Genomic DNA, 55,723 nt, shown 5'->3' with positions numbered 1-55,723 from the left:
CGCACGATCGTCCGGGCGGCGACCGAGCGCGCCAAGCCCAATGCCGAGCGGCTGCCCGAATATACCGAATCGCGGCTGGCGCTGATCGAGAAGGAACTGACCGACGCACGGCCGATCTATCCGTGGCTCGAGCAGATGAACGTCGAACTGTGGCTGTCGAAGACCCGCGAATATCTGGGCACCGATGCGCCCGAGGTCAAAAGGCTGCTGGGCAAGGAGTCACCCGAGGCGCTGGCGAAGACGCTGATCGCCGGCACCGCTCTCGCCGATCCCACGGCGCGCAAGGCGCTGTTCGACGGCGGGCTGGCCGCGGTCGAGGCGTCGAAGGACCCGCTGATCCGCTTCGCCGCCGCCGCCGAGGCCGACGCCCGCGCGGTCAAGGACCGCTACCGCGCCGACTATGACGCACCGGTCACCGCGGCGCAGTCGCGGCTCGCCCGGGCGCGCTTCGCCGCCTATGGCAAGGACGTCTATCCCGACGCGACCTTCACGCTGAGGATCAGCTATGGCGCGGTCAAGGGCTGGACCTATCAGGGTACGACCAATCCCGAGACCACCGACTTCGCCGGCCTCTATGCGCGGGCAACCGGGGCGCCGCCGTTCGACCTGCCCGGCAAATGGGCGGCGGCCGAGGCGAAGATCGACAAGGGCCGGGTGTTCGACTTCGTCACCACCAACGACATCATCGGCGGCAATTCGGGATCGCCGGTGATCGCCGCCGACGGATCGGTGATCGGCGCGGCGTTCGACGGCAACATCCACTCGCTGGGCGGCGCCTATGGCTTCGACCCGGCGCTCAACCGCACCGTCGTTGTGTCGATGGGCGCGGTCGAGGAGGCACTGACCAAGGTCTATCCGGCGCCGGCTTTGCTCAAGGAATTGCGGGCGAAATAAGGAATCAGCAGGCGGCGCCCGGCCCGGCGCCGCCCTAAGAGCAGCAAGCCTTCAATCCGACCCACCGTGACGGAGTCGATTTTGGTCCAGCGCGAGGATGGAGAAGGGAGCAATGCGGGTCCATTGTGACCGACGACAGACGCTGCGATGGACCAAAATCGGCCCGCCCCTGCGGGGTTGCCCTGAAAAGCCCCGTGGCAGCGTCGCAGCGCTTGCACGGGGCAGACCAGCCCGCGCTGCGCGCTGCTTCTCGCCACGGACCTTCTTCAGGGCAATCACGGTGGGTCGGATTGAAGACTTGCTGCTCTAGCTTCCTCCAGGAGCCATTCGCGAAACGCCCGGATCTTCCCGACATTGTGGCGATGCTCGGGATAGACGAGGTAGAAGCCGCCCTCGCGCCCGACATGGCCGAAAGGCTGGACGAGCCGGCCGGTCGCCAGTTCGAACGGCCAGAAACCGGGGGTGAGCATCGCGATGCCGTGCCCCGCGATCGCGGTCATCCCCTCGATCGCCTGCGAGTCGACATGGAAGGTGCGCTTGTCGAGCAGATCCTCGGCGTCGATCCCCATCTGCGCGAACCAGGCGCGCCACCAGCGATCGTCCGAGTTGACGCGCAGTACGTCGAGAAGCTGCGCGGCATCGGTGAAGGGACCGAAGCGCGCGAGGAAATCAGGACTGCACACCGGCGCAAATTCGGCCGGGAACAGCTCATAGGCGCGCAGGCCGGGCCATTCGCCGAAACCGATCCGCACCCCGACGTCGATCGGATCGCGCGCGAAATCGACGAGTTCGTGCGCGGCGGTCAGGCGGATCGCGATGTCGGGGCGGGCGAGCTGGAAACGCGCGAGCCGCGGCCCCAGCCACAGCGCGGCGATGCCGGGCGCGGCGCTGATCGCGAGCACGCCGCCTTCATCCTCGCGGACCTTGGCGAAGGCGTCGTCGAGCTGGTCGAACGCCCCCGAAACCTGCGGCGCCAGCCGATGCCCGGCCGCACTCAGCGACACCCGCCGGCCGGTGCGGACGAACAGCGCCGTGCCCAGCCGCTCCTCGAGCAGCTTGATCTGATAGCTGACCGCCGCCTGGGTCATCGCCAGTTCGTCGGCAGCGCGGGTGAAGTTGAGGTGGCGCGCGGCCGCCTCGAACACCCGGACCGCGGTCAGCGGCGGCAGTTGGCGCGCCATCGCTAGATAAGTCCTCCTTATGTGCAGTGATCGACGCTCGATTGGCGTCGATCCGCCATAAATCCTAATTCCGCCTTGTCGGACGATGCAAGCCGCTTCGTCCGCGAGGAGGAGAATGATCATGGCACAGATAAAGGAAAGCCCCGGCAGCGGCCTGTCCGGCCGGCTGGCCCGCGCCCGCGTCCAGGTCGCCGAAGGCTTGCGCTGGTGGGCCGAACACCAGGCCTGGCCGGCGACCGACGAAATCCGCATCGATCATCGGCAGCGCCGCTTCTGATGCGACGACCGTCCGGAGAATAGGCCGGCATCGACCTTCCGCGATCGGAACGGTCGGTGCCGGCCTTGTCCTGCCTCTATCCGGCCGTCACCCTGGCCGCAAACATCGCCCGCAGCACTTTCTTGTCGGGCTTGCCCACCGCGGTCTGCGGGATCGCATCGTGGAATTCGACGATCTTCGGGGCCTGAAAGCGCCCCTTGCGATCGGCAACCAGCGCGATCAGATCCTCGACCGTTACCGCCTCTCCCGCGCGCAGCACCACCACCGCGGTCACCGCCTCGCCCCATTTGGGGTGCGGAACCCCGATCACCGCCGCCTGCGACACCGCCGGGTGCTCGCTCAAAATATCCTCGATCTCGCGCGGGTAGACATTGAAGCCGCCGGTGACGATCATGTCCTTGGTGCGGTCGATGATCCGCAGATAGCCGCCGGGATCGCGCACCGCGACGTCGCCGGTGTGGAGCCAGCCGCCCGAAAAGGCTTGTTCGGTGAGCTCGGGCAGGTTGCGGTAACCGTCGAACACCAGCGGCCCGCGCACGCAGATCTCGCCCGGTTCGCCGTCGGCAACCGGCCGGTCCTCGGCATCGAGCAGTTCGACATGGATCCACGGCACCGGCCGGCCGCAGCTCGCCAGCCGGATCGGATCGTCGACGAGATGCTCGGCCTTGCGCAGCACGGTGATCGACATCGGCGCCTCGGCCTGGCCGTAGAACTGGAAGAAGACCGGGCCGATCCGCTCGATCGCCTCCTTCAATCGCGCCGGTGCTATCGCCGAGGCGCCGTAGAATATCGTTTCGAGGCTCGACAGGTCGAACTCGCCGAAGCGCGGATGGTCGAGCAGCGCATAGATCATCGTCGGCACCAGCAGCATCGAATTGATGCGATGATCCTCGATCGCCTGCATGACCGCGACCGGATCGAACCCCGGCAGGATCAGCATCGTGCCGCCCTTCATCAGCGTCGGCAGGATCATCGCCGCCCCGGCATGGCTGAGCGGCGCGCACGACAAGATGTGCGGCGGGTTGGGCCATTCCCATTCGGACAGCATCAGCGACAGCGTCGCCAGACTGCCGCGCTGGCTGGTGGCGAGGCTCTTGGGCTTGCCGGTGGTCCCCCCCGAATAACCCATCCGCATGATATCGTCGGGCTCGACCCGCGGCGCCGCCAGCCGCGCCGGGGTTTCGGCCGCCGCCAGCGCGCAGAGATCGGCGGCGAGCGGGCTGGAATCGAAGGCGACGAGCTTCAGATCCGGCCGCTCGGCCGCGAGCGCGGCGACCCGGTCGCCATGGCGCGCGTCGAATATCAGCAGCTCGATCCCGGCATCGTCGATCGCGTGGAGATGGTCGCCGAGCCCGGCGAGCGGGTGGAGCGGAATATAGATGGCGGCGAGCAGCTGGACCGCGTGGCTGACATGGACGACCTCGGGCCGGTTCGACGACAAGAGCCCGACCCGGACCGCACGACCGACGCCAAGCTTGCCCAGCGCCTGGACGAAGCGGCTGGTCTCGTCGCGCATCGCGCCGACGGTGAGCATCGTCCCGTCCGCCATCCGCATCAGCGGCCGATCCGGCGTCTGACTCAGCGCGTTGACCAGCAGATCGACGACATAGAGCGGCCGGTGGAGATCCTCATGCATCGCGCGCCCTCATCCCTGCTGCTTTTGAAAGAAGCTTAGCAAGCTCGGCGTCATCGGCAATGCCACAGACCGAAATCAGATCGTCGTCTGCGATCCCAGTTCGACGACGCGGTTGGCCGGAATCCGGAAGAAGTCGGTCGGGTCGGACGCGTTGCGATAAAGGAAGATGAACAGCAGATCCTGCCAGAACGGCATGCCGCTATGCTTGGACGGCCGCAGCGTCGACCGGCCGATGAAATAGCTGGTCCGCATCGGTTCGAGCGCATTGTCGTCGCGCGCCAGCGCCGCCGCCAGATCGTTGGGGACGTCGGGATTCTCCATGAATCCGTAGCTCATCACCGCCCGGCTGAAATTATCGTCGAGCCGGACGATTTCGAGCCGGTCCTCGGGCGCCACCAGCGGGGTCTGGGTGGTGCGGATGGTGAGCGTCAGATTATGCTCGTGGAGCACCTTGTTGTGCTTGAGATTGTGGAGCAGCGCGCTGGGCGCCGCGTCGCGTTCGGACGCGAGGAAGATCGCGGTGCCCGACACCCGCTCGGGCGGGCGCGCGGCGAGAATCTTCGCCAGTTCGTCGAGCGCGATCGCCTGGCTGCTGTCGATCGCGAGCAACATCTTGCGGCCGCGCACCCAGGTCGCGATCAGCAGCCCGATCATCGCCGCGACGAGCAGAGGCACCCAGCCGCCTTCATAGACGCGCAGGATGTTCGCGCCGAAGAAGAACAGATCGAGCAGCAGGAAGGGCACGATCAGACCCAGCGCGGCGGCGCGGCTCCAGCGCCAGGTTCGCCGCACGACCATGAAGGCGAGCAGCGTGGTCACCACCATCGTGCCCGTCACCGAGATGCCGTAGGCCGCCGCCATCGCCGACGAGGAGCCGAAGCCGAGCACGAGAATCATCACGCCGATGAACAGCAGGGTCGTGACGATCGGGATATGGAGCTGGCCGGCGGCGTGGCGCGAGGTCTGGCGGATCCGCAGCCGCGGCAGCAGGCCGAGCTGGATCGCCTGCTGGGTCAGCGAATAGGCGCCGGTGATCACCGCCTGGCTGGCGATCACCGTCGCCATCGTCGCGATGATCACCAGCGGGATGCGCAGATTGCCCGGCGCCATCAGGAAGAACCAGTCGCGGTTGACGAATTCGCGCCCCTCGGCCGCCGCCACCTCGAGCCGATGGAGCGCGAACGCCCCCTGCCCCAGATAGTTGAGCGCGAGCGCCGGAAAGACGATCGCGAACCAGCCGATCCGGATCGGCCGCGCCCCGAAATGGCCCATATCGGCGGTCAGCGCCTCGGTGCCGGTGACGGTCAGGAAGACCGCGCCCAGCACGAACAGGCCGGCGATCCCGTGATTGGCCATGAACAGCACCGCATAATGCGGCGAGAAGGCCGCGAAGATCGCCGGCTCGTCGAAGATGTGGATCAGCCCCATCGCCGCGATGACGACGAACCAGAGCAGGCAGATCGGGCCGAACAGCCGGGCCACCAGTTCGGTGCCGCGCGACTGGATCACGAACAGCCCGATCAGGATGCCCGCGCTGATCATGATGATCAGCCCATGCGGTATGTCGTGCCAGCCGGGGATCGTCTTGATCCCCTCGACCGCCGACAGCACCGACAGCGCCGGGGTGATGATGCTGTCGCCGTAGAAGAGCGCGGCACCGGCCGCGCCCAGGCACAGCACGAGCATCTGGCGGTTGCGCGCCGAGCGTTGCGCGAGCGCCATCAGCGCGAGTACCCCGCCTTCGCCGTTGTTGTCGGCGCGCATCAGGAACAGCACATATTTGCAGGTGACGACGAGGATCAGCGCCCAGAGCGCGAGGCTGAGCACCCCCAATATCTCGCCGGCGACGATGCCGTCGGCCGCCGCCTGGCCGAGCGCCTCGCGAAAGGCGTAGAGCGGGCTGGTGCCGATGTCGCCGAACACGACGCCCAGCGCGCCGAGGGTCAGCGCCGTTATCCCGGGCTTGCCGCTGGCGGCCACTTTTTCCGGCTTACCGCCGGGAAGCCCCTTTTCCGGCTTATCGCCGGCTGGGATTTTTCCGGCGGTCGTCACGCCTCTTACATCCGCCATCATCGGCCCCATATCGTGCAGGCTGCCTGCACGTCGCGCGACCTAAGCCCGCCAGTTCGCGAATGCACGCGATTTCGCGACCATGCTCCGGATCGGTACGGTCCGTTTGCGCGGGGAACGCAATCGCGGTAAGGGCGGTTCCGAATTGCCCCGGTGCCGCGTCCGAATCGACGACGTCTCCGGGGCATCTTTAGTTTTTAGTTTTTCCGAGCCCCCGGAGGCCCGAACGATATGACCCGCCGCCGCCAGATCTACGAAGGCAAGGCCAAGATCCTCTATGAGGGACCCGAGCCCGGCACCCTGATCCAATATTTCAAGGACGACGCCACCGCGTTCAACGCCCAGAAAAAGGGCACGATCAGCGGCAAGGGCGTGCTCAACAACCGCATCTCCGAGCATCTGTTCACGCTGCTGGCGATGATCGGCATCCCGACCCATTTCATCCGCCGGCTCAACATGCGCGAGCAGCTGATCCGGCAGGTCGAGATCGTCCCGATCGAGGTGCTGATCCGCAACGTCGCCGCGGGTTCGCTGACCAAGCGGCTCGGGATCGAGGAGGGAACCCAGCTCCCCCGCACGATCATCGAATATAGCTACAAGGACGATGCGCTCGGCGACCCGATGGTGTCCGAAGAGCATATCGCCTGCTTCGGCTGGGCGAGCCAGGAGGAGATGCACGACATCGCCGACATGGCGATCCGGGTGAATGATTTCCTGTGCGGGCTGTTCGCCGGGATCGGGATCCGGCTGGTCGATTTCAAGCTCGAATTCGGCCGGCTGTGGGACAATGACTATGCCCGCATCATCCTGGCCGACGAGATCAGCCCCGACAATTGCCGGCTGTGGGACATGGCCACCGGCGAGAAGCTCGACAAGGATCGTTTCCGCCAGGATCTGGGCGGCGAGGTCGAGGCCTATCAGGAAATCGCCCGGCGACTCGGGCTGCTGCCCGAGGGCGACACGACCGTGCTGGACCTCGAGAAGCACCGCAAGAACAAGGGCAAATAGGCGGCGGATCGCCCCAGCCCCGGCCGCGGGGCAAATGCGGCAGGATCGTGACATCGGCCTGCCGCATTCGCGCCGCAATTGGGCGCAACGCCATTTACAACAACTTTGCTAGACATGATCTTCCTCGTGAAGAATCGGGAGGTTGATTCCCGACGCGATCGAGGAAGGACGCACGCATGGCCACGTCCCGTTTCGAGCATCCCTCCACGGCACCCGTGGTGCTGATGCTGCCCGACATCGACTCGTGCGAGTCGGGTTATTGGCAGCATCATTGGACGCAAAGCCGGATCGACTGCACGATCCTCGACATGGGCGGATCGGTCCGTCCCGACCGCAACAGCTGGGTAACGCGCCTCGACCGGGCGATCCGTCGGCTCGATGCGCCGGTGGTGCTGGTCGGCCATGGCGCGGGCGCGCTGGCGATCGCCTGGTGGGCGGCGCTGCTCGGCCAGGAGGTCGAGGCGACGATCGTCGGCGCCCTGCTGATCGCCCCCCAGGACCCGGCCGATCCCCGCCACGACCGGCTCGACGATTTCGCGCCGCTGCCGAGCACGATCCTGCCCTTCCCGTCGCTGGTCGTCGCCAGCGAGAACGACCCCGAGGTTTCGGTCGATCGCGCGTTCAGCATCGCCCGCCAATGGGGTGCCGGTTTCGCGCGCTTCGGCGACTGCGGTCACTTTACCGAGCGCGACGGCCTGGGGCTGTGGCTCGAGGGCGAGGATCTGCTCGACGGTTTCATCGATCTGATCGAGCCGGGGGCGCCACCGCTCGCCCGCGCCGAAATGCCGTTCCTTCCAGGCTGGACGTCCCAATCGACCAGCCCGTGGGCCTGATCCGCTAACCAACGCGGACGGCCCTGCCGCGCGCCCCGCTGCCCTTCTCCGGAGCAGCGAGGCGCGCTTTGCGTTGGGGGGTGTGGGTTTCGCCGAATGCGGCGCTTACCGCCCACAGGCAAAGCTTAGCTGTTGCGACCCAAAATCAATTGGGGATGGCGAAACCCCGGCCGCCCGCTTATGTCGCCCCCAGGACGGGCGCGTTCGCCCGCGGTACAGGATGAGCAAGTGGCAAGCGAAGTTTTGGCGACCAGCGACCGCGAACCGGTGAAGGTTCCCCCCAGCGATGCGTTCAATGTCGAGACCGTGCTGTGGGTGAAACATTGGAACGAGCATCTGTTCAGCTTCGCGATCACCCGCCCCGCCTCGATGCGGTTCCGCTCGGGCGAGTTCGTGATGATCGGCCTGCCGCAGGAGAGCGGCAAGCCGCTGCTGCGCGCCTATTCGATCGCAAGCCCATCCTATTCGGACGAGATCGAATTCCTGTCGATCAAGGTCGAGGACGGTCCGCTGACCTCGCGCCTGCAAAAGATCCTGCCCGGCGACGAGATCTACATGGCGCGCAAGACCACCGGCACGCTGGTGACCGACGCGCTCAAGCCCGGGCGGCGGCTGTTCCTGCTGGCGACCGGCACCGGCCTCGCGCCGTTCCTGTCGGTGATCCGCGACCCCGACGTCTATGTCCAGTTCGAGCAGGTGATCGTGCTCCATTCGGTCCGGCGGGTGAGCGACCTTGCCTATCATGACCTGCTCGAGAGCCAGCTCGAGGGCGACCCGCTGCTCGACGACGAGGCGCGCGCCAAGCTTCATTATATCCCGACCGTGACCCGCGAACCCTTCCACCGCCAGGACCGGATCACCACCCTGCTCAAGAAGGCCGACCTGTTCGACGGGGTCGATGGCGACCATGTCCTCGACCCGGTCCACGACCGTGCGATGATGTGCGGCAGCATGGACATGATCAAGGATTGCGCGGCGATCCTCGAGGAGCTCGGCTTCGAGGAAGGATCGAACGCCAAGCCCGCCGATTTCGTGATCGAGAAGGCCTTTGTCGGCTGAGCCGGCGGACGAGATGCATATACTGACGGCCGCGATCATGGCATGGGACGCCCCATGCAGATCGCGGTCCTCACCCTAGACGGTTTCAACGAACTCGACTCGTTCGTCGCGGCGGCGATCCTCAACCGGATGCGCCCGCACGGCTGGCATGCGCACATCACCTCCCCCGCCGAACAGGTGACCTCGATGAACGGGGTCACCGTCACCCGGCAGAAGCCGCTCGCCTTAATCGGCGAGGCCGATGCGGTGATCGTCGGCAGCGGCATCCGGACCCGCGATTACGCCGCCGACGCCGACTTTCTCGCCAGCCTCGGGCTCGACCCCGCGCGCCAGTTGATCGGCGCGCAATGTTCGGGGGCGCTGCTATTGGCGAAGCTCGGCCTGCTGAACGGGGTGCCGGCCTGCACCGACCTCACCACCAAGCCCTGGGTGATCGAGGCCGGGATCGACGTGATCGACGCGCCGTTCCACGCCCGCGGCAATGTCGCGACCGCGGGCGGCTGCCTCGCATCGCCTTATCTCGCGACCTGGATGATCCTGCGCGGCGCCTCCGCGGCGGATGCCGAGGCGGCGATCCATTATGTCGCCCCGGTCGGCGAGAAGCGGGATTGGGTCGAGCGGGCGCTGGCGGTGGTGACCCCGTTCGCAGGGGCCATGAAAGCCGTCGATCCGGTGTTCGCCCCCTGACGGCCGCCCGATGCCCCAATAAACCACCGAGATGATCATCCCTTCCGGATGAAACCGCACAAAAATCAAACTCTTCCGTGACATAAACGCCCGGCAAGATCTTTATCCGGCGCAAACGATCCCTGTTGCGGCGGATAGCCGGAACCCGTCACTTCACTGTATTGATTCTAGACTATCAGGCAAAAGGCGACACGACATCATTGCCGCTCGACACGCCAGCATGATATTATTGTCCGAACGGTAAAGAAGCAGCGGGGGGATTGCGCATGCCGACCATCACCGGCACCGGAGGCAATGATCGCCTGACCGGATCCGCTTTCTCCAACGACAGCATCGCTGGCCTGGGCGGCAACGACATATTGATCGGCCTCGACGGCAGGGACACGCTCGATGGCGGCGATGGCGCCGACATCCTTTATGGCGACTCCGATCCATCGGGTCCGCCCGATATCGGCAACGTCGACGTCCTTCTTGGTGGCAGCGGCGACGATATTCTTCATGGAGGCGTCGGCGACGACAGGATGACCGGCGGTGCGGGCAACGACCTGCTCGACGGCGGTGATGGCAACGACCTGGCGCAATATGATGATGCCACCACCGGCGTGACGATCGACCTCAACCGCCAAGGTGTCGCCCAGGATACGGGAGGCGGCGGGATCGATACGTTGGTCTCGGTCGAGAATATATATGGCACACGATATTCCGATCTTCTCATCGGCGATGCCAATGCCAATCAGTTCCAGGGTTCGGCCAACGACAACAACCAAGGCGACGACCGGCTCTATGGCAATGGCGGCGCGGATGCGCTGGCGGTCGTCCGCTACCTCGCCGAGCCGGCCGCGCAATTCATCTTCTCGGGCGGCACCGGCAATGACGATATCCTCTACCAGGGTTTCGAGCGCTACAGCGACACGGCCCTGATCGATGGCGGCTCGGGCGACGACCGCATAACCGCCTTTGGTCTTGGCCTGGGTACGATCGCCGCCGGTAGCGGCAGCGATCGTATCCAGATCGACGTCTCGGGCGGCACATATCATGTGTCGCTCGGCGCCGACGCCGATACCGATACGGTGATCCTCTACCATAACCCCTTTGCCGCGCGTGCCGACTCCTCGATCACCATCGCCGATTTCACCCCCGGTGCGGGCGGCGACACGATCGTCCTGAGCGGCCTCTCGCTCGCCAACTATGTCACCGGCAGCAATCCCTTCTTCGACGGGCATCTGCGCCTCACGCAGTCGGGCGCCGACACGCTGCTCCAGGTCGATCGCAACGGCGGCGGCGATGCCTATGTCACCTTGCTGACCCTGCTCGGCACCCGGCTCGCCGACTTCACCGCCGCCAATCTCGAAGGCTATGCGCTGACCTCGCCCGGCACCGTATCGACCGGCACGACCGGTGCCGACAGCCTCACCGGCGGCAGCGCCGACGACGTCCTGACCGGGCTGGACGGCAACGACATCCTCGACGGCGGCGATGGCCAGGACATATTATATGGCGACCAGCCCGGCACGACGGGCCCCGGCGGCAACGACATCATCAATGGCGGCGCCGGCGGCGACCTGCTGGTCGGCGGCCATGGCGACGACATTTTGAACGGCGGCGCCGGTAACGACCAGATCTATGCCGATGTCGCAACCGGCGGCTTCGTCAACGGCACCGAAGCCTATGCCAATGGCGATCCCCTGTTCCTCGCCGGCAGCGGCAATGACGTGATCGATGGCGGCACCGGCTTCGACACCGCCTATCTGAGCTTCGTCGGCCGCCCTGCCGCCACCGTCGACATCAGCGCCCCCGCCACGATCAGCACGATCCTGGTGGGCGGCGTCGCCGCGGGATCGATCACCGGAATCGAGCGGCTCTGGGCGCAGGGCGGTGATGGCGCCGACCGCTTCACCGGCGGCGCCTATGCCGACATGCTGATCGGTGGCGCCGGCAACGACATATTGCGCGGCGGCGGTCGCGACGACATTTTGCAGGGCGGCGCCGGCAACGACCGGATCGAGGGCGGCACAGGCATCGACACCGCCCGATATGACGACGCCACCGCCGGGGTGACGGTCGATCTCGCCATCCAGGGGACCGCGCAGAATACCGGCGGCAGCGGCAATGATACGCTGCTGGCGATCGAGAATCTCGACGGATCGGCCTTCGCCGACATCCTGACCGGCGACGCCAACGCCAATGTCCTGACCGATCGCCTCGGCGGCTATGATCGGCTCTACGGCAAGGACGGCGCCGACACGCTGACGGTCGAGCGCTCGGGCGCCGTCGCCCCCAGCGATGTCACCCTCTCGGGCGGGGCCGACAACGACATCATCAGCTTCACCGGCGCGGGGCGCTACACCGACGCCGCGACGCTCGATGGCGGCGACGGCGACGACGTGATTTCGGCCAGCGGCCTCGGCGCGGGGTCGATCGAGGCCGGGGCCGGAGACGACCGGATCGTCGTCGACACGCTCGGCGGCCAATATGGCATCGCGCTGGGCACCGGCAGCGACACGCTGGTACTGGCGGGCACCGCCGGCGATTTTCACGCCGCATCGGCGATCTATGTGAGCGACTTCGCGACCGGCGTCGGCGGCGACACGATCGACCTGACCGAATGGCTGCTCGGCGAGGCGCTGACCAATTATATCGGCGGGACCAACCCGTTCCTCGACGGGCATTTCACGCTGCTGCAATCGGGCGGCGACACGCTGTTCCAGGTCGACCGCGATGGCGGCGGCGACGATTATGTCACGCTGCTGACCTTCGCCAACACCAGCGCCGCCGCCTTCACCGCCGCCAATCTGGGCGGCCTCACCCCTGGGGCGATCCCGGTGGTCGCCTCGATCGGCGGCACCTCGGTCGTCGAGGGCAATAGCGGCACGACCAATGCGGTCTTCACCGTCACCCTCGACCAGGCGTCGAACCAGATCGTCACGATCGTCTATGCGACGGCGGGCAATGGCAGCGCCGTCGCCGGCACCGACTATGTCGCGACCAGTGGAACGCTGACGATCCCCGCCGGCGCGACCAGCGGCACGATCAGCGTGCCGGTGATCGGCGACCTGCTCAACGACAGCGGCGAGAGCTTCACCCTGGTCCTGTCGTCGCCGGTCGGCGCGACCTTCGCCGGCGGCACCGCCACGCTCAGCGCGACCGCGACGATCGTCGACGACGAAATATTGCTCGTCGGGCTGCACGATGTCTTCACCGGCACCAGCGCCGCCGAAGGGATTTACGGCCTGGGCGGCAACGACATGATCGATGGCGGCGGCGGCGATGACCGACTGGTCGGCGGCTATGGCGACGATCTGCTGATCGGCGGGCCCGGCAATGACGCCCTCGATGGCGAAGACGGCATCGACACCGCCTCCTATGCCACCGCGCCCGGCGCGGTGACGGTCGATCTGGCGCTGACCGCGCCGCAGGACACCGGCAGCGCCGGCATCGACTCGCTGTTTCGTATCGAGAATCTGACCGGGTCGGACTTCGGCGACATATTACGCGGCAATGTTTATGCGAATGTCCTGCGCGGGGGAGCGGGCGACGACACCCTCGACGGCGGCGCCAGCGACGACATACTGATCGGCGGGGCCGGCAACGACATATTGAACGGCAGCTATGAGGTCGACACCGTCAGCTATGAGGATGCCGTCAGCGGGGTGACGGTCTCGCTCGCGATCAGCGGATGGCAGGACACCGGCGGCGCGGGCCTCGACATGATCAGCCAGGTCGAACGGCTCACCGGCTCGGCCCATGACGACCATCTCACCGGCGATGCCGGCGACAATATCCTCAGCGGCGGTGACGGCGACGACGTGCTGAACGGCGGCGCCGGCAACAATATCCTGATCGGCGGGGCGGGGATCGACATCGTCTCGTTCGCCGGCGCGGCGAGCGGGGTGCGGGCATCGCTGGCGCGCAGCGACGTCCAGACCACCACCCATGCCAGCCACGACCGGTTCGTCGGCATCGAGGGGATCGAGGGGTCGAGCTTCGGCGACCTGCTGAACGGCGGCAGCGGCGACGACGTCATCTATGGCCGCGACGGCAACGATACGATCGCCGCGGGCGCCGGCAACGACCGGCTGATCGGCGGCGCCGGCAGCGACAGGCTCAGCGGCGGCGATGGCGACGATGTGCTGGAAGGTGGGCTCGGCAACAATATCATCGACGGCGGCGACGGGTTCGATCTCGTGACCTATGCCGGCGCGACCGGCGGGGTGCGCGCCTCGCTGGGGCTCACCACGATGCAGGTGACCGGCGGCTCCGGTCGCGACCAGTATATCGGCATCGAGGCGCTCGAGGGATCGGGCTTCGGCGATCTGCTGACCGGGTCCGACGGCGACGACATCATCTATGGCCGCGACGGCAACGACACGATCACCGCCGGCGCCGGCAACGACCTGCTGATCGGCGATGCCGGCAGCGACAAGCTGACCGGCGGCGCGGGCACCGACAGGATGACCGGCGGCGCACGCGGCGACCAGTTCATCTTCCTGGCCGCCAGCGACAGCGCGGTCGGTGCCGGCGACATCATCACCGACTTCCATCATGGCGAGAAGGACAGGATCGACCTGAACGGCATTTTCGGCGGGGCGGCGAGCTTCATCGGCACGAGCGCCTTCACCGGCCATGCCGGCGAAGTCCGCTATGCGCTGGCGGGATCCGACCTGCTGCTGAGCGGCGATGTCGACGGCAACGGCATCGCCGATTTCGAAATCCATCTGCTCGGCATTTCGACGATCGAAGCGTCGGACTTCGTCTTCTGACGAAGCGCCTATCGCGCGATCGCGACGAACGCCTGCGCAGTCGCGTCCCATGTCAGCCGCCGCGCCTGGGCGAGGCCGCCGGCAGCGAGGCGATCGTGGAGCGCCTGATCCCCGAGAACCCGGCGAATCGCATCGGCGATCGCCTGGGCGTCCGTGCCATCGACGAGCAGCCCGGTCTCGCCATCGACGATCGCATCGGTGGCACCGCCGGCGCGGCCGCCGACGACCGGCTTGCCGCAGGCCCCGGCCTCGATGAAGGTCAGCCCGAAGCCTTCGGTGTCGCCATCGGGAAGCGTGCGGTTGGGCATCGCGAACAGCGCGCAGCCGCGATAGGCGCCGAGCAGGTCGGCGTCGCTGAGCTTGCCGAGGAAATCGATGCGGTCGGCGACCGGCGAGGCCGCCGCGCGGGCGCGGAAGGCCGGGCCGTCGGGACCGTCGCCGGCGATCGCCAGCCGGTGATCGGGGAAATCGGCCGCGACCAGCGCGAAGGCGTCGATCAGCCGGTCGAAGCCCTTGCGCTCGATCAGCCGGCCGGCGCCGAGGATGACCGGATCGCGCCGCGGCGGATCGGCGGGGGTGAAGCGGTCGAGATCGACCCCCGACACGACCAGCCGGATCGCATCGGGCGAAACCCCGAAATCGGCGACCAGATGATCGCGGGTGAAGCGCGAGACGGTGATGACGATGTCGGCCGAGCGCAGCGCCGGGCCGCGCAGCCGCGCCAGCCGGTTATAGGTCCGCTGCACGACCTCCTCGCCATGGGTGTAGATCGCGATCCGCCAGGGCGTGATCCGGCTGAGCAGGATTGCGAGCCAGCCGAGCCCCTGAAGCTCGCCGATCACGATCGTGCGTGCGCCGATCCGCAAGGCGGTGACGATCACCGCCAGCGCGACGAAGAGCATCACCGGCAGGTCGATCAGCAACAGGTCGAACCATCCGATCCGGCGTCGTACCCGCTCGATCATCGGCGGCCGCAGCCAGGGCAGGCGCGATATCGGATAGTCGCGCGCGGCGTCGCTCGCCCGCCATCCCGGGATCGGCCTGCCCTCCCCCGGATCGCGCGAGGCGGTCAGCACATGCACCCGGCCCCCGGCATGGCGCGCAACCCGGTCATAGACGGTCGCGGTGCCACCGATCAGCGGCGGCGCCATGTTGGTGACGAGCAGGATCGGCGCGCCGGTCAATGCCTGACGAGCTTCCACAACGCCTTGATCACCGGCCGCTGGAAGATGAAGGCGGCGACCAGCCACACCACCGCCAGGATCGCCGCCGCCTCGATCACATGCGGCAGCGGATTGGTGGGGATGCCGCCGCCACGCAGCCAGTCGATCGCGAGGCCGGCGGCCCCGACCATCGCACACATCGCCAGCGCCGGCAGCAGGCTGACCAGCACTTCGCGGACGGTGAACAGCTTGAGGCGGGTCCCCAGCCGGATCGCCGCGGCCGCATAGACCAGCGACACCGCGATCGTTCCCGCCGCGACGAAACGGATATCGGTGGCGCTGAGCAGCAGCAGCATCGCCACCCGCGCCGCCTGCTCGGTGAGGTTGAGGAAGAACAGCGAGCGGGTCTCGCCCAGCCCGCTGAGCGAAGCCGCGAGCACGACGAACTGCCCCATGATCGCCGCCGAGATGCACAGCCAGGGCGCGGGCGCGATCGACGCCTGCCATTGCCAGCCATAAAGGCCGATCAGGATCGGCGCCGACTGGGTGCCGATGCCGATCAGGATCGGCGAGAAGATGCAGCCGAACAACTGCATCCGGATCAGCAGCGCACCGCGCGGATCGACGCCCTGGCGCATCTCGTGCGCGACCAGCGGCGACAACACCCCGAGCACCGGCGGCGCGGCATAGCTCCACAGCATCCGCGGCAGCATCTCGGCACGGTCGAGCAAGGCCGCCGAGGCGATGCCGAGCGAACGCCCGACGAACAGCTCGTTGAGCCGCGGTCCGAGCTGGTTGAGCAGCATCGCCCCCAGCACCCAGCCAGTGAAGGCCGAGATCGATCGCCACTCGCCGAGCGCCGGGCGCAGCACGAAATGCGGCGGTCGCGACCCGATCAGGATCAGCAGCAGCACCGCGGCATTGGCGACCGAGCCATAAGCCAGCGACACCGAGCCCCAGCCGTTCCAGGCCAGGCTGATCGAGGTCGCGGCCCCGACCGCGACCCCCGCGAGCGTCGCGACCATCAGCGTCTTGAAACGCAGCGCCCGGGTCAGCAGGCCATGCGCGAGCACCTGGTGCGGCGCCAGCACATAGGCGATGCACACGATCCGCAGCACATGCGAGACCGCGGGCGCCCGGTAGAAATCGGCGATGAAGGGGGCCGCGACATAGATGACCGCCGCGAAGCTGAAACTGGCGACCATGCTGAGCGCCAGCGCGGTGCGGACCTTGGCCTCGTCGAGCTCGGGCGCCGCGATCAGGAACATGTTGACCCCGGCGCTGCGCAACACCTGCGCGACCACCACCGCCGCCAGCGCGATCGAATAGGCGCCGATCTCGGTCGGCGACAGCAGGCGCGCGACGATCATGCTCGCGGTGAAATCGATCACGAACTGCACGATGGTCTGGAGACCGACGATCCGCGCCATCGCGCTGCCAGTCATGTTCGACAAGCGTCACCCATCATTCGGCCCCACGGGATATTACGGTAGGCAGCTTTGGCGCACGGGGGAAGTAAATCATTGATACCGCCGTCTACGGTCTCGCCGCTGCAAAGCCGATCGGTCGATTGAACCCGGCGGAAAATGGTCTAGGCTGCCGAAAAACAGGCACCGAAGACCAACAGGCGCACACCAGCAGGAGAACAAGGATGCTCGTCACCTTCATCGGCATCGACCGGGTCGAGACCGCGGTCAACGCGTCGCAGGTCACCTTCATCTCGTCGGTGTCGAGCGGCACCCGCATCCGCTTCGGCGAAGGACGCAGCGTCACCGTCACCGAACCGCTCGCCGAAGTGGTCGATGCGCTCAACCGGCGGATCAACGATCACGAGTGACATTTTCATAGGGTAGAACTGGCTGCGCCATGGCAGGCGCGGACCGCCGGAGAAGGATTTCGGCGATCCGCACCCCCATGGTCGGCCAAGGCCGAACCGACCGGACGGGAGGCGTATTGGTTTCACGCATCCTGTCGCCACGGCGGCAATTTCCGACCATCCGCGCGCCGTTCGTCCAAGAGCCATGAAGCGGCCAGCACTATCGGCGAGCCAACGCCGCGCATCACCGCACCGCTTTTTCCGAAATCGGTGGCGTGCGGTCGACCCATCGCGTGCAAGGAGATCGTCATGGCCGTTTTCAGCGACAAGAACATCCTGGTGATCGGCGGAAGCCGCGGCATCGGCGCCGCGATCGTGGCCCGGCTGGCGTCCGAGGGCGGGAGGGTCGCCTTCACCTATGCCGGGTCGCGCCAGGCCGCCGAGGCGGTCGCGGCGGCGAACGGCGCCGAGGCGATCCAGTCGGATGCCGCCGATCGGGATGCGGTGATCGAAACGGTCCGCAGCCGCGGCAGGCTCGACATATTGGTGGTCAACGCCGGCGCCTTCGTCTCCGGCGATCCGCTCGAACTCGCCGCCGACGAGGTCGACCGGATGATCGATATCAACGTGCGCGCGCCCTATCATGCCGCGGTCGAGGCCGCGCGCAATATGGGTGACGGCGGCCGCATCGTCGTGATCGGCTCGACCAACGGCGATCGCATGCCGTTTCCGGGCGCCGCGGCCTATGCCCTCACCAAATCGGCGCTGCAAGGGATGGCGCGCGGCCTGGCCCGCGACTTCGGTCCGCGCAACATCACGATCAACATCGTCCAGCCCGGCCCCGTCGACACCGATCTGAATCCGGCCAACGGCCCGATGGCGGAGACGATGCACAGCTTCATGGCGATCAAGCGCCACGGCAAGGCCACCGAGATCGCCGCGATGGTCGCCTATCTCGCCGGGCCCGAAGCCGGCTTCATCACCGGATCGATGCACAGCATCGACGGCGGCTTCGCGGCCTGAACCCGGACGCTATCGGCGCAAATCTCCGCGGTCAGATCTCATATTCGAGCTGCCACTCGCCGCTCAGATAAGCGGGCGGGCGATCCGACAGCGCGGGCTGGCGGCTCTTCATCTCGCCGTAGAGCGCCTTGACCGCCGAACTGCCGGTGCGCGTGAACAGCGCCGGTATCAGCGCATGGACCAGGCAGGCCGCCCCGGCGACGATCAGCCGTGCGCCGAAGCGCGCCGCCACCCCCATATGCTCGCCATAGGTCTCACCGACGGCCCGAGGATGGTCGAGGAACAGACGGTCGAACATGTGGCGCGGCTCCTGATAGCGGAATGTGCCGCTATCCTAGCAGAAGAACGGCCACGGGGCATTGCGGTCAGGGCGGCGTGCCAACGCCAGCCGCCCCGACCGCGAAAAAGCCTCAGTTCTTGCCGGTCGCCGATCCGGCGGTCGGCAGCAGCGCATATTGCGCGAAACCCTGCATCTTCGATGCGACGCTCTGCGCGATTTCGCGGTGACACTGGGCGTCGGGACCCGAATATACCGCATAGACATCGTCGTTATTGCAGGCGGCAGCAGCGGCACGCGCCATCCGCCGTTGCAGCCGCTTCTGGTCGCGCGGCGAATTCAAATCGAGATCGTGGGTCGAGACAGTGATCGCGACCGCTTCACGGTCGGGAAAGGGAACCGACTCGCCCGACGCGAATGCGGGTCCCGCGAGCATCCCCAGCATCGCGGCAGCGGCATATAGATTTTTCATGATCACTCCTGCTTGGCATCGCCAAAATATGGTTCGTCCCACGACAGTGATCGCAGTTGGGACTGCGCTCGCTGCCGGGAAGCAATCTGCGTCGCTCATGCCTATTTTATGAGCATATATACCCCACAGCAAGGCAATAACGATGCTGCGACGCGCAAATCCTCAGGATTTTACGATTCCACATGATCGCTTTAAAGGCAGCGACCTGCCTATAAATAAGGCACACGTCCCATCGATCCGAATGAGGCGGTTTGCCGCGATACAAGGCGCCTCCACTGGGCCAAGGCGCCCGCGATGATCGCCGACGTCGGGTCGGGAGCTCCTCGGGAGAGCGAAGCAATGCCCATCCCGCGGCACATTCTGCCGCACGGCGGCAAGACTTTGGCGCACGATGGACCATGATTTTCATCGAAACGAATCACCGTCGCACGGATCACCTTCGGGAATGATGCACCGCGTTCGGATCGGCCGGCCCCGCCGCGATCGTCGCCGCGGTTCGGCCATGAAAGATTCCGATCGGGACGGACTGGCTGGGGCGGCAGGATTCGAACCTGCGAATGGCGGCATCAAAAGCCGCTGCCTTACCGCTTGGCGACGCCCCAGCATCGCAGGCGTGGGCGTCCCTAGCCGGATCGAAGCCAGGATGGAAGCCTCGACGGACGCGTGCGGCTCGGTTAGGTCTCTCCGCGAAGCAAATCACAGGGGTCGCGAATGGCGGTACTGGTCACGGGCGCGGCAGGGTTCATCGGGTTTCACTGCGCAAAGCGGCTGCTCGAGCGCGGTGAGGCGGTCGTCGGCGTCGATAACGTCAACGACTATTACAGCGTCGCGCTGAAACGCGCGCGGATCGCCCATCTCCAGGGAATCGGCGGCGACTTCACCTTCGTCGAGGTCGATTTCGCCGACCATGTCGCGCTCGAAGCCGGGCTCGCCGGGCTCGATTTCGATCGGATCATCCATCTCGGCGCGCAGGCCGGGGTCCGCTATTCGATCGAGAACCCCCGCGCCTATGTGCAGAGCAATCTGGTCGGGCATGTCAACATGCTCGAGATCGCCCGTCATCGCGGGCTGGCGCACATGGCCTATGCCTCGTCCTCGTCGGTCTATGGCAGCAACAAGACGCTGCCGTTCCGGGTCGAGGACCGGGTCGACCATCCGATCTCGCTCTACGCCGCGACCAAGAAGGCCGACGAGCTGGTCAGCGAGACCTATGCCCATCTCTACCGGTTGCCGCTGACCGGCCTGCGCTTCTTCACCGTCTACGGCCCCTGGGGGCGTCCCGACATGGCGATGTGGCTGTTCGCCGATGCGATCCTCCACGGCCGGCCGATCCAGGTGTTCAATGGCGGCGACATGCGGCGCGATTTCACCTTCATCGACGACATCGTCACCGGGGTGATCGCCTGTTCCGACAACCCGCCGAAGGACGATGGCCTCGAGAAGGCCGGCGGCAGTGTCGGCCCGCACGCGCTCTACAATATCGGCAATCATCGCTCCGAAGAGCTCGGCCATATGATCGGGTTGATCGAGGAGGCGCTGGGCCGCAAGGCGATCCGCGAGCCGCGGCCGATGCAGCCCGGCGACGTCAAGGAGAGCTTCGCCGACATCAGCGCGATCCAGCGCGATCTGGGCTTCGTGCCGACGACGTCGATCGACGTCGGCGTGCCGCGCTTCATCACATGGTTCCTCGACTATAATGGCTATTGAGACGACGTCCCCCACACGCCTTCTGATGATCGCGACGGCGCTGATCGCGCTGGCCGGCTGCAAGAAGGAAGCGAAGCCCGTCCCGCAGGCCGACGAGGCGGGCGGCCCGGCGATCATGACCAGCATCGACGATGCCGGCCTTCCGGTCGACAAATCCGATCAGATCACCGCGATCGACGCCGCCAGTGGCGATTCGAGCGGGATGCCGGCCGATGGCGGCGCCGTGGTCGAGATGCCGAAGCGCCAGGCCCCGGCCGAACCGACGGCGACGGTGGCGGCCCCCGCACCGATGACCATCCCGGTGGTCACGCCGCCGCCCGCCCCCGCAGGTGCGACAACGGCGCCATCCGGCGCGATGTAAAAACCCGGTCGGGAGAAGACGCCGATGGACGAAGAGAGTCTGAAAGCCCGCGCGATCGCGCTCCATGACCGCTTCACCCATGGCAGCCAGGATCGCCGCAGCTTCATGCGCGACATGACCCGGCTCGCCGGCAGCGCCGCCGCTGCGCAGATGCTGGTCGCCTCGATCGCCGCCAGCCCGGCCGCCGCGACGATCGTCGCCGAGGACGACAAGAGGATCAGGACCGCCACCGAGAAACAGACGCTCGCCAGCGGCCAAGTCTATCAACTCTACATGGCGCGACCGAAGCGCGGGGTCTGGAAATCGGGCAGCGTGATCGTAGTTCACGAGAATCGCGGCCTGCAGGCCTATACAAGGGACGTCGCCCGGCGGCTGGCGCTGGCCGGCTTCGTCGGCATCGCAGTCGACTTCCTGTCGCCGCAGGGCGGAACCCCCGCTGATGAAGACCAGGCGCGCCAGATGATCGGCGCGCTCGACCTGAGCGCGACCACCGCCGACGGCGTCGAGATCGTCAAATGGCTGGCCTCGAGAGCCCAGACGCTCGGCAAGGTCGGCATCGTCGGCTTCTGCTGGGGCGGGATGATGGTCGATCGGATCGCGGTCGCCGCCGGACCCGCGCTGAGCGCCGGAGTCGCCTTTTACGGCCCGCCGCCGCCGCCGTCCGAAGCCGCGAAGGTCAAGGCGGCGATGCTGCTCCATTATGCCGGCACCGACGACCGGGTGAACGCCGGCGCCGGCCCGTGGGTCGATGCCTTGCAGGCCGCGCATGTCGCCGTCACCCGCTACGACTATCCCGGCACACAGCACGCCTTCCACAACGACACGTCGGCAGCGCGCTATAACGAGGTGGCCGCCAACCTCGCCTGGGATCGCACGATCGCCTTCTTCAAGGAGCATCTGGCATGAGCGACGAGATCGTCTTCTACCATAACCCGCGCTCGCGCGCGCAGATGGTCCACTGGATGCTCGAGGAACTGGACGCGCCTTACCGGATCGTCCCGATCGATTTCGAGAGCGGGGAGAATCGCAAGCCCGCCTTCCTGGCGATCAACCCGATGGGCAAGCTGCCGACGATCGTCCATCGCGGCGTGACCGTCACCGAGACTGCGGCGATCATCGCCTATCTTGCCGATGCCTTCCCACAGGCGGGGCTCGCGCCGGCGCTCGACGATCCCGCGCGCGGTACCTGGCTGCGCTGGCTGGTGTTCGGCGCGAGCTGCTTCGAGCCCGCCTTGCTCGATACGATGATGAAGCGGCCCGAAATCGGCAAGATGACCGCGGGCTGGGGCAGCTATGAGGATGTGCTCGGCGCACTCGAGACGATGCTCGATCCCGGCCCGTGGATCCTCGGCGACCGCTTCAGCGCCGCCGACGTCTATGTCGGCGCCGAAATCTGCTGGGCGACCTCGTTCGGCGCCCCGGGCATCACCGACCGCCCGAAGCTCGCCGCCTATAGCGCGGCGGTGCAGGCCCGGCCGGCTTATCAGCGGACGATTCAGCTTCCCGGCTGATCGGCCCGCCACCGCCAGACGAGCCAGAAGATGCGCGGCCCTTCGACCAGATAGCGCCGCCACATACGCTGTGGAGCGACACCGAGCCGGTAGAGCCATTCGAGCGATGCCGCCTGCATCCAGCGCGGCGCGCGGCGCTCGCGCCCGGTGAGGAAGTCGATAGACGCACCGATGCACAAGCCGGTGCCGCACGCGCCTTCGATGCCGGCGATCGCCCGCGCGACTCGTTCCTGCTGCGGCGACCCGACCGCGATCAGCGTAAAGCGTGCCGCCGCGCCGACGGCGAAGCGCGCCGCCTCATCGATCGCCCGCGGATTGGAACGCAGACCCATCGGCGGAATATGCTGGACGATGTCGAGACCGGGATGGAGCCGGGCGAGATCGGACGCGGTCCGCGCATCGCCGCCGATCAGGCAGATGCGGTCTCCCGGCACGACGATATCGGCGAACAGCCGTACGGTCAGATCGCTGCCGGGCACGACCGGGAGATCGACACCCTTCATCGCTGCCAGCCGTGCCAGCACACGGCTGTCGCACAGGCACCAGCGGGCATCGGCATAAGCACGACGCTCGATCGCGCCGGGCCCCTGCCTCGACAGGCGCACGACATGGTCGACATTCGGCGTGACCAGATAGGCGAACCCGTCGCTCGCCCGACGCACCTTCAGCTGAGCGACGACCATGTCTTCGTCCAGCCGATCGAAATCGATATCGAGAAAATCCTGACGCGGCGTGGTCATCGCGCGATCATAGCGGGTGTCCACATACAAAAAAGCCCGGCGCGATGGCCGGGCTTTCCTTGTTCGATCTGCGTGGCGATCAGCGGCGGTCGCCCATGAACTGCAGCAGGAAGGTGAACATGTTGATGAAGTCGAGATAGAGCGTCAGCGCACCCATCACCACCGCCTTGCCGGCGAAGTCCGAGCCCTGAACGTGGAAGTACATGCTCTTGATCTTCTGCGTGTCATAGGCGGTGAGGCCCGCGAACAGCAGCACGCCGATCGCCGAGATCACCATCGCCATCGCCGGCGACTGGAAGAACATGTTGAGCAGCGACGCCACGAGCAGGCCGACCACACCCATGATCAGGAAGGTGCCGAAGCCCGACAGATCCTTCTTCGTGGTGTAGCCGAACAGGCTGAGCGCGGCGAAGGCGGTCGCGGTCGCGAAGAAGGTGATCGCGATCGACGGGCCGGTATAGACCAGCAGCAGCGACGACAGCGACAGGCCCATCACCGCGGCGAAGCTCCAGTAGATCGCCTGGGCCGCGAAGGTCGACAACCGGTTGATGCCGAAGCTCAGCACCATGACGAAGGCCAGCGGCGCGAGAACGATCAGCCAGCGCAGCGGGGTCACGAACACCGCGGCAGCCATACCGGAACCGGCGAACAGCAGCGCGACGATACCCGTCAGCAGCACGCCGGATGCCATATAATTGTAGATCGAGAGCATGTAGGACCGCAGCCCGGCATCATATGCGGCGTCGGTCGATGCGGCCCGTGCCGGGCGTCCGGCCACAGTCGCTCGGGGGTCAGACCAGTTTGCCATGATCGAAAACTCTCCATAAGTGATGGCGTGATCGCCGTCAGGCCAGCAATATCGGTGGATGCGGTGTCTTATTCAAGTGAAACTGCGGCGAACCGCGACTGAACCCGCCTCCAGCAACATTTTGTCATATTCGGAATGGCCATGCACCGCTTGTTCGTAGCGCTCCGCCCTCCCCCCTCGATGCGAACCGCGCTGCTCGCGACGATGGGCGGCATCCCGAACGCGCGCTGGCAGGATGACGACCAGCTCCACCTGACGCTGCGCTTCATCGGCGATGTCGATCGCCACCAGGCCGCCGACATCGACGCCGCCCTCGCCGCGATCCACCATCCGCCCTTCAGCCTGCGCCTCTCGGGAGTCGGCGCATTCGACAAGAAGGGACGGATCGATACTTTATGGGCCGGCGTGACGCCGCAGGACGACGTCAAAGGGCTCCATGCCGCCATCGACCGCGCGCTCGCCCGGGCCGGCGTCGCCCGCGACGATCGCGCCTTCGTCCCGCATATCACCCTGGCCCGCTTCGCCCGGACGGCCGCACCGCCGCTGCCTCTGCCGATCGCGGACATGACCCCGCCGCCGGTCGAGGCGCGGTTCGACATGTTCCATCTTTACGAAAGCGAGCTCGGCAATGGCGGATCGAGCTACACCATCATCGAACGCTATCCACTGACGCGATGATGTCGAGCAAGCCTGCGACGCCTGCGCCGATATCGGTCCAACAGGTCTCGAATCCCTCGATACCGCCGAAATAGGGATCGGCGACATCCTCGCCGGTGCGGCCCGGCGCATGATCGAGCAGTAGCGAGACACGCGCCGTGGCGCCTTGAGGCCGGATAGCCTGGATGTTGCGCAGATTGCTGCGATCGAGCGCGACGATATGGTCGAAGCGCCCGAAATCGCCGGGCGCGATCTGTCGCCCCCTCAATCCGGCGATATCGAGTCCGTGCGCCGCCGCGGTGGCGATGGCGCGGCGATCGGGCGGGCTACCGACATGCCAGTCGCCGGTGCCCGCCGAATCCACCGTCACCACGATCCCGCGCCTGTCCGCCTCCGCCCGCATCGCCGCCTCGGCCAATGGCGAGCGGCAGATATTGCCGAGGCAGACGAACAGGATGCGCGTCATCAGCCTTTGACGACGCCGCAGGCGAAGCGTCCACCGGCATTGCCGGTCGGATCGGTCTTGTAATCGTCAGGGCCGGCATGGATCACCACCGCCGCGCCATCGGCGTCGAGCAGCGGATTGTCGCCGCCGGTCAGCATCGCGCCGGGGATGAGCGTGTCGAGCTTCCCGGTACCATCAGCCGCGACCGTCATATTGGGCATGTCGCCCATATGGTGCCCCATCGGATTTTCGCTGCCATGCTGCTTCTTCGCCGGATTCCAGTGACCGCCGGCGCTGGTGAAATCGGGACCGGTGCAGGTACCGATGGTGTGGACATGGACGGCATGGACACCGGCGGGGACGCCGACCGCCTTGACGATGACGCGCACCCCGTCCTTCGTCTGCATCAGCATCGCCTGCCCGCGGGTCTGCCCCTGCGCGTCGACGAGTTCGGCCATCGCATGGCCCCCCTTTTCGCCATGGTGCATCTGGGCGCTCGCCGGCGCAACCGCCGCCGCCATGATCGCCGCGCAACCCGCCAGGCCGAAAGCACGCATCTTGAATCTCCTCGATAATATCGGCGTCGATCATAGCCGGCTGGCCGCCGCTGGGAAGCGCGACGATCGTCGCTGGCCGCCGCGCCCGATTTACTTGGCCGCCGAAGCGTATAACAGTCCCCCGATTGTCGGGGTTCCCGCGGGAATCAGGTGAAGGGGAAGTGCATGGCGTCGGCAGCTGACCAGAAGGTCGTGGTGGTGGGTCTGGGATATGTCGGCCTGCCGCTGGCGGTCTCGCTGGCGAAACATTTCCCGACGATCGGATTCGACATCGATCGCGAACGCATCCGCGAGCTGAACGAAGGCCATGACCGCACCCGCGAGATCGACGGACCGGCGCTCAAGGCATCGACGCTGGCGCTCACCGCCGATCATGGCGACGCGACCGATGGCGATGTCTATATCATCACGGTGCCGACCCCGGTCGATGACGCCAACCGCCCCGATCTCCGCCCGGTGATGTCGGCCACCCGCACCGTCGGGCAGATGCTGCAGGCCGGCAAGGGATCGATCGTCGTCTATGAGAGCACGGTCTATCCCGGCGTCACCGAGGATATTTGCGGTCCCGAACTCGAGCGTGTCTCGGGGCTGAAGCGCGGGGTCGATTTCTTCCTCGGCTATTCGCCCGAGCGCATCAATCCGGGCGATCGCGAACATACCGTCGACCGGATCATCAAGGTGATCTCGGGCGAATCGCCGGAAATCACCGAACGCGTCGCCGCGGTCTATGACAAGGTCACCAGCGCCGGCTGCTTCCGTGCCGCATCGATCAAGGCCGCCGAGGCGGCGAAGGTGATCGAGAATGCGCAGCGCGACATCAACATCGCCTTCATGAACGAGATCACCCAGATCTTCGCCAAGCTCGACCTGTCGATCTGGGACGTGCTCGCCGCGGCAGGCACCAAATGGAACTTCCTCAATTTCCAGCCCGGCCTCGTCGGCGGTCACTGCATCGGGGTCGATCCCTATTATCTCAGCCATTGCGCGCAGAGCGTCGGCCATCTGCCGCGGGTGATCCTGGCGGGACGATCGATCAACGATTCGATGGCGACCTGGGTCGCCGATTCGATCCACAGCAAGCGCGGCAGCAAGACCGGCTCGGTGCTGATGCTCGGCGCGACCTTCAAGGAAGACGTGCCCGACCTGCGCAACTCGAAGATCTTCGACGTGGTCAAGCGGCTGCGCTGGCTCGGCCACCGCGTCACCCTCCATGACCCGCTCGCAGACCCGCTCGAGGCGCGCCACGAATATGGCATCGGGCTGTCCACCGACGCCCTGTCGGGCCGCTACGACGTGGTCGTGGGCGGCGTGCCGCATCGCAGCTACAAGGACATGGACGGCGCGACGATCTCCGAGCTCGTCGACAAGGGCGGGCTGCTTGCCGACCTCAAGGGCATGTGGCGCGGCAAGGATCTGCGCGGCGACATCGAGCGCTGGAGTTTGTAGTTTTTAGCCCGAGTATCCTCGGGCGCCCTCAAACGCCGGGCGGTCGGCATCCGCCGACCTGGGCTTCGCGCCAATAAGGCGCGGCGCGCGTTCGCGCTTGCGGACCCTGCGGGTCCGTTGGAGATTCTCCCTGTCGCATTCAGACAGTGAGAAGAAGAGGTGGAACGGGACGCGAAGCGGCCCGCAAGGCCAAAGGCCGCCCGAGCTTATTGCGAGGAAGCCAAGGCAGGCCGATGCCTGCCGCCCGGCGTCTGAGGGCGCCCGGCAAAGCCGGGCTAAACAGAAAAGGGGCCGATCCTTTCGGATCGACCCCCATTCTTTCCGTACGTCGTGATCGACGATCGGACCGGGATATTACATCCCGGCGCCGAAGGTGATCTCCACGCGGCGGTTCTGCGGCTCGCGCACACCGTCGGCGGTGTCGACGAGCGGCTTGCTCTCACCGAAGGCTTCGGTCGAGATCGCCGAGTCGGGAACGCCCTTGCCAGCAAGGTAAGCCTTCACCGAGTCAGCACGACGCTGCGAGAGGCCGACATTGTACTGGTCGCTGCCCGACTTGTCGGCGTGACCAGCAAGCTGGACCTTCGCCTGGCCGGTCGTCGCATAAGCGTTCGCGGCGTTGTCGAGGATCGAAGCAGCCTCAGCCGTGATGTCCGACTTATCCCAGTCGAAGAACACGATGAACGGACCCGGGGTCTCAACCACCGGCGGCGGCGGAGGCGGCGGGGGCGGAGGAGGCGGCGGGGGCGGAGGCGGCGGCGGCGGCGGCGGCGGCGGGGCCGCAGGTTCGCCGAAGTTGTAGATCAGGCTCGCCAGGATGCTGTGCGAACGCCAATCGGTCTTGTAGCCGGTGCCCAGACGATCGACGAACTTCACATTGTCGACGCGCATGTAACGATACTTCACGCCGACGTCGACGTTCGTGGTGACCGGATAACGGACGCCGGCGATCGCCTGATAGGCGAACTTCGAGTCGGAGTCGTCGAGGAAGTCGGTCGACGACACGTTGTAGCCCGAGAGCTTGACGCGCGCGATACCGGCACCACCGCCGACATAACCCTGGAAGCCATCGGACGGACCGAAGTCGAGCAGGCCGTTGACCATGAAGCTGAGGGCCGAATTCTTGCCCGACGCATCACGATAGGTTCCCGGAGGGGCACCAAGGCCGCCGACCGCTGCCGGCGTACGCAGCGCGGTGGTCGAGTAATCGCTGACGCGGTTACGCTTGTAGGCAACTTCACCTTCCATGCGGAAGATGCCGAAATCATAGCCGACGACGCCGTCGACGTCGAAACCGATCTTGGAATCAGCGACCGCCGAAGCAGCCGGAGTCGAAGCGATATCGAAATTGAGATCCTCAAGGATCATCCCGCCGCCTTCGACACCGACATACCACGCCTTGTCAGCGGCATAAGCCGGCGCGGTCATCGCGGTCGAAGCGAGCACTGCCATCAAGGCAAGCTTGCGCATATTATTCCCCTTTCCAACTCGTTCCTGAAAAGGAACTATTTTCCACCTAACCCATTAACGCAAATGCACGCAAGCACGCATCTGTTGCTGTCCCGATACGAAACCCGAACCCGGCAGCAGCCGCCTTGGTCCGTGTCGGTCAGACAGCCGCTAAACGTCGATTTACAAAAAGGGTTTCGCGCTGCCCAAAAATTTTTCGACGATCCGCCATTTACCATCGGTGCGGTTGCAAAAATGCCACTATGCGAGCCGCCACCCCAAGCGCCCAGCCACGCCCCTTCACATCATTAAACTACTATAATTTAATGATATTTCTCATATTATGGCCGGAAGTCGGGGCAAGATCCCCACCGAACCGCAGCCCGTGCCACCCGCGAAGCTACCGCACCGCAACCAACCCGTTTTGCGCGGGGACATCCTATCCACCCCGCAACGCAGCGCAGGTCCCAGGGAACCAGCCGGTCGACTCCGCCGGGGTCGGCATCCGCCATTTTACGTAGCCGCAGGGCCGCGCTCGACATGCTTCCGATTGCGCTCCGGGAAATCGCGAAAGGTTAAAATCGGCGTCGGCTACCCACCCGATATCAGACCAGCGACACCAGCAGTTCGTTGGCGCGCGACGTGCCGGGCTTCAGTGGCGAGTTATAATAAGCATGTTCCAGGCTTTCGCCCGCCCGCCGCCCCTGCCGATCGATCCAGGCACGCAGATCGGCCTCTTTGCCGACATAGGATCGCTCATCGGTTTTGGCGGCAAAGCCGATCGCAGCCATGTCCCGTGCCGGAACGTCGACCAGATCGAGCCCCTCTCCCGGTGCGGGAAGCGAAGACCGATCTCGCCCGGCAGGCAGGATGAACCGAATCTTCCAGCTTCCCTCCCGCACCGGAACCGCGAAAAAGGGCACCGTGATCGGAATCTCCCCGCCCTCGCGTCCTTCGCCGAACATATAGTCGGCCATCAGGCCGAAACCGTTGCCCAGCGCCCGATCACGCGAACCATGCTGCAATGTCTCGAGCATCAGCAGCGCCGGATATCGCCTTATCTCGAACGGCCCGTCGGACAGCAGGCTGGTATGGATCGGCGCGTTCGCCTGACGCTGCCTGAGATAGGCATAGGCGGCGCCGCCGGCTGCCACCGCAACCGCGCCCGCAATCCATTTTCCCCAACCGACCTTCGCCATGTCCACACTATCCAGCAGCTTCGTTGCCGCCGGATACAGCCTGGGTCCCGCGATGGCCAGCACACCGGTCCGCCATATCCCGATAGCCGATTCACCTTGCCATGACGGATCATATACGGGACAGTGGATAACCGATTTGGTTTAAGCGAGATTTGCATGATCACCTGCATCCGCGAAGTCCGTCGCGCCCGCGGCCTGACGCTGCAGGACGTCGCCGATCGCTGCGCGCCGCCGACGACCGCACAGACGATCGGGCGGCTGGAAACCGGCACCCGCACCGTCTCGGTCGGCTGGCTCAACCGGATCGCCAATGCGCTCGACGTCGATGCGGCCGAACTGGTCAGACTGCCCGACCGCGCCGACCTCCCCGTGGTCGCACTGCTCGGCGGCGACGGGGCATCGGCACCGCGCCACGATCAGACCGTCACCTCGCCCAGACCAAACCCCGACAGCATGGCGATCCTCGTCGAAACCAGCGTCGGCGACTATCGCCATGGCGACGTGATCTGGACCGATCGCCTGCTGCCGCACGCCTTCGGCACCGCGCTCAACCGCGACGTGCTGGTGCCGAGGACGGCCGGCCGCTACAGCTTCGGGCGGCTTATCGGCCGGGAAGGCAGCAAGCTTCACCTGCTGCCGCCCGGCCATGGCAGCCGCCAGTTGGTGATCCCCGATGCGCCGTGGATCGCGATCGCGATCAGGCTGATCCGCAGTCTGGGCTGACCGGTCGGCCTCATACGCGATCTCGAAGATGCTGAAGCATCCTCGATCGACATGCTCGAGCGCCGCACGGGCCGATACCAGATCCCGGTGAGTCACGCTCACCGGGATCCGCCATCAGGCCCGCGAGCTTCCCGCGAAATAATAGCGCCATACGAACAGGCCGACCGTCGCCGGCAGGCTGGCATAGGCAAATGGCGCGTGAACGCCGATCCCTGGCAATTGGGTCATCGTCCAGGATACGAGCCCGGTCGCCGCCAGCAACGCCCAGATCCAGGCATCGCCCCTCGCCTCGAAGCGGTGCGATCTATGCCCCGATCGCGACGCGTCGAGGAATAGCGCCGCGGTCACCGCCGACATCGCGGTGAAGCCCGCCCCGTAGATGGCGAACAGCCGAACCACGCTTCCCTCGAACGCGGGGCCGGTGCGAAACGCATAGGCACTCAGCGAGAGCGCCATCGCCCGCAGCGGCTGCACATAGATCAGCACGAGGAAGACGAGCAGGACGGTGAGCAGCACCGACTTCCAGTCGCCCGCGCCGCGCAGCCGCCGCCAGCGGACATGCGCGAACCAGAACATCAGGATGATACCGAAACCGATCGCGAAGGCCGGAACGCCCGCGACCGCCGCCTCCAGTGCCGTCACCGAAGCCGGGATCGCGCCACCACCGATAACCAGCAACGTCACCGCGAAGGCAAAGGTCGCGTCGGTGAAGGCATCGAGCCGGTGGGTGATCGAGACGTCATCCATGACGGCGATTCAACCATGGTGCGGCCCGAAAGAAAAGCTCAACCGTCGCTGACGCGCTCGATATCCGCGCCGACCGCCGACAGCTTTTCCTCGAGCCGTTCATAGCCGCGGTCGAGATGATAGACGCGATGGACCTTGGTCTCGCCCTCGGCCGCCAGTCCGGCCAGTACGAGGCTCATCGATGCGCGGAGATCCGTCGCCATCACTTCGGCGCCAACCAGCCGGTCGACCCCGCGCACCACCGCGGTACGGCCGCGAACCTGGATGTCCGCTCCCATCCGCGTCAGTTCAGGGACATGCATGTAGCGATTCTCGAAGATCGTCTCGGTCAGCACGCTGGCTCCGTCGGCCAAGGTCAGCATCGACATGAACTGCGCCTGCATGTCGGTCGGGAAAGCCGGGAACGGCGCGGTCGACACGGTTAGCGGACCGAGCTTGTTGCCCGCCCGCACGCGGATACCGTCGGGCCGCTCCTCGATCTCGACGCCGGCCGAACGCAGCCCGTCGAGGATCGCGTGCATATCCTCGGCCCGCGCACCGATCAGATCAAGATCGCCGCCGGTGATCGCCGCGGCACAGGCATAGCTGCCCGCCTCGATGCGGTCGGGCATCACCTGGTAGCGCGCACCACCCAGGCTGTCGCGACCCTGGATCAATATCCGATCGCTGCCGATGCCGTCGATCTCGGCCCCCATCGCGATCAGGCAGTTGCACAGGTCGACGATCTCGGGCTCACGCGCGGCATTTTCGATCACGCTCTCGCCGCGCGCCAAGGATGCCGCCATCAACGCATTCTCGGTCGCGCCGACCGAGGGAAACGGCAGCGTGACCCGGCCGCCGGGAAGCCGGCCGCCCGGCGCCTTCGCCTTTACATAGCCGCCCGACAATTCGATCTGCGCGCCGAGTTCCTCGAACGCCCTGAGGTGGAAATCGATCGGGCGGTTGCCGATCGCACAACCGCCCGGCAGCGACACGGTCGCCTCCCCCGCCCGCGCGAGCAACGGCCCGAGCACGACGATCGACGCCCGCATCTTGCGAACGATGTCATAGGGCGCGACCGTCGACGCGATCTCCCGGGCGGTCATCGTCATCTCGCGGCCGATCTCGCCATTCTGGCCGCGGCTGACCGTGGTGGTGACGCCGAGTTCGTTGAGCAGATGACCGAAGCTGTCGACATCGGCGAGCCGCGGCAGGTTGGTCAGGGTCAGCGGCTGATCGGTCAGCACCGCGCAGGGCAGCAGCGTCAGCGCTGCATTCTTCGCCCCCGAAATCGGCAGGCTTCCGGACAGGCGTTTTCCGCCCCTGATGATGATGCGATCCATGGCTGGCGTTTATCGCTTCACGAGAAACGCGCAATGGTTGTTTGAAGGCGCGACGTTGTCGCGCCGCCCTCAGACGCCGGGCGGAACGCATCCGCGTTCCTGGGCTTCGCGCCAATAAGGCGCGGCGGCCGTTCGGCCTTGCGGGCCGCTGCGCGTCCCACCTTTCCCTTTCTCTGTTTGAGTAAGACAGTGAGAGGGAAAGCAATCAACGGACCCGCAGGATCCGCAAGCGCGAACGCGCGCCCGAGCTTATGCGAGGAAAGCCAAGCCGACGGATGTCGGCGCCCGGCGCTTGAGGGCTGACAAAAAACCAACGGGATGCGTGGCGGTCCGCAAGCGCGAACGCGCGCCGCGCCTTATTGGCGCGAAGCCAAGGCAGGCGGATGCCGACCGCCCGGCGTCTGAGGGCGCCAGCCAATAGGCTGGCAAAAAACAAAAACCGCCTGAAAAGGCTTACGCCTTTTCAAGCGTGCACTGCAGCGGATGCTGGTTCTGGCGGGCGAAGTCGATCACCTGGCTGACCTTGGTTTCGGCGACCTCATAGCTGAAGGTCCCGCACACCCCGACGCCCTTCTGGTGGACGTGGAGCATCACCCGGGTGGCGTCTTCCATGTTCATGCGGAAAAAGCGCTGGAGGCACAGGACGACGAATTCCATCGGCGTATAATCGTCGTTGAGCATCAGCACCCGATAGGGCGTGGGCTTCTTCGTCCGGGTGCGGGTGCGCGTCGCGAGACCGAGGCCGGTGCCATCGTCCTCGCCATCCTTGCGGATCGCCATCCGGATCGGATCAGTGCCAATAAGATCGGTCATCGTACGCGCGCAGACTCACTTCGCCGGGGAAAGGCAGAATATGGCAGCCATCGGCCATTCGGCAAGGGGCGACACTGCAAATGGCCAAGAACCGCCCCTTGCCATCGACCATCGTCGGACGAAACCGCGATTCGCCACCAAAAACGAAACGGCCGCCTTCCCGGAGAAAGGCGGCCGCGTCGTAAAGCAACACGGCTACTGGGGGCGCAGGGCCCCGGAAACGGATGCTTAGAGCGCGGCGCTCTTGATCTTTTCCGCCGCCAGCGAATAGCGGTTCGAGATCGGCTGGAACACGTCGCCGGCCAGCTTGACCCAGGCTTCGGTCAGCTTCGACATCTCGGCGACGGCGCTGTCGAACGAGGTCTTGGCATATTCGCTCTGGAGCTGGAACACCTCGGCCGGGGTCTTGGCCGCGGTCAGGCTCTTCACCGTCGCGGTCGCGGTCTCGAAGCTCTTCTTGCCATATTCGGTGACTTCGGCGCCGATCGTCTCGGCACCCTTGGCCGCGGTCTTCGCCGAGGCGATCATCGCCTCGACATTGCCCTTGGAAAATTCGGTGAATTCCTCGCCGAACTTGCTGCCCTTTTCCAGGGCAGCCTTGGCGCGCTCATTGATTCCGGTGAACATGGTCGTGACCTTTTCGGCATAGGGCGAGGTGAAAGCAGTCGACATCGGGAGCAATCCTTTCGGGTCCGGCGATGAAGCCGCCGGGGCTGGTATTTTCGGAACGATCTTCTTGGCAGCGGGCTTCGCCGCCGCGACCGGGGGCTTGACCGCCGCGACCGGCTTCGGCGCCGCAGCCTGGGCAACGGCAATCTTCACAGGGACAGGCTTCACAGGGGCCGGCGCGGCCTCCGGCTTGGCAACAACCGTCTTGGCAACCGGCTTCGCCTTCACCACTTTCGTGGCCGCCCCTTTGGCGGGTGCGGGCGTCACCGATGCCGGCGCATCGGCCTTCGCCGTCTCGGCAATTTCGTCAGCCATCGATCAGTTCCTGCTCTTTATTGCGTCGCACAATACCGTAAACACACGCTATCCGCAAGGTTTATTGTGCAATGCAACATAACCGTCATGTTGCGCCGGGACGATCTCAATTTTTCGCTGACAACCGCCAAAAACCCCGCCCGCACCAAACGAGCGAAGACCAACCGGGTTCCGCGATCAGCAAATATTTTCCGCTGTGCGGCTACCGCATCCGCACATAGCGGCCGGGCGCATCCTCGATCGCCTTGCGGCCCGGAGTCCATTTGCCCTTCGCCGGCACCTCGGGCGCCGAACGCGCGCCGATCCAGGCCCGCCAGTCGGGCCACCAGCTGCCCTTGGTCTCGGTCGCGCCGGCCAGGAACTGCTCGAGCGAATCGGCGGCGCCGTCATTGGTCCAATATTGATATTTCTGCGCGGCCGGCGGGTTGACCACCCCGGCGATATGGCCCGACCCGGCCACCATGAAACGGATCGGCCCGGCGAGGTGGCGGGTCAGCTTCCAGACGCTGACGGCGGGCGCGATATGATCGTCGCGCCCGGCCTGGATATAGGCCGGCGTCCGGATCGTGGTCAGGTCGATCGGCACGCCGCCGATCCGGATCGCCCCCGGCTGGACCAGCAGATTGTCGCGGTAAAGCTGCTCGAGATAGGCCTTGTGCCATTTGGCCGGCAGATTGGTGGTGTCGCCGTTCCAGTAGAGCAGGTCGAACTCGCTATAGTCCTCGCCCAGCAGATAATTCTGGACGACATAGTTCCAGATCAGATCGCGGCTGCGCAGCAGGTTGAAGGTCGCCGAGATCAAACGCCCGTCGATCACCCCGTCCGCCGCCATCGCCGAGATCATCGCGATCTGTTCGTCCCCCACCAGCAGGGTAAGATCGCCGGCCTCGCTGAAATCGACCTGCGCGGTGAAGAAGGTCGCACTGGCGACCTTGTCGGCCCCGCCGGTGGCGGCGAGATAGGCGAGCGTCATCGCCAGCGCGGTACCCGCCACGCAATAGCCGATCGTGTGGACCCGATCGACGCCTACCAGTTCGCGCACCTTGTCGATCGCATCGATCTGGCCGCCGATCACATAGTCGTCCATCAGCACATCGGCCATCAAGGCATCGGCCGATTTCCACGACACCATGAACACGCTGAGCCCGCTCTCGACCGCCCAGCGGACGAAGCTGTTCCGGGCGTTGAGGTCGAGGATGTAGAAGCGGTTGATCCAGGGCGGGAAGATCAGCAGCGGGGTGCCGAGCAGCTTCGCCGTGGTCGGCGCATAATGGATCAGCTGATAGAGCGGGGTCTCGTGCACGACCTTGCCCGGGGTCGCGGCAATGTTGCGGCCGATCTCGAAGGCATCGACATTGGTCTGGGTCATCTGCCCCTTGGCGAGATCGGACAGCATATGTTCGAGCCCGCGCAGCAGATTCTGGCCCTGGGTTTCAAATGTTCGCGCCAGCACCAGCGGGTTGGTCAACGGGAAATTGGCGGGGGACAGCGCGTCGGCGATCGTGCGCATCACGAACCTGATCCGGTCGCGGTCGCGCGGCTCGATCCCCTCGATGGCATCGATCGAGCCCAGCCAATGTTCGCACATCAGCAGATAGGCCTGGCGGATCAGGTCGAAGATCGGGGTTTCGCGCCAGGCATCGGCGCTGAAGCGCTTGTCCTTGTCGGCAAGACTCGCCGCGGCCGGATCGCGCTTCATCATCGACGACAGCAGCGCGACCCCGTCGAGCATCGCCTTGCCCTGGAGGTCGGCGAGATGCCCCGCATCGATCTTGGCGGGATCGCCGAACAAAGCCTTCAGGTCGGGCATCGGCAGACCGTTCACGGGCGCCGCCGCGACATGTTCGAGGATCATCTGCTGCGCTTCGCCGAAAATGCCGGTCCAATGCTGGATATCGGCCAGACTCGGCATCGCGATGGCCATCGGATCGCCCCCGTTTGCGAGGCCCGCATCCCCGTTCTTATCGGCCATCACGCTGCTCCCACGCATATTTTCACGACGCCCTGCCCTTTCGCGCGGTTCGCGCGTATAGCGGCGTCGGCGACAATGGGCGAACTGCCCGGCGACGCCAAGTGTCAAACCCAGAGGAATCGACCAAGGGAATTACGATGTCCGACGAATTTTACCGCATCAAACGCCTTCCCCCCTATGTCATCGCCGAAGTCAACGCGATGCGGGCGGCGGCGCGAGCGCGGGGCGAGGACATTATCGACCTTGGCATGGGAAACCCCGACCTGCCCCCGCCCGAACATGTGATCGAGAAGCTGTGCGAAGTCGCGCGCAACCCCGACGCGCATGGCTATTCGGCGTCGAAGGGGATTGCCGGCCTTCGCAAGGCGCAGGCCGCTTATTATCAGCGCCGCTTCGGGGTCGACCTCGATCCCGAGAGCGAGATCGTCGTCACCCTCGGATCGAAGGAGGGCCTCGCCAATCTCGCACAGGCGATCACCGCCCCGGGCGACGTCGTGCTGGCGCCCAATCCGTCCTATCCGATCCACACCTTCGGCTTCATCATCGCAGGCGCCACGATCCGTTCGGTGCCGACGACCCCCGACGAACGCTATTGGGAGTCGCTCGACCGCGCGATGAAGTTCACCGTGCCGCGCCCGTCGGTGCTGGTGGTCGGCTATCCGTCGAACCCGACCGCCGAAGTCGTCGACCTGGCCTTCTACGAACGGCTCGTCGCCTGGGCGAAGGAGCACAAGGTCTGGGTGCTGTCGGATCTCGCTTATTCGGAGCTTTATTATGACGGCGTGCCGACCCCGTCGATCCTGCAGGTGCCCGGCGCCAAGGATGTCGCGGTCGAATTCACTTCGATGTCGAAGACCTATTCGATGGCGGGATGGCGGATGGGCTTCGCGGTCGGCAACCAGAAGCTGATCGCGGCGCTGACCCGGGTCAAATCCTATCTCGATTATGGCGCGTTCACCCCGATCCAGGCGGCGGCGGTCGCGGCGATCAACGGGCCGCAGGATATCGTCGAGAAGAATCGCGAACTCTACAAGCGCCGGCGCGACGTGCTGGTCGAAAGCTTCGGGCGCGCCGGATGGGACATCCCGCCGTCGCGCGCCTCGATGTTCTGCTGGGCACCGCTGCCGCCCGCGGTCGCGCATCTCGGCAGCCTCGAATTTTCGAAGCAGCTGCTCACCCATGCCGGCGTCGCGGTGGCGCCGGGGGTCGGCTATGGCGAGGACGGCGAAGGCTTCGTCCGTATCGCCATGGTCGAAAACGAGCAGCGCATCCGCCAGGCCGCCCGCAACGTGAAGCGCTATCTGAATTCGATGGGCGTCAACACCGGCAATCGCAGCGCGAGCTGATATCGTCGAATAGCGAATGACGGTGAGTCTGACTTACCGTCATTCGGTATCGGGCCGCGCGGCGCGCGAGCACATCGATCGAGGATGCGTCAGCGCTTCGCACGCAAAGAAAAGGGGCCGCGTCGCCGCGGCCCCTTTTCTTTTGCTTTGCCCTGGCGAGAGGGATTAGCGCGAAGCAACCTTGTCGGCGGCCTTCGGCGCTTCGAAAGCGACGCGCTTGCCGGCATAGTCGCCGACGACCTTCGAGCCGCGGACCTTCAGGTTGAAGGTCTTGCCGCTGTTGACGTCGCGGCCGCTGATGATCTGATATTCACCCGACTTGCTGACGGTGTACTCATAGGTGGTGCCGTCGCGGACGAAGCTCTCGGGAGCGGCGAACGCCGGGGTGGCCAGCAGAGCCGAAACCGAAGCAAGCAACAGAACAGACTTGATCATGGTGACCTCCAATATGCGGGGGGAAGCCAGCGCCGCCCCTGTTGCACTGCAATATGTTGAAGGGTGGGTTTTTCGGCAATTGAAGAAATTGACGTTACAGTTGCATTTTATGCAATTCATATCGATTAACGCAATCTTAATCGCCATTTTTTGCCGCTTTTCTGCGGAAAATTCGCCTTTTCTGCAATCGCAACGCCAATGGTAACGCTCACAAAAAAATGCTGTGGTAGCTTATTTTCTCGTAGTTCAGGCCCGATTTGCGCGCGATCGCAGCATCGAATCACCGAGGATTTGTCTTGACCTCCGCCTCGCGCGGGGCACAGTCGCGCGATGCTGAACGCCGGCCCGGTCGCGCTGACCGACATCGCCCATACGATCCAGCTGGCGCTGGCGCCCGTCTTCCTGCTGACCGGCATCGGCGGCATTCTCAACCTGCTGGCGCTGCGGCTCAGCCGGATCGTCGACCATGCCCGGCGGATCGAACGCGAATTCGCGCCCGTGGGCGATCCGCTCCACGCGGTCCAGGTCCGCCGGCTGCGCCTGCTCGACTATCGGATGCGGGTGGTCAACACCGCGATCTTCCTGTGCACCGGCAGCGCAATGCTGATCTGCATCGTCGTGGCGGTGCTGTTCGTCGCCAGCCTGCTCGGGCTCGGCTTCGCGCGGACGATGGCGGCGATGTTCGTGCTGGCGATGCTGCTGCTGATCGGCGGCCTCGGCCTGTTCCTGCTCGAGGTCCGCGCGGCGGTCCGCGCGATCCAGATCGACGACGCGCTGCTCGAACGGGATTAGAGGGTTTTGTTTGGAAAATGCGCGGAAGAGCGCATTTTCGAGGCGCCGCATCTCACAAAAGCAAAGGGACTGCCGGATCGCTCCGACAGTCCCCTTTACATGGTCAGCGGCCGGAAGTGCCGGCCCGGGAGACCCCTGGCGCTTCGTTAGAAGCGCGTCTCCCGAACGGACTGAACCGACCTCCATGCTGAACCATGAGACATCGGATCACCTCCTTTCGCAAAGTTGTCGAGGCCCGCAACATGAGTCCTTTTGCACGTGCGAACAAGTCTTGTTTTGCAGATTATTTTCGGCAATCCTCGATCGCTCGGGCCGGTTCGGCCCAGGCCGGAACCACGACCGCGGGCAAACCCGGCGAGGCGACCATCATCCTCCCCCGGCTGAACGCGAATTTGTCGAGAAATCCGTCACGCGCGGCGAACAGCGCCCCGGACATCGTGGTCCCGCCATCCTCGACAGCACCGGCCTTATAGGTGGTCACGCCCGAAGACGTCGTAACGCTGATGGCTGCCGCGCTTCCCGATCGGAGCAAGGCGACCTGCCCGCTGCGCCGGTCGCAGCGCAGCACCAGCGCCGGCGACGCACCGTCCTCGCCGTAGCGCGCGCTCGACACCGGCTCGCCGGGTACATAGCGCCAGCGCCCGGCGGTCAGCGGCATATCGCGCCAGTCGGCGGTCACCGGCGCTGACGGCGGAGCCGCGGCCGCCACCGGTGGCGGAGGCGGCGGCGCATGGACGACGGGCGACGCGGTGGTGCAACCGGCCAGCGCGAGGGCGAGCATGGGTCCGAAACGGCGGTGCGCGAAAAATGGGAGAAAAACCATGGCCGACTGCATGCGCGAACCCCCGGCCAAAGAAAACCCCGCTATCCGTGCCGCGCGCCGGATAACCATTCCCCTGCGCTCAGCCGCGACACTCGCGGATCACGCGGGTGATGTCGGGCCCGACCGGGGTGATGACCTGGCTTCCCGCCAGCATCTGCAGTTCGAGCGATTTATCGCTGCCGAGGAAATTGTCGAAAAACGGATGCTTGGCGGGCAGCTTCGCGCTGATCGTGCCACCGCCATCCTTCGCATAGCCGGCGTCGAGCATCAGCTTGGCGCCACCGACCTTGAGATATTGCCGGTCGAAACCGCCAGGATCCCCGACCCCGACCGCGATGAATTCGATGGTCCGGCTGGCGAGCGAACAGGCGAAGGCATAGCTCCAGCGCCCGCCGTCGCGGCTGTAGATTACGCCTGGCCCCTCGCCGATCTGCGGCACATAATACCAGCGATTGGGCTGCCGCGCATCGCCGCCAGGCTGGGGGGGCACGCCGGCAGGCTGCGCAGGCTGGACGGCCGGTGGTGCGGCATCGGCCGCCGCGATCTGGTTTGCGGTATCGGCGGGCGCCGGCTGCACCGTCGGTGCCGGCGCCTGGGCGACGGGTGCTTCGGGCGCGCTTTCGATCGGCACATCGGCGACCGCCGGAGACGCGCTCTGGATCTTGCCGCCTCGGTGCAGCAGCCGCGTGAACACGCAGGTCCCGAGCATCAGCGACAGCGTCGCGACCAGAACGATCCGCCGGATCCACGCCGCACGCGACGTCTTGGGCACCAGGGTGGGAGGAGGATAGCTCATATCAAGCAAACACCGACATTGACGCAGCGCAACATCGGATCATTGCCGAAACATGACGCGGCTCGCAAGCCCCGTGCGTCCGCTGCGGCAACGCCGCGATCTATTCGGCGTTGAAGGTCGCGGCGTCGATCGGCGTCGGCTTTATGCCGCTTTCGCTCACCATCAACGAATAGGACCAGTTGCTGTGCTTGACCTCGGTCTGGTCGGCGGTGTCGATGACCTCGGTCTTCATCGTGTCGGAGCCGGGAAACTCGTTCGCCCTGATGATCCGGGTGAAGGATTTGCAATCCGCCGCCAGCGCAGCCCCGAACGCATATTGGATCTTGTAGACGCCGTCGGGCACCCCCTCGATCGTCATCGTTTCGAGCTTGGGGAGGAAGAAGCTGGCGGCGAGCTTGCCTGTGTCGGCATGGCGGATCTTGACGAGCGCATCGCCGCCGCCGCCATTCTGGATCTCGATATTATGCCCTTCGTCGAGCAGTTTCATGTCGCCGGCGATCTTCTGCCCCGGCGGCGGCACCGAGGCGCAGACCGGCTGGCCCGCGACGTCGGCCGCGGCATCGGCGGCAGCCACGGCCGCCGCGCGCGATGTCTGCGCCTGGGCCGCACCGGTCGCAGTCTGGGATGCGGCGAAGAGCAGCAGGACGCCCGACGTCGCGCCGCGCAGGATCATGGTCATCGATTTCCCCCCGGAAACAGCTTCGCCCACCCATGCGCGAATATCGCGGCGAACGAAAGGCCCGGCTTGACTCGCCCCCGCGGTCGCGCTCGACTGCAACGATGAGCAGGGACCCTCGCTTCGACGATTATATCGCGCGCGCCCAGCCTTTCGCGCAGCCGATCCTTCACCATCTGCGCAAGGTCGTTCACGGCGCGTGCCCGATCGTCGAGGAGACGATGAAATGGAGTTCGCCGACCTTCATGTACAAGGGTCGCATCCTGTGTCGCATGTCGGCCTTTCGCCACCATGCGAGTTTCGGCTTCTGGGAGCGTGAGAATGCCACCGGCGCCGTCGACGACCGGGACAAGGACGCCATGGGCCAATATGGCCGACTGACGGAACGCGCCGACCTACCGGACGACACGATCTTGATCGAGGCCATCGGCCGCGCGATGGCGCTGGTCGATGCCGGCGCGGTGGCGCCCCGTCCGATCAAGCATCCCAAGCCGCCGCCGGTACCGGCCGAGGATTTCGCGGCGGCGATGGCGGCACTTCCCGCGGCGCGAACCAGTTTCGACGCCTTCCCGGTCAGCGAACGCCGCGAATATGTCGAATGGATCGAAGACGCCAAGCGCGCGGAAACCCGCGCACGGCGGATCGAGCAGGCGGTCGCCCAACTTGCCGAAGGCAAGCGGCGCAACTGGCGCTATATGTAACCGCCATTTTCGTTCGCAAAAGAGGGCGGTTTGCCGATCGCCGCCGCGGACGGCAGGCCCAGTTCCGGCCCGACCCCCGCCGCCTTCGCCATGCGCGACGATGCCACATAGCTGCCGAGATCGCGCCAGGCCTCGAGCATCTGGTCGATCGAACCGTTGCCGCACCCCAGCGGCGAACGCGTCACGTCATGCATCGCTACTCTCCTGCCCCAACGACATCCTTCGGGATGCTCTTATGCCGCGCAGGATATACGCATTGTCTTCGAGTGCACAGATAGTTTCATCATAAAAACACGCAAATATCACTATAATTGAACGAATCGTTCAACGGCGTTTGGCCGCGCGCGCCGCCTTCGCCTTGCCGTAGCGGGTCGTCCGGGTGCCCGGCTTGCCGCTGCTCGAATGGCTCGCCACCGGCGCGCGGTGCTGCTCGACCGGCAGCCCCAGTTCCTCCTGCTCGAGCCGCCTGATCTCGTCGCGCAGCCGCCCGGCTTCCTCGAATTCGAGATCGGCGGCGGCAGCCCGCATCCGCGCCTCGAGATCCTCGATATAGCCGCGCAGATTATGGCCGACCATGTGCGGCCGGTCCTCGATCCCGGTCTCGACGGTGACCTGGTCGCGCGATGCGAGATGGCCGACGATATCGGTGATGTTGCGCTTGATCGTCTCGGGGGTGATGCCGTTGGCTTCGTTGAAGGCCTGCTGCTTCTCGCGGCGTCGCGCGGTCTCGGCCATCGCCCGTTCCATCGATCCGGTGATGCTGTCGGCATAGAGGATCACCCGGCCGTCGACGTTGCGCGCAGCGCGCCCGATCGTCTGGATCAGCGAGGTTTCCGAACGCAGGAAGCCCTCCTTGTCGGCATCGAGAATCGCGACCAGCCCGCATTCGGGGATATCGAGCCCCTCGCGCAGCAGGTTGATGCCGATGAGGATGTCATAGACCCCGAGCCTGAGATCGCGGATCAGCTCGATGCGCTCGAGGGTCTCGACGTCCGAGTGCATGTAGCGGACCTTGAGCCCCGCCTCGTGCATATATTCGGTGAGATCCTCGGCCATCCGCTTGGTCAGCGTCGTCACCAGCGTGCGATAGCCGAGCTTGGCGGTCTCGCGCGCCTCGTAGACGAGGTCGTCGACCTGGCTTTCGATCGGCCGCACGTCGATCGGCGGATCGATCAGCCCGGTCGGCCGGATCACCTGTTCGGCGAAGACGCCGCCGGTCTGTTCCATCTCCCAACCGCCCGGGGTCGCCGAGACATAGACGGTCTGCGGGCGCATCACCTCCCACTCGCTGAAGCGCAGCGGCCGGTTGTCGATGCAGCTCGGCAGGCGGAAGCCATATTCGGCCAGCGTGATCTTGCGGCGATGATCGCCGCGCGACATGCCGTTGATCTGGCCTATCGTCTGATGGCTCTCGTCGACGAACAACAGGGCATTTTCGGGCAGATATTCGAACAATGTCGGCGGCGGCTCGCCGGGGAGCCGCCCGGTCAGGAAGCGGCTGTAATTCTCGATCCCCGCGCACGATCCGGTCGCCGCGATCATCTCGAGATCGAAATTGGTGCGCTGTTCGAGCCGCTGCGCCTCGAGCAGCTTGCCCTCGATCTGCAATTCCTTGAGCCGCTCGCCCAGTTCGAAGCGGATCGCCTCGCTCGCCTGCTTCAGCGTCGGGCCGGGCGTCACATAATGCGAATTGGCATAGACCCGGACCTGGTCGAGGCTGGCCGACTTCTTCCCCGTCAGCGGGTCGAATTCGGTGATCTCCTCGATCTCGTCGCCGAAAAAGGCGATCCGCCAGGCGCTGTCCTCATAATGCGACGGGAATATCTCCAGATTGTCGCCGCGCACCCGGAAATTGCCGCGGCCGAAGGCCTGGTCGTTGCGCTTGTACTGGAGCGCCACCAGCTTGCGGATGATCTCGCGCTGGTCGACGGTCGAGCCCTTCTTCAGATCGAAGATCATCGCCGAATAGGTCTCGACCGATCCGATGCCGTAGAGGCACGACACCGACGACACGATCAGCACGTCGTCGCGCTCGAGCAGCGACCGGGTCGCCGAGTGGCGCATCCGGTCGATCGCCTCGTTTACCGAGCTTTCCTTCTCGATATAGGTGTCCGACCGCGGCACATAGGCCTCGGGCTGGTAATAGTCGTAATAGCTGACGAAGAATTCGACGGCATTGTCGGGGAAGAACTGCTTGAACTCGCCATAGAGCTGGGCGGCGAGGATCTTGTTGGGCGCCAGGATCAGCGCCGGCCGCTGCAACTGCTCGACGACCTTGGCCATGGTGAAGGTCTTGCCCGATCCGGTAACACCCAGCAGCACCTGGTCGCGCTCACCGGCCTCGGCCTGCGCGACGAGCTCGGCGATCGCGGTCGGCTGATCGCCGGCCGGGGCATAGTCCGACACGATCCGAAACGGCTTGCTGCCTTCGAGCTTGGGGGGGCGCTCGGGCCGATGGGGCACGAAGCTCTGCCCCATGTCGATATCGTCGAGGCTCGTTCGAATCTGGATCGCCATGAGGAACATATGGGGCACGCCGCCGGCCGAAACAATGATCGGCGCGTGACCGACAGCACTTGCACCGCCAAGGACCGGCGCTAGGGTCGCGCCATGATATATGAGAGGCTTGGTATGACCCTTTCCCCCATCGGCAGGCTGGCGATCGGCTTGACTGCCGGCGCGATCCCCGCGGTCGCGCTCGCCGACAATTTCGCGGTCGGCGCCTGGCAGCACCAGACCACGACGATCAGCGCCGAGGTCCCCGGCATCCCGCAATGGATGATCAAGATGTTCGCCGGCAACAAGACCCGCAAGAGCTGCTACACCGCCGCCCAGGCAAGTTCGCGCCCCGAGGCGCTGCTGACCCAGGACGACGCCGCGGTCTGCAAGGTGCGCCGGCTGGAGATGACCGGCGGCAAGCTGCTGTTCGATACATTCTGCACCAACAAGCGCTTTCCCGAGGGGCTGCTGGTGTCGTCCAAGGGCACCTATACCCCGCGCAGCTACAGCCTCTCGACGCTGTCGACCGGCACCAAGGATGGCGAGGCGGTCAAGATCGTCACCACCGGCACCGGCCAATGGACGGGGCCGACGTGCAAATAAGCGCCCCGATCGACCTCGACGCCTATCTCGCGCGGATCAGCCTGGGAATCCTGCCCGCGCCCGACGCCCAGGGCCTCGCCGCGCTCCAGCGCGCGCACCGGCTGGCGATTCCGTTCGAGAATCTCGACATCCGCCTCGGCCGGGCGATCAGCCTCGATCCCGCCCATGTGTTCGACAAGCTGGTCCACCGGCGGCGCGGCGGCTATTGTTTCGAGCAGAACCAGCTGTTCCTGCGTGCGCTGACCGCGCTCGGCTTCGATGCCCGCCCGCTGCTCGCGCGCGTCTGGCTGATGGCCGAGGACGTGCCACCGCGCACCCATACCCTCAACCTCGTCATGATCGACGGTATGCCATGGATCGCCGATGCCGGCTTCGGCGGCAGCTATTCGCCGCCGATGCCGCTGATCGAAGGGCCCGAGGTGACCGGCCCCGACGGCGCCAAATTCCGCCTGTCGACCCATGAGGACCATGGCTGGATGCTCGAGCGCAAAGGCGACCCGCTCAGCACCGACGGGCGCACCAGCGGCGACGACTGGCAATTGCAGTACAGCTTCACCCTCGACAATGTCGCCTCGATCGACCTGGAGATGTCCAACCATTGGACCTCGACCCGGCACGGCACCCGCTTCACCACTTTGTCGGTGGCGAGCATCTGCCTGCCGTCGGGCTTCGCGTCGCTGACCGACCGCCATTATACCCGCCGCAACGGCGACCAGCGGGTCGAGGCCGAGATCGAGAGCGCGACCGCCTATCGGCTGCGGCTCAACTTCGTGTTCGGAATCGCGCTCGACGATGTCGAGGTCGGCGGCCTCGGATTGTTCGAGGGCTGATCCGGCCGCATCACTCATATCCCCGGGGGCAATGAATTGAGCGAGATCATGGCAAGCCGACCCCGCAATCCCATAAGATCGGTGATCGGCGGCTCGCTCGGCAATCTCGTCGAATGGTATGACTGGTATATCTATTCGGCCTTCTCGCTCTATTTCGCGAAGAGCTTCTTCCCCAAGGGCGATCCGACCGCGCAATTGCTGTCGACCAGCATCGTCTTCGCGATCGGTTTCCTGATGCGGCCGCTCGGCGGCTGGCTGTTGGGCATGCTCGCCGATCGCTATGGCCGCAAATCGGCGCTGACCTGGTCGATCACGCTGATGTGCCTGGGCTCGCTGATCATCACCGCCGCCCCGACCTATGCCAGCATCGGCATCGCCGCGCCGATCCTGCTGACCTTCGCGCGGATGGCGCAGGGGCTGAGCCTGGGCGGCGAGTTCGGGACCGCGGCGACCTATCTCACCGAGATCGCCCCGCCCGACAAGCGCGGTTTCTGGTCGAGCTTCCAATATGTCACGTTGATCGCCGGCCAGTTGCTGGCACTCGGTCTGCTCGTGCTGCTCCAGTTCGTGTTCCTGACCGAGGCGCAGCTCGAAGCGTGGGGCTGGCGCCTCGCCTTCGCGACCGGGGCGATCCTGGCGATCAGCGTCTTCTGGCTCCGCCGCGGCATCGACGAGACCCCCGATTTCGTCGAGGAAAGCGGCAAGGAGCGGCGCAAGGGCGGCTTCATGACGCTGCTGCGCGAACATCCCAAGCAGGTCGCGCTGGTGTTCGGCCTGTCAATCGGCAGCAATGTCAGCTTCTACGCCTATACCACCTATATGCAGAAATATCTGGTGCAGAGCGCGGACTTCGCCAAGGACACCGCCTCGCTGATCTGCTCGGCGGCGCTGATCTTCTACATCGTCATCCAGCCGATCCTCGGCGGCCTGTCCGATCGGATCGGCCGCAAGCCGCTGCTCTACTGGACCTGGATCGTCGGCGCGATCGCGACGGTGCCGCTGTTCACCGCGATCGGCGCCGCCGGCAGCCCGCTCGCCGCCTTCCTGCTGATCTGCGTCGCCTATCTGGTGATCTCGGGATCGAGCGCGACCAGCGCGGTGGTCAAGGCCGAGCTGTTCCCGCCGCATGTCCGCGCGCTCGGGGTCGGCCTGCCCTATGCGATCAGCCAGGCGATCTTCGGCGGCACCGCCGAGTCGCTCGCACTCTGGTTCAAATCGGCCGGGATCGAGTCGACCTTCTTCTGGTATGTCGCCGGCTGCATGGTGGTGGCGCTGGTGGCGACGATCATCCTGCCCGAGACGCGAACCAGGGCGATGCGCACGGCGAGCAACCGTTAAGGCACGTCCCACGCCTGGCCGGCTGCCAGCGTCCGGAAGCGATCGGGCGCGAGCTTTTCGGCCTTCAGCGCCTTTGCCAGTTCGGTCCGCGGTTCGTCGATCGTCTCCTCGGTGAGCTGGAACGTGCCCCAGTGGATAGCGAGCGCGTGGGTGGCGCCGAGCGTCTCGAACACCCGCACCGACTGTTGCGGATCGACATGGTTGCCGCTGAACACTTCGCGCGGATGATAGGCACCGATCGGCAGGATCGCGAGGCGGTACGGCCCATCCTTCGCCGCGCGGCGCACCCAGCTGCCGTCGCCCCAGCCGGTGTCGCCGGCGAAGAAGATATTGCCGCCGGGCAGGGTTATGGTGAAGCCGCTCCACAGCGCACGATTGCGGTCGGCGCCCCAACGCGAGCCCCAGTGATGGACCTGCTCGACGATCACGTCGATCCCGGGCTGCAGCGTCACCCGCCCACCCCAGTCGCGCGCCACCGCCGGCGCGCCATGGTCGCTCAGGATCGTGTCGTTGCCGAGGCTGGTGACGATCACCGCCCGGTCGCGCTTCCACAGCTTCGCGAGCAGGTCGACGTCCATATGATCATAATGGTCGTGGCTGACGAGCACCGCATCGATCTTCGGCAGATCGTCGAAGCGTACCCCCGGTGCCCGCACCCGGCGCGGCCCGAACAGGCCGAACGGCCCGACCTTGTCGGCCCATACCGGATCGGTGAGGATGTTGAGGCCCTGGGTCTGGATCAGCACGGTGGCATGGCCGATCCAGGTCACCCGCAGCGCCGATCCCGTCACCCGCGCCGGCGGGCGGGTCGGCGTCACCGCGACGCTTTCGGGCCAGCCGGGACCGCGCTTGCCGGTCGCGGCATTATAGAGGCGGCGCAGCCCGAACGCGCGTTGCGCCCCGCCGCTGCCCTGGTCGCCCTCGGGGTTGAAGAAGCGCTGCCCGTCATAATGGGGGCTGGCCGGCCCCTGATAATAGATGCGGTCGAGCAGCGCGGGCGCGGCCTGCCAGGCCAGCAATCCCAACGCGACCAGGGAAACGAGGATGATCGCGATCCAGCGCCCGATCCGTTTCATCCGCGCCATTGTCCGAACGCCGCTCCTTGCCCATGATGGCGCGATGCTCCGCCTGCTGACCGCATCCGCCCTGTTGCTGCTATCATCGGCGCTCGACGCCCGGGAAGCCGCGATTGTTCCGCCTCCGATCCTTCCCGCTTCGGTCCGCCAGCCCTTCACCACCGATCGGCTGGGCCGCGCCACCGTGGCGGGCCTCGCCGACCGTGCCACCGGCCGCAAGGTCACCGCCGGCGATCCGGTGCGGATCGCCTCGATCTCGAAGCTGGTCGTCGCGATCGGGGTGCTGCGACTGATCGAGGCCGGGCAGATCGACCTCGACCTGGACGTCTCGGCGCGACTCGGCTGGTCGCTGCGCAACCCGGCCTTTCCCGACCGGCCGATCAGCCTGCGGCTGCTGCTCTCGCACCGTTCGTCGCTGACCGACGGCGCCGACTATGTGCTGCCGTTCGACAAGGGGATCGCCGAGGTCGCCGCCGATCCGCGCGCCTGGGACGCCGCGCATCCGCCGGGCAGCTATTTCCGCTATGCCAATTTCAACTTCCCGGTCGTCGCCGCGGTGATGGAGAAGGCGACCGGCGAACGTTTCGACCGGCTGATGCAGCGGCTGGTGCTCGATCCGCTGGGCCTCAAGGGTTGCTACAACTGGGCGAGCTGCGACGATGCGACGATCGCCCATGCGGTGGTGCTCTACGCCGCCGACGGCAAGCCGGTGCGCGACGACGATCATGGCGTGCGGCCGGCCTGCCCGATCGTGCCGGCGGCCGATGGCGATTGCGATCTCGCCTATTGGCGCCCCGGCTTCAACGGCGCCAGCTTCTCGCCGCAGGGGGGCCTGCGCATCTCGATGCGCGATCTGGCGAAGATCGGGCAGATGCTGCTGCGGGGCGGCCGGGTCGGCGGCAAGCCGTTCCTCAAGCCCACCTCGGTCGAGCTGCTGCTGACGCCCTTATGGACTTATGACGGCGCCAATGGCGAAACCGGCGAGAGCACGCCCGGCACGATCTGCCGCTACGGCCTCGCCAGCCAGACGCTCGCGACCGCCGTCGCCGGCTGCCGCGACGATCCGTTCGGCGATGGCCTCGCCCGGGTCGGCCATGCCGGCGACGCTTATGGTCTCAAGTCGGGGCTGTGGATCGACCGCACCCAAGGCATCGGCGTCGCCTATTTCACCACCGCGGTCGCCGCCGACGCGCCACATGGACCGAACAGCGCCTTCTTCTCGGCCGAGGAGGCGATGGCGACGGGGCGAGAGTAGAGGCTGCGCCTCTGCCTTGGGCGGCCCCGGCCTCCGCCGGGGCGACGTAATGACTTGAAGAACAACAATATTCGTCGCCCCGGCGGAGGCCGGGGCCGCCCAAGACAGCACGACTCCGCTTAAGCGTGCCTCACGCGTTTTCGAGCAGCTTCTCGCGCGCGATCTTTTCACGCCACACCAGAGGCGCGGTGTGGTGGACGCTTTCGCCGGTCGCGTCGACCGCGACCGTCACCGGCATGTCCTTGACGTCGAACTCGTAGATCGCCTCCATGCCAAGATCGGCGAAGCCGACGACCTTCGACGCCTTGATCGCGCGCGCGACCAGATAGGCCGCACCACCGACCGCCATCAGATAGGCCGCCTTGTGCTTCTTGATCGACTCGATCGCCACCGGCCCGCGCTCGGCCTTGCCGACCATCGCGATCAGCCCGGTCTGCTCGAGCATCATGTCGGTGAACTTGTCCATCCGGGTGGCGGTGGTCGGGCCGGCCGGGCCGACCACCTCGTCGCCGACCGGATCGACCGGGCCGACATAATAGATTACCCGGCCCTTGAAATCGACCGGCAGTTCCTCGCCGGCGGCGAGCATGTCCTGGATCCGCTTGTGGGCGGCGTCGCGGCCGGTGAGCATCTTGCCGTTGAGCAGCAGCCGGTCGCCTGGCTTCCAGCTCGCCACCACCTCGGGGGTCAGCGTGTCGAGATCGACCCGGATCGACTCCTTCGACGGCGCCCATTCGACCTTGGGCCATTCGTCGAGGCTCGGCGGCTCGAGATAGGCCGGACCCGATCCGTCGAGGTGGAAATGGGCGTGGCGGGTCGCCGCGCAATTGGGAATCATCGCGATCGGCTTCGACGCGGCATGGGTCGGATAATCCATGATCTTGACGTCGAGGATGGTGGCGAGCCCGCCCAGCCCCTGCGCGCCGATGCCGAGCGCATTGACCTTGTCGAAGATCTCGATGCGCAGCTCCTCGATCTTGTTCTGCGGTCCGCGCTCTTTCAGCTGCGCCATGTCGATGTCGCCCATCAGCGATTCCTTGGCGAGGGTCACCGCTTTCTCGGCGGTGCCGCCGATGCCGATGCCGAGCATGCCCGGCGGGCACCAGCCGGCGCCCATCTGCGGCACCATCTCGAGCACCCAGTCGACGATCGAATCCGACGGGTTCATCATCTTGAACTTGGACTTGTTCTCCGATCCGCCGCCCTTCGCCGCGAGCTGGACCTCGACATGGTGGCCGGGCACCATCTCGACATTGAGCACGCAGGGCGTGTTGTCCTTGGTGTTGACCCGGCCGAAGGCGGGGTCCTTGAGGATCGAGGCGCGCAGCCGGTTCTCGGGGTGGAGATAGGCGCGGCGCACGCCCTCGTCGACGACGTCCTGCAGCGACTTGTCGCTGTCGAGCATGCACTGCATGCCCCATTTGACGAAGACGGTGACGATGCCGGTGTCCTGGCAGATCGGGCGATGGCCCTCGGCGCACATCCGGCTGTTGGTCAGGATCTGCGCGATCGCGTCCTTGGCGGCCGGGCCCTGTTCGGCCTCATAGGCGACGCCCAGCGCTCGGATATAATCCATGGGGTGATAATAGCTGATGAACTGGAGCGCGTCGGCGACGCTCTCGATCAGATCGGCTTCCTTGATGATGACGGTCATTGCGTGCGCTCCCCGCATTTGCCGGCCTTTGGGCCATCCAGACCGACGTCCCATGCGCCCGAACGCGTTCGAATCAAAGCCCAGTTTGGGTGCGCATGCGGCGGAAACGCTTCGGGACGTTGACCTGGCAGCGGCGGTTAAGCACTAATGCGCCTTCGCACGCGCGGAATCGGGCAAGGATGACGCGGGCGGCCAAGGGGAAGTAGCGATGCGCAACCTGCTCCATGTCGCGGCAGGCCTGACCGACAACGACATGCTGTGGCTGTTGTCGATGGGCAAGCTCCGCAAGCTCAAGCCCGGCGAGCGGCTGGTCCAGGCCGGCAAGCCGATCGCCGACCTGTTCTTCGTGACCGGCGGGTCGCTGGCGGTGCTGCTGGCCGACGGCACCCATGTCGCGACCCTGGGCGCGGGCGACGTGATCGGCGAGATGTCATTCGTCGAGCGGCAGGCGCCATCGGCCTCGGTCCGGTCGGAGGAGGCGAGCGAGATCATGTGCGTGCCGCGCGACCTGATCCTCGCCCGGTTCGAACAGGATCCCGAATTCGGGGTCCGCTTCTACCGCGCGCTGGCGGTGTTTCTGTCCGAACGGCTGCGCGAGACGACCGCCGCGGTGCGGATGTCGGAGGCCGAGCGCAAGGAGCAGGATCAGGCGCGAACCGCGTCGACCGACCGCTTCAGCCGGCTCACCGGCATGTTCACCCGGCGATCGGCCTGACCGATCCCAGCATCAATGCGGCGCCATATGGTTGTGGAGCGCCGCCAGCCGCGCGCCGGCATCGTTCATTTCGTCCAGTACGACCGGCATCGCGTTGACCACCGCCACCACCATCTCGCACCAGGGCGAATCGTCGACTCCCGGCGGATCCTGGTCGGTCAGGACGTAGCGCCCTTCCCCATCGACGACGAAGGCCACCGGACGGCGATCGCCCTGATCGTCGCCGGTCACCGAATAAGCCACGGAAAGCGGGAGCGAAACGTCGCTCATGATCGCACGCAGATAGAGCGCGAATTTGTCGAGTTCGGCCACTTAACGCATCCCCCCAGATGGCATCGGCTTGTGTGATCGCAGCGACGTCTCCCCCAGACGCGAAGCGCTGGGTACATTGTTTAGCAACATTTCGGATCGATGAAATAGGGAGTTCACCCCAGCCGTTCCGGACCCGGCACAAAATCGCCAACGGACCCCGACGGGGTGCCGATCGACCCCAGGGAACTTGCGGACGCTTCGTTCCTTATTCCTCTGCTGCTCCATTCCGGAGCTGGAGACGACCATGCGATCCATCCTTCTTTGGGCAATCGGTGTTCCTATTCCGCTGATCCTGCTCCTCGCTTTCTGTACCCATCATTTCTAATCGCCTTTTGAATCGGCATAGCCCCGGAGTGCTGGCCACCTGAGTTGGCGCTTCCGGGGCAGCGAATTTCGGAGGCCACGACGCGCGCGTGATCGCCGTAACGTCGCCAGATCGGTACGAAAGCGACGCCCCATCATCCCCGATCGAACTGCCGACCCGATCGGCGATCGACGCGGAGAACGGCCGAGCAACATATTGCACTTGTCTAATGTCGTGGATCGATGACCGGCGTGGGCGTTGCGATCGGCAAGCCATCCGAAAAGGCGATCGAGCCGCGCCCGGGGCTATGATGGTGGCAGAGGAGGAACTTGGTCGATCTGATAGGTGGGGGGCCGCTTCGCCATCTTCAGCGAGCGATCCCACGGTTGCCGATGAGGCATCGCGCTATCGCCGAACTCAAGGTCTGGAGAATACCCCCAGGAAACCTTGAGTCAAAGTGCGCTGATCTCGTTCATCGGTGAAGTCGGGCGCACCCAGCGCCAGTCCGGCGTCCAAGAGAGCCGCGCTCGCCCCGCTCCAAGGTTCGACAAGCTCTTCGTCTCCCTCATCATCGATATATGTCGCAATTGCGCCATCGACGGCTTTTGCCCTGTCGAACACGGAAAGATGGATCAGGCTCAACCCTTGGTTGATTGGCGATTCAGCAGGCATCGAACCGATCTTCAGCGTGCCGTCGAGGTCGTCGTCATAGCCATCGCAAATCCCCCCGGCATTGCCCCAGCGACGGAAGGTCCGATCATATGCGTCCGGCGCGTCGGGATGTCGCGCAGATGACAACTGAGTGGCCTGTTCCCGATTTAGTGTGGTTGCCCGACCTAAGACCCCAAGAACAGCTTGCCCATGCGCGCCGAAGAGGATGGACAGATTCTCCTGCCCAAGGAGTTCGACGGATATACAACGGGTATAGCGAGCATAAGGAAGGGGAGCCCCGCCTCTGCTCCGCTGATCGTCAGCCGTCGCGGCCTCGACGATCATCGCCTTCCAAAGCGTTCCGGGCCATTTCGTCAAAATGATCGAAGCTGGCGCCTCATCGACGACGATCCACGGTGGCCCGCGTCCCTCGACACTCACGATCTGACCTTGCTGTGCTTGGCTCATCGGCCCGGTTTCGCTGTCGGGCACATAGATGAAACCGACACGGCCATCAGGTTTCTTGCGGCGGAACGGAAGGATCTGACGAAACACAGCGCGTCCTAACTGATGTGCCAAAGCGCGATACACACTTGTTCTTCCAATGCCGAGCAAGGTCGTGGGCGAGGTGATCGAGACGGTGGTGTTTCGTCCGGCTGGCGCGTCGCGCAACCGCCACACGCCCCCGCCGAAGATCGAGATCATCGGCCGCTTGGAGGCCCTGATCGGGCAGCGTTTCCTGACGCCCCTCTGCTGTCGGAGGGATGAATGGTAGCGGAGGAGGGACTTGAACCCCCGACCCCAGGATTATGATTCCCGTGCTCTAACCAGCTGAGCTACTCCGCCCTACCAGGCGACCGCTTCCGCGGTGGACGCGGCCTATAGATAGCGTCTCCGGCGCGGTCAACTGGCACAATGCGCCCTTTGCCGATAGAGGGGGCCAAGACTCGGGGAAACGGGAAAAAACGGAGAGTTGCCGGATATGCATTTCGATGTCCTGATCGTGGGGGCCGGACACGGCGGAGCACAGGCGGCGGTGGCGCTGCGGCAGAACAAGTTCGAGGGAACGATCGCGCTGCTCGGCGACGAGCCCGACCTCCCCTATGAGCGCCCGCCGCTGTCCAAGGAATATTTCTCGGGCGAGAAGAGTTTCGAGCGCATCCTGCTGCGCCCCGAGAAATTCTGGGCCGAACGCAATGTCGAGATGCTGCTCGGCCGGCTCGTCGTTACGGTCGATCCGGCCGCGCACCAGGTCACCCTCTCCGACGGCAGCACGATCGGCTATGGCACGCTGATCTGGGCGACCGGCGGCAGCCCGCGCCGACTGACCTGCTCGGGCGCCGAGCTGAAAGGTGTCCATGGCGTGCGCACCCGCGCCGATGCCGACCGGATGCTCGCCGAACTCGATGCGACCCGCGAGGTGGTGGTGATCGGCGGCGGTTATATCGGGCTCGAGGCCGCGGCGGTGCTCAACAAGTTCGGCAAGAAGGTGACCGTGCTCGAGGCGCTCGACCGCGTGCTCGCCCGGGTCGCCGGCGAGACGCTGTCGCGCTTCTACGAAGCCGAGCATCGCGCGCACGGGGTCGAGGTCCATCTCGGCGCCAAGGTCGACTGCATCGTCGGCGAGGATGGCCGCGCGACCGGGGTCAGCCTGCACGACGGCACGATATTGCCGGCGCAGATGGTGATCGTCGGCATCGGCATCGTCCCGGCGGTCGAGCCACTGCTCGCGGCCGGCGCGGCCGGCGGCAACGGGGTCGACGTCGACGCGCAGTGCCGCACCTCGCTGCCCGACATCTTCGCGATCGGCGACTGTGCGATGCACGCCAATGATTTCGCCCCCGAGGGCGCCCGCATCCGGCTCGAATCGGTGCAGAATGCCAACGACCAGGCGAGCCTCGTCGCCAAGACGATCATAGGTGCCGACGCGCCCTATCATGCGATCCCCTGGTTCTGGTCGAACCAATATGATCTGCGACTCCAGACGATCGGCCTGTCGATGGGCTATGACGAGACGATCACCCGCGGCGACCCCGCCACCCGCAGCTTCTCGATCGTCTATTTGCGCGATGGCCAGGTGCTCGCGCTCGACTGCGTCAACGCGACCAAGGACTATGCCCAGGGCCGCGCGCTGGTCACCGCCAAGGCGCGGCCGCCGCGCGATCAGCTCGCCGATCCCGAGATTCCGCTCAAATCGCTCGTCCCCGCCTGAGGCTTTTTTGAAAAATGCGCGGAAGAGCGCATTTTCGTAGCGGCACCAGCCCGCTCCCCCGCCCGACCTCCCACAGAATATCCTGAATGGGAGGTCGGGCGGGGGAGC

At 65.7% G+C, this 55,723-nt stretch carries 54 protein-coding genes and 2 tRNA genes (1 of these 56 cut by a window edge); 26 read left to right on the top strand and 30 right to left on the bottom strand.

Features of this window, described 5'->3' with window-relative positions; translation table 11 throughout:
* A protein-coding gene (locus tag AC1RM6_RS29040; protein WP_493107896.1) for a S46 family peptidase crosses the window boundary here: on the top strand, positions 1–894 show its 3' end. The gene continues 1,173 nt to the left of window position 1, outside the view; only the last 894 of its 2,067 coding nucleotides appear in the window; the start codon falls outside the window, past its left edge; the stop codon is at positions 892–894.
* 275 nt (positions 895–1,169) lie between these two features.
* Here AC1RM6_RS29040 and AC1RM6_RS29035 read toward each other — a convergent pair whose 3' ends face one another.
* The gene (locus AC1RM6_RS29035) at positions 1,170–2,075 is read right to left on the bottom strand and encodes a LysR substrate-binding domain-containing protein (RefSeq protein WP_493107894.1); all 906 of its coding nucleotides are present in this window, start codon (positions 2,073–2,075) and stop codon (positions 1,170–1,172) included.
* Between the two features lie 121 nt (positions 2,076–2,196).
* Here AC1RM6_RS29035 and AC1RM6_RS29030 point away from each other — a divergent pair, with 121 nt between their 5' ends.
* Positions 2,197–2,352: a hypothetical protein gene (locus AC1RM6_RS29030; RefSeq protein ID WP_493107892.1), complete on the top strand. Its 156-nt coding sequence runs from the start codon at positions 2,197–2,199 to the stop codon at positions 2,350–2,352.
* A 76-nt stretch (positions 2,353–2,428) separates the two neighbouring features.
* Here the strand turns inward: AC1RM6_RS29030 and AC1RM6_RS29025 are convergent, their stop codons facing one another.
* Both AC1RM6_RS29025 and AC1RM6_RS29020 read right to left on the bottom strand, forming a co-directional pair.
* Positions 2,429–3,988, bottom strand: a complete 1,560-nt coding sequence (locus AC1RM6_RS29025) for an AMP-binding protein (RefSeq protein WP_493107891.1) — start codon at positions 3,986–3,988, stop codon at positions 2,429–2,431.
* Positions 3,989–4,063: 75 nt separating this feature from the next.
* Complete coding sequence (locus AC1RM6_RS29020; RefSeq protein ID WP_493107889.1) at positions 4,064–5,968, bottom strand: potassium transporter Kup; 1,905 nt, start codon at positions 5,966–5,968, stop codon at positions 4,064–4,066.
* Positions 5,969–6,289: 321 nt separating this feature from the next.
* Here AC1RM6_RS29020 and purC point away from each other — a divergent pair, with 321 nt between their 5' ends.
* The 5 genes from purC (at position 6,290) to AC1RM6_RS28995 (ending at position 14,405) form a co-directional block, all read left to right on the top strand.
* A complete protein-coding gene (gene purC / locus AC1RM6_RS29015; protein WP_493107887.1) occupies positions 6,290–7,066 on the top strand; it encodes a phosphoribosylaminoimidazolesuccinocarboxamide synthase in 777 nt (258 codons plus the stop codon).
* A 176-nt stretch (positions 7,067–7,242) separates the two neighbouring features.
* On the top strand, positions 7,243–7,899 hold the full coding sequence (locus AC1RM6_RS29010; RefSeq protein ID WP_493107886.1) for an RBBP9/YdeN family alpha/beta hydrolase: 657 nt from the start codon (positions 7,243–7,245) through the stop codon (positions 7,897–7,899).
* Between the two features lie 180 nt (positions 7,900–8,079).
* Positions 8,080–8,958 carry a ferredoxin--NADP reductase gene (locus tag AC1RM6_RS29005; protein ID WP_493107884.1) on the top strand — a complete coding sequence of 293 codons (879 nt, stop codon included), beginning with the start codon at positions 8,080–8,082 and terminating at the stop codon, positions 8,956–8,958.
* Between the two features lie 54 nt (positions 8,959–9,012).
* Entirely contained in the window at positions 9,013–9,645 is a 633-nt protein-coding gene (locus AC1RM6_RS29000) for a DJ-1/PfpI family protein (RefSeq protein WP_493107882.1), read from the top strand.
* A gap of 266 nt (positions 9,646–9,911) precedes the next feature.
* Positions 9,912–14,405, top strand: a complete 4,494-nt coding sequence (locus AC1RM6_RS28995) for a beta strand repeat-containing protein (protein ID WP_493107880.1) — start codon at positions 9,912–9,914, stop codon at positions 14,403–14,405.
* An 8-nt stretch (positions 14,406–14,413) separates the two neighbouring features.
* Here the strand turns inward: AC1RM6_RS28995 and AC1RM6_RS28990 are convergent, their stop codons facing one another.
* Positions 14,414–15,607, bottom strand: coding sequence for a glycosyltransferase family 4 protein (locus AC1RM6_RS28990; RefSeq protein WP_493107878.1), 1,194 nt, complete (start codon positions 15,605–15,607; stop codon positions 14,414–14,416).
* Positions 15,586–17,013, bottom strand: a complete 1,428-nt coding sequence (locus tag AC1RM6_RS28985) for an oligosaccharide flippase family protein (RefSeq protein ID WP_493107946.1) — start codon at positions 17,011–17,013, stop codon at positions 15,586–15,588. Before AC1RM6_RS28985 ends, AC1RM6_RS28990 begins: the two co-directional genes overlap by 22 nt.
* A gap of 206 nt (positions 17,014–17,219) precedes the next feature.
* Here AC1RM6_RS28985 and AC1RM6_RS28980 point away from each other — a divergent pair, with 206 nt between their 5' ends.
* Entirely contained in the window at positions 17,220–17,405 is a 186-nt protein-coding gene (locus tag AC1RM6_RS28980; protein WP_493107876.1) for a hypothetical protein, read from the top strand.
* Positions 17,406–17,693: 288 nt separating this feature from the next.
* Positions 17,694–18,407: an SDR family oxidoreductase gene (gene bdcA, locus AC1RM6_RS28975; RefSeq protein ID WP_493107874.1), complete on the top strand. Its 714-nt coding sequence runs from the start codon at positions 17,694–17,696 to the stop codon at positions 18,405–18,407.
* 31 nt (positions 18,408–18,438) lie between these two features.
* On the opposite strand, the gene AC1RM6_RS28970 is transcribed toward bdcA, so the two are convergent.
* The 3 genes from AC1RM6_RS28970 to AC1RM6_RS28960 form a co-directional block, all read right to left on the bottom strand.
* Positions 18,439–18,705 carry a DUF6356 family protein gene (locus AC1RM6_RS28970; RefSeq protein ID WP_493107872.1) on the bottom strand — a complete coding sequence of 89 codons (267 nt, stop codon included), beginning with the start codon at positions 18,703–18,705 and terminating at the stop codon, positions 18,439–18,441.
* Positions 18,706–18,817: 112 nt separating this feature from the next.
* Positions 18,818–19,255, bottom strand: coding sequence for a UrcA family protein (locus tag AC1RM6_RS28965; RefSeq protein WP_493107870.1), 438 nt, complete (start codon positions 19,253–19,255; stop codon positions 18,818–18,820).
* Positions 19,256–19,683: 428 nt separating this feature from the next.
* A tRNA-Gln gene (locus AC1RM6_RS28960) sits at positions 19,684–19,758 on the bottom strand.
* A 109-nt stretch (positions 19,759–19,867) separates the two neighbouring features.
* Between AC1RM6_RS28960 and AC1RM6_RS28955 the strand changes: the two genes are divergently transcribed.
* From AC1RM6_RS28955 to AC1RM6_RS28940, 4 genes are read left to right on the top strand one after another with little or no spacing between them, the layout of a single operon-like run.
* A complete protein-coding gene (locus tag AC1RM6_RS28955; protein ID WP_493107868.1) occupies positions 19,868–20,863 on the top strand; it encodes an SDR family NAD(P)-dependent oxidoreductase in 996 nt (331 codons plus the stop codon).
* A gap of 25 nt (positions 20,864–20,888) precedes the next feature.
* A complete protein-coding gene (locus AC1RM6_RS28950) occupies positions 20,889–21,224 on the top strand; it encodes a hypothetical protein (RefSeq protein WP_493107866.1) in 336 nt (111 codons plus the stop codon).
* A 24-nt stretch (positions 21,225–21,248) separates the two neighbouring features.
* Entirely contained in the window at positions 21,249–22,130 is an 882-nt protein-coding gene (locus AC1RM6_RS28945; protein ID WP_493107864.1) for a dienelactone hydrolase family protein, read from the top strand.
* Positions 22,127–22,735, top strand: a complete 609-nt coding sequence (locus AC1RM6_RS28940; protein ID WP_493107862.1) for a glutathione S-transferase family protein — start codon at positions 22,127–22,129, stop codon at positions 22,733–22,735. Before AC1RM6_RS28945 ends, AC1RM6_RS28940 begins: the two co-directional genes overlap by 4 nt.
* On the opposite strand, the gene AC1RM6_RS28935 is transcribed toward AC1RM6_RS28940, so the two are convergent.
* Together AC1RM6_RS28935 and AC1RM6_RS28930 are read right to left on the bottom strand one after the other, a co-directional pair.
* A complete protein-coding gene (locus tag AC1RM6_RS28935) occupies positions 22,720–23,475 on the bottom strand; it encodes a WecB/TagA/CpsF family glycosyltransferase (RefSeq protein WP_493107860.1) in 756 nt (251 codons plus the stop codon). The two genes, AC1RM6_RS28940 and AC1RM6_RS28935, sit on opposite strands and share 16 nt — an antisense overlap.
* Before the next feature lie 79 nt (positions 23,476–23,554).
* Positions 23,555–24,283, bottom strand: a complete 729-nt coding sequence (locus tag AC1RM6_RS28930) for a Bax inhibitor-1/YccA family protein (protein ID WP_493107858.1) — start codon at positions 24,281–24,283, stop codon at positions 23,555–23,557.
* Between the two features lie 141 nt (positions 24,284–24,424).
* Between AC1RM6_RS28930 and thpR the strand changes: the two genes are divergently transcribed.
* A complete protein-coding gene (gene thpR / locus AC1RM6_RS28925; protein WP_493107856.1) occupies positions 24,425–24,961 on the top strand; it encodes an RNA 2',3'-cyclic phosphodiesterase in 537 nt (178 codons plus the stop codon).
* Here the strand turns inward: thpR and AC1RM6_RS28920 are convergent.
* Together AC1RM6_RS28920 and AC1RM6_RS28915 are read right to left on the bottom strand one after the other, a co-directional pair.
* The gene (locus tag AC1RM6_RS28920; protein ID WP_493107854.1) at positions 24,933–25,406 is read right to left on the bottom strand and encodes a low molecular weight protein-tyrosine-phosphatase; all 474 of its coding nucleotides are present in this window, start codon (positions 25,404–25,406) and stop codon (positions 24,933–24,935) included. The genes thpR and AC1RM6_RS28920 overlap by 29 nt on opposite strands.
* A complete protein-coding gene (locus AC1RM6_RS28915; RefSeq protein WP_493107852.1) occupies positions 25,406–25,942 on the bottom strand; it encodes a superoxide dismutase family protein in 537 nt (178 codons plus the stop codon). Before AC1RM6_RS28915 ends, AC1RM6_RS28920 begins: the two co-directional genes overlap by 1 nt.
* 165 nt (positions 25,943–26,107) lie before the next feature.
* Here AC1RM6_RS28915 and AC1RM6_RS28910 point away from each other — a divergent pair, with 165 nt between their 5' ends.
* Positions 26,108–27,388 carry a nucleotide sugar dehydrogenase gene (locus AC1RM6_RS28910; protein ID WP_493107850.1) on the top strand — a complete coding sequence of 427 codons (1,281 nt, stop codon included), beginning with the start codon at positions 26,108–26,110 and terminating at the stop codon, positions 27,386–27,388.
* A gap of 354 nt (positions 27,389–27,742) precedes the next feature.
* On the opposite strand, the gene AC1RM6_RS28905 is transcribed toward AC1RM6_RS28910, so the two are convergent.
* Both AC1RM6_RS28905 and AC1RM6_RS28900 read right to left on the bottom strand, forming a co-directional pair.
* Positions 27,743–28,858 (bottom strand): OmpA family protein, encoded by a 1,116-nt coding sequence (locus tag AC1RM6_RS28905; RefSeq protein WP_493107848.1) that lies wholly within the window; start codon positions 28,856–28,858, stop codon positions 27,743–27,745.
* 584 nt (positions 28,859–29,442) lie between these two features.
* Positions 29,443–30,099, bottom strand: a complete 657-nt coding sequence (locus tag AC1RM6_RS28900; protein WP_493107846.1) for an SOUL family heme-binding protein — start codon at positions 30,097–30,099, stop codon at positions 29,443–29,445.
* Between the two features lie 93 nt (positions 30,100–30,192).
* Between AC1RM6_RS28900 and AC1RM6_RS28895 the strand changes: the two genes are divergently transcribed.
* Positions 30,193–30,759 carry a helix-turn-helix domain-containing protein gene (locus AC1RM6_RS28895; protein WP_493107844.1) on the top strand — a complete coding sequence of 189 codons (567 nt, stop codon included), beginning with the start codon at positions 30,193–30,195 and terminating at the stop codon, positions 30,757–30,759.
* A 114-nt stretch (positions 30,760–30,873) separates the two neighbouring features.
* On the opposite strand, the gene AC1RM6_RS28890 is transcribed toward AC1RM6_RS28895, so the two are convergent.
* From AC1RM6_RS28890 to AC1RM6_RS28875, 4 genes are all read right to left on the bottom strand, one after another.
* Positions 30,874–31,506, bottom strand: a complete 633-nt coding sequence (locus tag AC1RM6_RS28890; protein ID WP_493107842.1) for a TMEM175 family protein — start codon at positions 31,504–31,506, stop codon at positions 30,874–30,876.
* A gap of 38 nt (positions 31,507–31,544) precedes the next feature.
* A complete protein-coding gene (gene murA, locus AC1RM6_RS28885) occupies positions 31,545–32,828 on the bottom strand; it encodes a UDP-N-acetylglucosamine 1-carboxyvinyltransferase (protein ID WP_493107840.1) in 1,284 nt (427 codons plus the stop codon).
* Positions 32,829–33,281: 453 nt separating this feature from the next.
* The gene (gene clpS, locus AC1RM6_RS28880) at positions 33,282–33,641 is read right to left on the bottom strand and encodes an ATP-dependent Clp protease adapter ClpS (protein WP_493107838.1); all 360 of its coding nucleotides are present in this window, start codon (positions 33,639–33,641) and stop codon (positions 33,282–33,284) included.
* A 228-nt stretch (positions 33,642–33,869) separates the two neighbouring features.
* Positions 33,870–34,313, bottom strand: a complete 444-nt coding sequence (locus AC1RM6_RS28875) for a phasin family protein (protein ID WP_493107836.1) — start codon at positions 34,311–34,313, stop codon at positions 33,870–33,872.
* On the opposite strand from AC1RM6_RS28875, the gene AC1RM6_RS28870 reads away from it, so the two are divergent.
* Positions 34,297–34,707, top strand: a complete 411-nt coding sequence (locus AC1RM6_RS28870; RefSeq protein ID WP_493107834.1) for a hypothetical protein — start codon at positions 34,297–34,299, stop codon at positions 34,705–34,707. The genes AC1RM6_RS28875 and AC1RM6_RS28870 overlap by 17 nt on opposite strands.
* 120 nt (positions 34,708–34,827) lie before the next feature.
* Here the strand turns inward: AC1RM6_RS28870 and AC1RM6_RS28865 are convergent, their stop codons facing one another.
* The gene (locus tag AC1RM6_RS28865; RefSeq protein WP_493107833.1) at positions 34,828–36,597 is read right to left on the bottom strand and encodes a PHA/PHB synthase family protein; all 1,770 of its coding nucleotides are present in this window, start codon (positions 36,595–36,597) and stop codon (positions 34,828–34,830) included.
* Between the two features lie 137 nt (positions 36,598–36,734).
* Between AC1RM6_RS28865 and AC1RM6_RS28860 the strand changes: the two genes are divergently transcribed.
* Complete coding sequence (locus AC1RM6_RS28860; RefSeq protein ID WP_493107831.1) at positions 36,735–37,943, top strand: LL-diaminopimelate aminotransferase; 1,209 nt, start codon at positions 36,735–36,737, stop codon at positions 37,941–37,943.
* A 165-nt stretch (positions 37,944–38,108) separates the two neighbouring features.
* On the opposite strand, the gene AC1RM6_RS28855 is transcribed toward AC1RM6_RS28860, so the two are convergent.
* The gene (locus AC1RM6_RS28855) at positions 38,109–38,378 is read right to left on the bottom strand and encodes a hypothetical protein (protein WP_493107829.1); all 270 of its coding nucleotides are present in this window, start codon (positions 38,376–38,378) and stop codon (positions 38,109–38,111) included.
* Between the two features lie 330 nt (positions 38,379–38,708).
* On the opposite strand from AC1RM6_RS28855, the gene AC1RM6_RS28850 reads away from it, so the two are divergent.
* The gene (locus AC1RM6_RS28850; protein WP_493107827.1) at positions 38,709–39,170 is read left to right on the top strand and encodes a DUF2721 domain-containing protein; all 462 of its coding nucleotides are present in this window, start codon (positions 38,709–38,711) and stop codon (positions 39,168–39,170) included.
* A gap of 283 nt (positions 39,171–39,453) precedes the next feature.
* Here AC1RM6_RS28850 and AC1RM6_RS28845 read toward each other — a convergent pair whose 3' ends face one another.
* From AC1RM6_RS28845 to AC1RM6_RS28835, 3 genes are all read right to left on the bottom strand, one after another.
* Positions 39,454–39,993, bottom strand: a complete 540-nt coding sequence (locus tag AC1RM6_RS28845; RefSeq protein ID WP_493107825.1) for a hypothetical protein — start codon at positions 39,991–39,993, stop codon at positions 39,454–39,456.
* A gap of 79 nt (positions 39,994–40,072) precedes the next feature.
* Positions 40,073–40,789, bottom strand: coding sequence for a hypothetical protein (locus tag AC1RM6_RS28840; RefSeq protein WP_493107824.1), 717 nt, complete (start codon positions 40,787–40,789; stop codon positions 40,073–40,075).
* Between the two features lie 100 nt (positions 40,790–40,889).
* A complete protein-coding gene (locus AC1RM6_RS28835) occupies positions 40,890–41,468 on the bottom strand; it encodes a hypothetical protein (protein WP_493107823.1) in 579 nt (192 codons plus the stop codon).
* Positions 41,469–41,569: 101 nt separating this feature from the next.
* Between AC1RM6_RS28835 and AC1RM6_RS28830 the strand changes: the two genes are divergently transcribed.
* Positions 41,570–42,166: a YdeI/OmpD-associated family protein gene (locus AC1RM6_RS28830; RefSeq protein ID WP_493107821.1), complete on the top strand. Its 597-nt coding sequence runs from the start codon at positions 41,570–41,572 to the stop codon at positions 42,164–42,166.
* On the opposite strand, the gene AC1RM6_RS28825 is transcribed toward AC1RM6_RS28830, so the two are convergent.
* On the bottom strand, positions 42,157–42,360 hold the full coding sequence (locus tag AC1RM6_RS28825; RefSeq protein WP_493107818.1) for a hypothetical protein: 204 nt from the start codon (positions 42,358–42,360) through the stop codon (positions 42,157–42,159). The two genes, AC1RM6_RS28830 and AC1RM6_RS28825, sit on opposite strands and share 10 nt — an antisense overlap.
* 130 nt (positions 42,361–42,490) lie before the next feature.
* Positions 42,491–44,683 (bottom strand): excinuclease ABC subunit UvrB, encoded by a 2,193-nt coding sequence (uvrB, locus tag AC1RM6_RS28820; protein WP_493107944.1) that lies wholly within the window; start codon positions 44,681–44,683, stop codon positions 42,491–42,493.
* A 114-nt stretch (positions 44,684–44,797) separates the two neighbouring features.
* Between uvrB and AC1RM6_RS28815 the strand changes: the two genes are divergently transcribed.
* The 3 genes from AC1RM6_RS28815 to AC1RM6_RS28805 are packed head-to-tail and all read left to right on the top strand — an operon-like array spanning position 44,798 to position 47,436.
* A complete protein-coding gene (locus AC1RM6_RS28815) occupies positions 44,798–45,268 on the top strand; it encodes a DUF3617 domain-containing protein (protein ID WP_493107817.1) in 471 nt (156 codons plus the stop codon).
* Positions 45,259–46,098, top strand: coding sequence for an arylamine N-acetyltransferase family protein (locus AC1RM6_RS28810; protein WP_493107815.1), 840 nt, complete (start codon positions 45,259–45,261; stop codon positions 46,096–46,098). The genes AC1RM6_RS28815 and AC1RM6_RS28810 overlap by 10 nt, the downstream gene beginning before the upstream one ends.
* A gap of 48 nt (positions 46,099–46,146) precedes the next feature.
* Complete coding sequence (locus AC1RM6_RS28805) at positions 46,147–47,436, top strand: MFS transporter (RefSeq protein WP_493107813.1); 1,290 nt, start codon at positions 46,147–46,149, stop codon at positions 47,434–47,436.
* Here AC1RM6_RS28805 and AC1RM6_RS28800 read toward each other — a convergent pair.
* Entirely contained in the window at positions 47,433–48,512 is a 1,080-nt protein-coding gene (locus AC1RM6_RS28800; RefSeq protein WP_493107811.1) for an MBL fold metallo-hydrolase, read from the bottom strand. The two genes, AC1RM6_RS28805 and AC1RM6_RS28800, sit on opposite strands and share 4 nt — an antisense overlap.
* Positions 48,513–48,555: 43 nt before the next feature.
* On the opposite strand from AC1RM6_RS28800, the gene AC1RM6_RS28795 reads away from it, so the two are divergent.
* A complete protein-coding gene (locus tag AC1RM6_RS28795) occupies positions 48,556–49,767 on the top strand; it encodes a serine hydrolase domain-containing protein (RefSeq protein ID WP_493107809.1) in 1,212 nt (403 codons plus the stop codon).
* A gap of 130 nt (positions 49,768–49,897) precedes the next feature.
* Here AC1RM6_RS28795 and AC1RM6_RS28790 read toward each other — a convergent pair whose 3' ends face one another.
* Entirely contained in the window at positions 49,898–51,421 is a 1,524-nt protein-coding gene (locus AC1RM6_RS28790) for a fumarate hydratase (protein ID WP_493107807.1), read from the bottom strand.
* A gap of 208 nt (positions 51,422–51,629) precedes the next feature.
* Here AC1RM6_RS28790 and AC1RM6_RS28785 point away from each other — a divergent pair, with 208 nt between their 5' ends.
* Complete coding sequence (locus AC1RM6_RS28785; protein WP_493107805.1) at positions 51,630–52,136, top strand: cyclic nucleotide-binding domain-containing protein; 507 nt, start codon at positions 51,630–51,632, stop codon at positions 52,134–52,136.
* A gap of 12 nt (positions 52,137–52,148) precedes the next feature.
* Here the strand turns inward: AC1RM6_RS28785 and AC1RM6_RS28780 are convergent, their stop codons facing one another.
* From AC1RM6_RS28780 to AC1RM6_RS28770, 3 genes are all read right to left on the bottom strand, one after another.
* A complete protein-coding gene (locus tag AC1RM6_RS28780; RefSeq protein ID WP_493107803.1) occupies positions 52,149–52,448 on the bottom strand; it encodes a hypothetical protein in 300 nt (99 codons plus the stop codon).
* 721 nt (positions 52,449–53,169) lie between these two features.
* Positions 53,170–54,108 carry a hypothetical protein gene (locus AC1RM6_RS28775; RefSeq protein WP_493107800.1) on the bottom strand — a complete coding sequence of 313 codons (939 nt, stop codon included), beginning with the start codon at positions 54,106–54,108 and terminating at the stop codon, positions 53,170–53,172.
* Positions 54,109–54,172: 64 nt separating this feature from the next.
* Positions 54,173–54,249 (bottom strand) — tRNA-Met (locus tag AC1RM6_RS28770).
* Positions 54,250–54,385: 136 nt separating this feature from the next.
* On the opposite strand from AC1RM6_RS28770, the gene AC1RM6_RS28765 reads away from it, so the two are divergent.
* Entirely contained in the window at positions 54,386–55,615 is a 1,230-nt protein-coding gene (locus AC1RM6_RS28765; RefSeq protein WP_493107798.1) for an NAD(P)/FAD-dependent oxidoreductase, read from the top strand.
* The last annotated feature ends 108 nt before the right edge of the window (positions 55,616–55,723 follow it).

This window comes from Rhizorhabdus sp. GW822-FHT03C02 (assembly GCF_058801765.1).
This window is presented reverse-complemented; position numbering and strand designations above follow the sequence as displayed.

Excerpts from the sequence above, each read along its gene's own strand:
- AC1RM6_RS29035 (WP_493107894.1), bottom strand. The coding sequence starts at position 2,075 with ATGGCGCGCCAACTGCCGCCGCTGACCGCGGTCCGGGTGTTCGAGGCG.
- AC1RM6_RS29030 (WP_493107892.1), top strand. The coding sequence starts at position 2,197 with ATGGCACAGATAAAGGAAAGCCCCGGCAGCGGCCTGTCCGGCCGGCTG.
- AC1RM6_RS29025 (WP_493107891.1), bottom strand. The coding sequence starts at position 3,988 with ATGCATGAGGATCTCCACCGGCCGCTCTATGTCGTCGATCTGCTGGTC.
- purC (WP_493107887.1), top strand. The coding sequence starts at position 6,290 with ATGACCCGCCGCCGCCAGATCTACGAAGGCAAGGCCAAGATCCTCTAT.
- AC1RM6_RS29010 (WP_493107886.1), top strand. The coding sequence starts at position 7,243 with ATGGCCACGTCCCGTTTCGAGCATCCCTCCACGGCACCCGTGGTGCTG.
- AC1RM6_RS29005 (WP_493107884.1), top strand. The coding sequence starts at position 8,080 with ATGTCGCCCCCAGGACGGGCGCGTTCGCCCGCGGTACAGGATGAGCAA.
- AC1RM6_RS29000 (WP_493107882.1), top strand. The coding sequence starts at position 9,013 with ATGCAGATCGCGGTCCTCACCCTAGACGGTTTCAACGAACTCGACTCG.
- AC1RM6_RS28995 (WP_493107880.1), top strand. The coding sequence starts at position 9,912 with ATGCCGACCATCACCGGCACCGGAGGCAATGATCGCCTGACCGGATCC.
- AC1RM6_RS28985 (WP_493107946.1), bottom strand. The coding sequence starts at position 17,013 with ATGACTGGCAGCGCGATGGCGCGGATCGTCGGTCTCCAGACCATCGTG.
- AC1RM6_RS28980 (WP_493107876.1), top strand. The coding sequence starts at position 17,220 with ATGCTCGTCACCTTCATCGGCATCGACCGGGTCGAGACCGCGGTCAAC.
- bdcA (WP_493107874.1), top strand. The coding sequence starts at position 17,694 with ATGGCCGTTTTCAGCGACAAGAACATCCTGGTGATCGGCGGAAGCCGC.
- AC1RM6_RS28970 (WP_493107872.1), bottom strand. The coding sequence starts at position 18,705 with ATGTTCGACCGTCTGTTCCTCGACCATCCTCGGGCCGTCGGTGAGACC.
- AC1RM6_RS28965 (WP_493107870.1), bottom strand. The coding sequence starts at position 19,255 with ATGAGCGACGCAGATTGCTTCCCGGCAGCGAGCGCAGTCCCAACTGCG.
- AC1RM6_RS28955 (WP_493107868.1), top strand. The coding sequence starts at position 19,868 with ATGGCGGTACTGGTCACGGGCGCGGCAGGGTTCATCGGGTTTCACTGC.
- AC1RM6_RS28950 (WP_493107866.1), top strand. The coding sequence starts at position 20,889 with ATGATCGCGACGGCGCTGATCGCGCTGGCCGGCTGCAAGAAGGAAGCG.
- AC1RM6_RS28945 (WP_493107864.1), top strand. The coding sequence starts at position 21,249 with ATGGACGAAGAGAGTCTGAAAGCCCGCGCGATCGCGCTCCATGACCGC.
- AC1RM6_RS28940 (WP_493107862.1), top strand. The coding sequence starts at position 22,127 with ATGAGCGACGAGATCGTCTTCTACCATAACCCGCGCTCGCGCGCGCAG.
- AC1RM6_RS28935 (WP_493107860.1), bottom strand. The coding sequence starts at position 23,475 with ATGACCACGCCGCGTCAGGATTTTCTCGATATCGATTTCGATCGGCTG.
- AC1RM6_RS28930 (WP_493107858.1), bottom strand. The coding sequence starts at position 24,283 with ATGGCAAACTGGTCTGACCCCCGAGCGACTGTGGCCGGACGCCCGGCA.
- thpR (WP_493107856.1), top strand. The coding sequence starts at position 24,425 with ATGCACCGCTTGTTCGTAGCGCTCCGCCCTCCCCCCTCGATGCGAACC.
- AC1RM6_RS28920 (WP_493107854.1), bottom strand. The coding sequence starts at position 25,406 with ATGACGCGCATCCTGTTCGTCTGCCTCGGCAATATCTGCCGCTCGCCA.
- AC1RM6_RS28915 (WP_493107852.1), bottom strand. The coding sequence starts at position 25,942 with ATGCGTGCTTTCGGCCTGGCGGGTTGCGCGGCGATCATGGCGGCGGCG.
- AC1RM6_RS28910 (WP_493107850.1), top strand. The coding sequence starts at position 26,108 with ATGGCGTCGGCAGCTGACCAGAAGGTCGTGGTGGTGGGTCTGGGATAT.
- AC1RM6_RS28905 (WP_493107848.1), bottom strand. The coding sequence starts at position 28,858 with ATGCGCAAGCTTGCCTTGATGGCAGTGCTCGCTTCGACCGCGATGACC.
- AC1RM6_RS28895 (WP_493107844.1), top strand. The coding sequence starts at position 30,193 with ATGATCACCTGCATCCGCGAAGTCCGTCGCGCCCGCGGCCTGACGCTG.
- AC1RM6_RS28890 (WP_493107842.1), bottom strand. The coding sequence starts at position 31,506 with ATGGATGACGTCTCGATCACCCACCGGCTCGATGCCTTCACCGACGCG.
- murA (WP_493107840.1), bottom strand. The coding sequence starts at position 32,828 with ATGGATCGCATCATCATCAGGGGCGGAAAACGCCTGTCCGGAAGCCTG.
- clpS (WP_493107838.1), bottom strand. The coding sequence starts at position 33,641 with ATGACCGATCTTATTGGCACTGATCCGATCCGGATGGCGATCCGCAAG.
- AC1RM6_RS28875 (WP_493107836.1), bottom strand. The coding sequence starts at position 34,313 with ATGTCGACTGCTTTCACCTCGCCCTATGCCGAAAAGGTCACGACCATG.
- AC1RM6_RS28865 (WP_493107833.1), bottom strand. The coding sequence starts at position 36,597 with ATGGCCGATAAGAACGGGGATGCGGGCCTCGCAAACGGGGGCGATCCG.
- AC1RM6_RS28860 (WP_493107831.1), top strand. The coding sequence starts at position 36,735 with ATGTCCGACGAATTTTACCGCATCAAACGCCTTCCCCCCTATGTCATC.
- AC1RM6_RS28855 (WP_493107829.1), bottom strand. The coding sequence starts at position 38,378 with ATGATCAAGTCTGTTCTGTTGCTTGCTTCGGTTTCGGCTCTGCTGGCC.
- AC1RM6_RS28850 (WP_493107827.1), top strand. The coding sequence starts at position 38,709 with ATGCTGAACGCCGGCCCGGTCGCGCTGACCGACATCGCCCATACGATC.
- AC1RM6_RS28845 (WP_493107825.1), bottom strand. The coding sequence starts at position 39,993 with ATGGTTTTTCTCCCATTTTTCGCGCACCGCCGTTTCGGACCCATGCTC.
- AC1RM6_RS28840 (WP_493107824.1), bottom strand. The coding sequence starts at position 40,789 with ATGAGCTATCCTCCTCCCACCCTGGTGCCCAAGACGTCGCGTGCGGCG.
- AC1RM6_RS28835 (WP_493107823.1), bottom strand. The coding sequence starts at position 41,468 with ATGACCATGATCCTGCGCGGCGCGACGTCGGGCGTCCTGCTGCTCTTC.
- AC1RM6_RS28830 (WP_493107821.1), top strand. The coding sequence starts at position 41,570 with ATGAGCAGGGACCCTCGCTTCGACGATTATATCGCGCGCGCCCAGCCT.
- AC1RM6_RS28825 (WP_493107818.1), bottom strand. The coding sequence starts at position 42,360 with ATGCATGACGTGACGCGTTCGCCGCTGGGGTGCGGCAACGGTTCGATC.
- uvrB (WP_493107944.1), bottom strand. The coding sequence starts at position 44,683 with ATGGCGATCCAGATTCGAACGAGCCTCGACGATATCGACATGGGGCAG.
- AC1RM6_RS28815 (WP_493107817.1), top strand. The coding sequence starts at position 44,798 with ATGACCCTTTCCCCCATCGGCAGGCTGGCGATCGGCTTGACTGCCGGC.
- AC1RM6_RS28805 (WP_493107813.1), top strand. The coding sequence starts at position 46,147 with ATGGCAAGCCGACCCCGCAATCCCATAAGATCGGTGATCGGCGGCTCG.
- AC1RM6_RS28800 (WP_493107811.1), bottom strand. The coding sequence starts at position 48,512 with ATGAAACGGATCGGGCGCTGGATCGCGATCATCCTCGTTTCCCTGGTC.
- AC1RM6_RS28795 (WP_493107809.1), top strand. The coding sequence starts at position 48,556 with ATGCTCCGCCTGCTGACCGCATCCGCCCTGTTGCTGCTATCATCGGCG.
- AC1RM6_RS28790 (WP_493107807.1), bottom strand. The coding sequence starts at position 51,421 with ATGACCGTCATCATCAAGGAAGCCGATCTGATCGAGAGCGTCGCCGAC.
- AC1RM6_RS28785 (WP_493107805.1), top strand. The coding sequence starts at position 51,630 with ATGCGCAACCTGCTCCATGTCGCGGCAGGCCTGACCGACAACGACATG.
- AC1RM6_RS28775 (WP_493107800.1), bottom strand. The coding sequence starts at position 54,108 with ATGATCTCGATCTTCGGCGGGGGCGTGTGGCGGTTGCGCGACGCGCCA.
- AC1RM6_RS28765 (WP_493107798.1), top strand. The coding sequence starts at position 54,386 with ATGCATTTCGATGTCCTGATCGTGGGGGCCGGACACGGCGGAGCACAG.